At 72.1% G+C, this 55357-nt stretch carries 53 protein-coding genes and 1 pseudogene (2 of these 54 running past the window's edge); 28 read left to right on the top strand and 26 right to left on the bottom strand.

Annotation, left to right across the window (positions count from 1 at the left end; genetic code table 11):
* A protein-coding gene (locus ACIHAD_RS06070; protein ID WP_397353244.1) for a CHAT domain-containing protein crosses the window boundary here: on the top strand, window positions 1–965 show its 3' portion. The gene continues 1588 nt to the left of window position 1, outside the view; only the last 965 of its 2553 coding nucleotides appear in the window; its start codon lies off the left edge, out of view; the stop codon is at window positions 963–965.
* Window positions 966–972: 7 nt separating this feature from the next.
* Here the strand turns inward: ACIHAD_RS06070 and ACIHAD_RS06065 are convergent, their stop codons facing one another.
* From ACIHAD_RS06065 to ACIHAD_RS06050, 4 genes are all read right to left on the bottom strand, one after another.
* Window positions 973–1785: a sulfurtransferase gene (locus ACIHAD_RS06065; RefSeq protein WP_397353243.1), complete on the bottom strand. Its 813-nt coding sequence runs from the start codon at window positions 1783–1785 to the stop codon at window positions 973–975.
* Complete coding sequence (locus ACIHAD_RS06060; RefSeq protein WP_397353242.1) at window positions 1782–2894, bottom strand: alkaline phosphatase family protein; 1113 nt, start codon at window positions 2892–2894, stop codon at window positions 1782–1784. Before ACIHAD_RS06060 ends, ACIHAD_RS06065 begins: the two co-directional genes overlap by 4 nt.
* Before the next feature lie 82 nt (window positions 2895–2976).
* Entirely contained in the window at window positions 2977–3567 is a 591-nt protein-coding gene (locus ACIHAD_RS06055) for a DUF5998 family protein (protein WP_352323634.1), read from the bottom strand.
* Window positions 3568–3663: 96 nt separating this feature from the next.
* Window positions 3664–6333, bottom strand: a complete 2670-nt coding sequence (locus tag ACIHAD_RS06050) for a GNAT family N-acetyltransferase (RefSeq protein WP_397353241.1) — start codon at window positions 6331–6333, stop codon at window positions 3664–3666.
* A gap of 167 nt (window positions 6334–6500) precedes the next feature.
* Here ACIHAD_RS06050 and ACIHAD_RS06045 point away from each other — a divergent pair, with 167 nt between their 5' ends.
* The gene (locus ACIHAD_RS06045; RefSeq protein WP_357698532.1) at window positions 6501–7394 is read left to right on the top strand and encodes a sugar kinase; all 894 of its coding nucleotides are present in this window, start codon (window positions 6501–6503) and stop codon (window positions 7392–7394) included.
* A gap of 84 nt (window positions 7395–7478) precedes the next feature.
* Here ACIHAD_RS06045 and ACIHAD_RS06040 read toward each other — a convergent pair whose 3' ends face one another.
* On the bottom strand, window positions 7479–9566 hold the full coding sequence (locus ACIHAD_RS06040; protein ID WP_397353240.1) for a RecQ family ATP-dependent DNA helicase: 2088 nt from the start codon (window positions 9564–9566) through the stop codon (window positions 7479–7481).
* Window positions 9567–9753: 187 nt separating this feature from the next.
* Between ACIHAD_RS06040 and ACIHAD_RS06035 the strand changes: the two genes are divergently transcribed.
* A complete protein-coding gene (locus ACIHAD_RS06035; protein ID WP_397353239.1) occupies window positions 9754–10461 on the top strand; it encodes a hypothetical protein in 708 nt (235 codons plus the stop codon).
* Here ACIHAD_RS06035 and ACIHAD_RS06030 read toward each other — a convergent pair.
* A complete protein-coding gene (locus ACIHAD_RS06030) occupies window positions 10380–11216 on the bottom strand; it encodes a TauD/TfdA dioxygenase family protein (protein ID WP_397353238.1) in 837 nt (278 codons plus the stop codon). The two genes, ACIHAD_RS06035 and ACIHAD_RS06030, sit on opposite strands and share 82 nt — an antisense overlap.
* A gap of 122 nt (window positions 11217–11338) precedes the next feature.
* On the opposite strand from ACIHAD_RS06030, the gene ACIHAD_RS06025 reads away from it, so the two are divergent.
* Both ACIHAD_RS06025 and ACIHAD_RS06020 read left to right on the top strand, forming a co-directional pair.
* Window positions 11339–13840 carry a DNA topoisomerase (ATP-hydrolyzing) subunit A gene (locus ACIHAD_RS06025; protein ID WP_397353237.1) on the top strand — a complete coding sequence of 834 codons (2502 nt, stop codon included), beginning with the start codon at window positions 11339–11341 and terminating at the stop codon, window positions 13838–13840.
* 110 nt (window positions 13841–13950) lie between these two features.
* Window positions 13951–13995: pseudogene (locus tag ACIHAD_RS06020) on the top strand (hypothetical protein); the annotation flags it as partial.
* 96 nt (window positions 13996–14091) lie between these two features.
* Here the strand turns inward: ACIHAD_RS06020 and ACIHAD_RS06015 are convergent.
* The 3 genes from ACIHAD_RS06015 to ACIHAD_RS06005 form a co-directional block, all read right to left on the bottom strand.
* Entirely contained in the window at window positions 14092–14262 is a 171-nt protein-coding gene (locus tag ACIHAD_RS06015; RefSeq protein WP_397353236.1) for a hypothetical protein, read from the bottom strand.
* A 15-nt stretch (window positions 14263–14277) separates the two neighbouring features.
* Entirely contained in the window at window positions 14278–14484 is a 207-nt protein-coding gene (locus ACIHAD_RS06010) for a hypothetical protein (RefSeq protein ID WP_397353235.1), read from the bottom strand.
* 153 nt (window positions 14485–14637) lie between these two features.
* The gene (locus tag ACIHAD_RS06005) at window positions 14638–15009 is read right to left on the bottom strand and encodes a VOC family protein (protein ID WP_397353862.1); all 372 of its coding nucleotides are present in this window, start codon (window positions 15007–15009) and stop codon (window positions 14638–14640) included.
* Window positions 15010–15063: 54 nt separating this feature from the next.
* Between ACIHAD_RS06005 and ACIHAD_RS06000 the strand changes: the two genes are divergently transcribed.
* The gene (locus tag ACIHAD_RS06000; protein WP_397353234.1) at window positions 15064–15630 is read left to right on the top strand and encodes a thioredoxin family protein; all 567 of its coding nucleotides are present in this window, start codon (window positions 15064–15066) and stop codon (window positions 15628–15630) included.
* A gap of 6 nt (window positions 15631–15636) precedes the next feature.
* On the opposite strand, the gene ACIHAD_RS05995 is transcribed toward ACIHAD_RS06000, so the two are convergent.
* On the bottom strand, window positions 15637–15957 hold the full coding sequence (locus ACIHAD_RS05995; RefSeq protein ID WP_397353233.1) for a hypothetical protein: 321 nt from the start codon (window positions 15955–15957) through the stop codon (window positions 15637–15639).
* Between the two features lie 139 nt (window positions 15958–16096).
* On the opposite strand from ACIHAD_RS05995, the gene ACIHAD_RS05990 reads away from it, so the two are divergent.
* Window positions 16097–16591: a beta-class carbonic anhydrase gene (locus ACIHAD_RS05990; RefSeq protein ID WP_397353232.1), complete on the top strand. Its 495-nt coding sequence runs from the start codon at window positions 16097–16099 to the stop codon at window positions 16589–16591.
* On the opposite strand, the gene ACIHAD_RS05985 is transcribed toward ACIHAD_RS05990, so the two are convergent.
* The 3 genes from ACIHAD_RS05985 to ACIHAD_RS05975 form a co-directional block, all read right to left on the bottom strand.
* Window positions 16572–17588, bottom strand: coding sequence for a cytochrome d ubiquinol oxidase subunit II (locus ACIHAD_RS05985; protein ID WP_397353231.1), 1017 nt, complete (start codon window positions 17586–17588; stop codon window positions 16572–16574). The genes ACIHAD_RS05990 and ACIHAD_RS05985 overlap by 20 nt on opposite strands.
* A gap of 2 nt (window positions 17589–17590) precedes the next feature.
* Window positions 17591–18949, bottom strand: coding sequence for a cytochrome ubiquinol oxidase subunit I (locus ACIHAD_RS05980; protein WP_397353230.1), 1359 nt, complete (start codon window positions 18947–18949; stop codon window positions 17591–17593).
* A 1272-nt stretch (window positions 18950–20221) separates the two neighbouring features.
* Window positions 20222–22288, bottom strand: a complete 2067-nt coding sequence (locus ACIHAD_RS05975; RefSeq protein ID WP_397353229.1) for a type IIA DNA topoisomerase subunit B — start codon at window positions 22286–22288, stop codon at window positions 20222–20224.
* Window positions 22289–22535: 247 nt separating this feature from the next.
* On the opposite strand from ACIHAD_RS05975, the gene ACIHAD_RS05970 reads away from it, so the two are divergent.
* Window positions 22536–22766: a hypothetical protein gene (locus ACIHAD_RS05970; protein ID WP_125639804.1), complete on the top strand. Its 231-nt coding sequence runs from the start codon at window positions 22536–22538 to the stop codon at window positions 22764–22766.
* Window positions 22767–22850: 84 nt separating this feature from the next.
* Here ACIHAD_RS05970 and ACIHAD_RS05965 read toward each other — a convergent pair whose 3' ends face one another.
* Together ACIHAD_RS05965 and ACIHAD_RS05960 are read right to left on the bottom strand one after the other, a co-directional pair.
* The gene (locus ACIHAD_RS05965) at window positions 22851–23039 is read right to left on the bottom strand and encodes a GNAT family N-acetyltransferase (protein ID WP_397353228.1); all 189 of its coding nucleotides are present in this window, start codon (window positions 23037–23039) and stop codon (window positions 22851–22853) included.
* Entirely contained in the window at window positions 22979–23377 is a 399-nt protein-coding gene (locus ACIHAD_RS05960) for a hypothetical protein (RefSeq protein ID WP_397353226.1), read from the bottom strand. The genes ACIHAD_RS05965 and ACIHAD_RS05960 overlap by 61 nt, the downstream gene beginning before the upstream one ends.
* A gap of 60 nt (window positions 23378–23437) precedes the next feature.
* Here ACIHAD_RS05960 and ACIHAD_RS05955 point away from each other — a divergent pair, with 60 nt between their 5' ends.
* Window positions 23438–24184 carry a YaaA family protein gene (locus ACIHAD_RS05955; protein WP_397353225.1) on the top strand — a complete coding sequence of 249 codons (747 nt, stop codon included), beginning with the start codon at window positions 23438–23440 and terminating at the stop codon, window positions 24182–24184.
* A 66-nt stretch (window positions 24185–24250) separates the two neighbouring features.
* On the opposite strand, the gene ACIHAD_RS05950 is transcribed toward ACIHAD_RS05955, so the two are convergent.
* From ACIHAD_RS05950 to ACIHAD_RS05940, 3 genes are all read right to left on the bottom strand, one after another.
* A complete protein-coding gene (locus ACIHAD_RS05950; RefSeq protein WP_397353223.1) occupies window positions 24251–25912 on the bottom strand; it encodes an RNA polymerase sigma factor in 1662 nt (553 codons plus the stop codon).
* 242 nt (window positions 25913–26154) lie between these two features.
* A complete protein-coding gene (locus tag ACIHAD_RS05945; RefSeq protein WP_397353222.1) occupies window positions 26155–28245 on the bottom strand; it encodes a SpoIIE family protein phosphatase in 2091 nt (696 codons plus the stop codon).
* 206 nt (window positions 28246–28451) lie between these two features.
* A complete protein-coding gene (locus tag ACIHAD_RS05940) occupies window positions 28452–29021 on the bottom strand; it encodes an HhH-GPD-type base excision DNA repair protein (RefSeq protein ID WP_397353221.1) in 570 nt (189 codons plus the stop codon).
* 141 nt (window positions 29022–29162) lie between these two features.
* Between ACIHAD_RS05940 and ACIHAD_RS05935 the strand changes: the two genes are divergently transcribed.
* The 6 genes from ACIHAD_RS05935 (at window position 29163) to ACIHAD_RS05910 (ending at window position 34016) form a co-directional block, all read left to right on the top strand.
* On the top strand, window positions 29163–29387 hold the full coding sequence (locus tag ACIHAD_RS05935) for a hypothetical protein (protein WP_125639785.1): 225 nt from the start codon (window positions 29163–29165) through the stop codon (window positions 29385–29387).
* A 141-nt stretch (window positions 29388–29528) separates the two neighbouring features.
* Window positions 29529–31019, top strand: a complete 1491-nt coding sequence (locus tag ACIHAD_RS05930; RefSeq protein WP_397353861.1) for a hypothetical protein — start codon at window positions 29529–29531, stop codon at window positions 31017–31019.
* 11 nt (window positions 31020–31030) lie between these two features.
* Window positions 31031–31801: a thioesterase family protein gene (locus ACIHAD_RS05925; protein ID WP_397353220.1), complete on the top strand. Its 771-nt coding sequence runs from the start codon at window positions 31031–31033 to the stop codon at window positions 31799–31801.
* Window positions 31802–31822: 21 nt separating this feature from the next.
* Window positions 31823–32578: a LamB/YcsF family protein gene (locus ACIHAD_RS05920; RefSeq protein WP_397353219.1), complete on the top strand. Its 756-nt coding sequence runs from the start codon at window positions 31823–31825 to the stop codon at window positions 32576–32578.
* The gene (locus tag ACIHAD_RS05915) at window positions 32575–33186 is read left to right on the top strand and encodes an allophanate hydrolase subunit 1 (protein WP_397353218.1); all 612 of its coding nucleotides are present in this window, start codon (window positions 32575–32577) and stop codon (window positions 33184–33186) included. The genes ACIHAD_RS05920 and ACIHAD_RS05915 overlap by 4 nt, the downstream gene beginning before the upstream one ends.
* Window positions 33183–34016 (top strand): biotin-dependent carboxyltransferase family protein, encoded by an 834-nt coding sequence (locus ACIHAD_RS05910; protein ID WP_397353217.1) that lies wholly within the window; start codon window positions 33183–33185, stop codon window positions 34014–34016. Before ACIHAD_RS05915 ends, ACIHAD_RS05910 begins: the two co-directional genes overlap by 4 nt.
* Here ACIHAD_RS05910 and ACIHAD_RS05905 read toward each other — a convergent pair.
* Entirely contained in the window at window positions 33994–34131 is a 138-nt protein-coding gene (locus tag ACIHAD_RS05905) for a hypothetical protein (RefSeq protein WP_397353216.1), read from the bottom strand. The genes ACIHAD_RS05910 and ACIHAD_RS05905 overlap by 23 nt on opposite strands.
* An 85-nt stretch (window positions 34132–34216) precedes the next feature.
* Here ACIHAD_RS05905 and sthA point away from each other — a divergent pair, with 85 nt between their 5' ends.
* A complete protein-coding gene (gene sthA, locus ACIHAD_RS05900) occupies window positions 34217–35620 on the top strand; it encodes a Si-specific NAD(P)(+) transhydrogenase (RefSeq protein WP_397353215.1) in 1404 nt (467 codons plus the stop codon).
* Between the two features lie 51 nt (window positions 35621–35671).
* Complete coding sequence (locus ACIHAD_RS05895; RefSeq protein WP_397353214.1) at window positions 35672–36610, top strand: DMT family transporter; 939 nt, start codon at window positions 35672–35674, stop codon at window positions 36608–36610.
* Here the strand turns inward: ACIHAD_RS05895 and ACIHAD_RS05890 are convergent.
* Both ACIHAD_RS05890 and ACIHAD_RS05885 read right to left on the bottom strand, forming a co-directional pair.
* Entirely contained in the window at window positions 36596–37318 is a 723-nt protein-coding gene (locus tag ACIHAD_RS05890; protein WP_397353213.1) for a DoxX family protein, read from the bottom strand. The genes ACIHAD_RS05895 and ACIHAD_RS05890 overlap by 15 nt on opposite strands.
* A gap of 35 nt (window positions 37319–37353) precedes the next feature.
* Window positions 37354–38883, bottom strand: coding sequence for an MFS transporter (locus ACIHAD_RS05885; RefSeq protein WP_397353212.1), 1530 nt, complete (start codon window positions 38881–38883; stop codon window positions 37354–37356).
* A 245-nt stretch (window positions 38884–39128) separates the two neighbouring features.
* Here ACIHAD_RS05885 and ACIHAD_RS05880 point away from each other — a divergent pair, with 245 nt between their 5' ends.
* From ACIHAD_RS05880 to ACIHAD_RS05850, 7 genes are all read left to right on the top strand, one after another.
* Window positions 39129–40868, top strand: coding sequence for a tetratricopeptide repeat protein (locus tag ACIHAD_RS05880; protein WP_397353211.1), 1740 nt, complete (start codon window positions 39129–39131; stop codon window positions 40866–40868).
* 15 nt (window positions 40869–40883) lie between these two features.
* Window positions 40884–41780: a haloalkane dehalogenase gene (locus ACIHAD_RS05875; protein WP_397353210.1), complete on the top strand. Its 897-nt coding sequence runs from the start codon at window positions 40884–40886 to the stop codon at window positions 41778–41780.
* 64 nt (window positions 41781–41844) lie between these two features.
* Entirely contained in the window at window positions 41845–44193 is a 2349-nt protein-coding gene (locus ACIHAD_RS05870; protein ID WP_397353209.1) for an AAA family ATPase, read from the top strand.
* 84 nt (window positions 44194–44277) lie between these two features.
* Window positions 44278–45261 (top strand): ABC transporter permease, encoded by a 984-nt coding sequence (locus ACIHAD_RS05865; RefSeq protein WP_397353208.1) that lies wholly within the window; start codon window positions 44278–44280, stop codon window positions 45259–45261.
* A complete protein-coding gene (locus tag ACIHAD_RS05860) occupies window positions 45261–46160 on the top strand; it encodes an ABC transporter permease (protein WP_397353860.1) in 900 nt (299 codons plus the stop codon). Before ACIHAD_RS05865 ends, ACIHAD_RS05860 begins: the two co-directional genes overlap by 1 nt.
* Window positions 46157–48187 carry a dipeptide ABC transporter ATP-binding protein gene (locus tag ACIHAD_RS05855; protein WP_397353207.1) on the top strand — a complete coding sequence of 677 codons (2031 nt, stop codon included), beginning with the start codon at window positions 46157–46159 and terminating at the stop codon, window positions 48185–48187. Before ACIHAD_RS05860 ends, ACIHAD_RS05855 begins: the two co-directional genes overlap by 4 nt.
* 40 nt (window positions 48188–48227) lie before the next feature.
* Window positions 48228–49901, top strand: a complete 1674-nt coding sequence (locus tag ACIHAD_RS05850; RefSeq protein ID WP_397353206.1) for an ABC transporter family substrate-binding protein — start codon at window positions 48228–48230, stop codon at window positions 49899–49901.
* A 7-nt stretch (window positions 49902–49908) separates the two neighbouring features.
* On the opposite strand, the gene ACIHAD_RS05845 is transcribed toward ACIHAD_RS05850, so the two are convergent.
* Window positions 49909–50184: a hypothetical protein gene (locus ACIHAD_RS05845; protein ID WP_397353205.1), complete on the bottom strand. Its 276-nt coding sequence runs from the start codon at window positions 50182–50184 to the stop codon at window positions 49909–49911.
* 96 nt (window positions 50185–50280) lie between these two features.
* Between ACIHAD_RS05845 and ACIHAD_RS05840 the strand changes: the two genes are divergently transcribed.
* Complete coding sequence (locus ACIHAD_RS05840) at window positions 50281–51384, top strand: winged helix DNA-binding domain-containing protein (protein ID WP_397353204.1); 1104 nt, start codon at window positions 50281–50283, stop codon at window positions 51382–51384.
* 12 nt (window positions 51385–51396) lie between these two features.
* On the opposite strand, the gene ACIHAD_RS05835 is transcribed toward ACIHAD_RS05840, so the two are convergent.
* Window positions 51397–51648, bottom strand: a complete 252-nt coding sequence (locus ACIHAD_RS05835; RefSeq protein ID WP_358004094.1) for a hypothetical protein — start codon at window positions 51646–51648, stop codon at window positions 51397–51399.
* A 79-nt stretch (window positions 51649–51727) separates the two neighbouring features.
* A complete protein-coding gene (locus ACIHAD_RS05830) occupies window positions 51728–52834 on the bottom strand; it encodes an MFS transporter (RefSeq protein ID WP_397353203.1) in 1107 nt (368 codons plus the stop codon).
* Window positions 52835–52913: 79 nt separating this feature from the next.
* Here ACIHAD_RS05830 and ACIHAD_RS05825 point away from each other — a divergent pair, with 79 nt between their 5' ends.
* The 3 genes from ACIHAD_RS05825 (at window position 52914) to ACIHAD_RS05815 (ending at window position 54229) form a co-directional block, all read left to right on the top strand.
* A complete protein-coding gene (locus ACIHAD_RS05825; RefSeq protein ID WP_397353202.1) occupies window positions 52914–53372 on the top strand; it encodes a hypothetical protein in 459 nt (152 codons plus the stop codon).
* Window positions 53373–53458: 86 nt separating this feature from the next.
* Window positions 53459–53905 (top strand): carboxymuconolactone decarboxylase family protein, encoded by a 447-nt coding sequence (locus tag ACIHAD_RS05820; protein WP_397353201.1) that lies wholly within the window; start codon window positions 53459–53461, stop codon window positions 53903–53905.
* A 150-nt stretch (window positions 53906–54055) separates the two neighbouring features.
* Window positions 54056–54229 (top strand): hypothetical protein, encoded by a 174-nt coding sequence (locus tag ACIHAD_RS05815; RefSeq protein ID WP_397353200.1) that lies wholly within the window; start codon window positions 54056–54058, stop codon window positions 54227–54229.
* Between the two features lie 79 nt (window positions 54230–54308).
* Here ACIHAD_RS05815 and ACIHAD_RS05810 read toward each other — a convergent pair whose 3' ends face one another.
* Both ACIHAD_RS05810 and ACIHAD_RS05805 read right to left on the bottom strand, forming a co-directional pair.
* On the bottom strand, window positions 54309–54929 hold the full coding sequence (locus tag ACIHAD_RS05810) for a pyridoxamine 5'-phosphate oxidase family protein (RefSeq protein ID WP_397353199.1): 621 nt from the start codon (window positions 54927–54929) through the stop codon (window positions 54309–54311).
* 34 nt (window positions 54930–54963) lie between these two features.
* Window positions 54964–55357: the 3' portion of a winged helix-turn-helix transcriptional regulator gene (locus ACIHAD_RS05805; protein ID WP_397353198.1), read on the bottom strand. 125 nt of this gene lie beyond the right edge of the window; 394 of the gene's 519 nt are visible here — the last part of the coding sequence; its start codon lies off the right edge, out of view; it ends in the stop codon at window positions 54964–54966.

Genomic DNA, 55357 nt, shown 5'->3' with positions numbered 1-55357 from the left:
TGCGGGCGGCGCTCGACGGTGCGGCGCTGGTGGAGTTCGTGGCCGACGAGGAGACGCTGCTGGCGGTGCTGATCACCGGCGACCGGCTGCTCCTGCGGCGGCTGGGCGGCGTACGGCAGGCGCGTGAGGCGATCATGCGGCTGCGCCACGCCCTGCGTCAGTGGGGTGCGGGGCTCGACGTGGCCGCTCCCGCGCAGGCGCTCACGGAGCTGACCGACGCGGGCGCGGAGCTGGAGCGGCTGCTGCTGGGGCCGCTGGTGTCCGAGCTGGGCGACCGGCCGCTGGTGGTGGTGCCCGTGGGGCCGCTGCACACCCTGCCGTGGGGCGCGCTGCCGGGCCTGCGCGAGCGTCCCGTGAGCGTGGCGGCGAGCGCGGCGGCCTGGGCGGGCGCGCGGCGGCGGGCCCGCGTACGGGAGGACGCCCCGGTGGTGCTGGCGGCGGCCGGGCCGGCGCTGGCCCACGCGGAGGAGGAGGTGGCCCGCGTGCTGGCCTGCCATCCGGGCGGGCGGGAGGTGCCCGGCCGCAGGGACGACGTGCTGGCGGCGCTCGGCGAGGCCGACGTCCTCCATCTGGCCGCGCACGGCGCCTTCCACGCCCGCAGCCCGCTGCTTTCGGGCATCACCCTCGGCGACGGGCAGCTCATGGCCTACGACCTGCTGGGCCTGAACCGCGCGCCGGAGCTGGTCGTGCTGTCGGCGTGCAACTCGGGCATGGCCCGCACGCCGGCGGAGGGGGCGCCGCTGGGCCTGCCGGGCACGTTCCTGGCGCGCGGGAGCTCGTGCGTGGTGGCGGGGATGGTGCCCATCGGGGACGAGGCGGCGATGGCCATGATGGGCGCCTTCCACGAGCTGCTCGCCTCCGGGCAGGCGCCGGACGCGGCCCTGGCCTGCGCGTCGGCCAAGACCGGTCTGCTGGGGTTCGTCTGCTTCGGGGCGGGCGACCGGCCCCTGCACCCGGCCGGCTGACCCCGCCTCAGCCGGTGGCCACCGGGCGGGTGGGGTCGGCGACCCAGTTGGACCAGGAGCCGACGTAGAGGGCGGCGGGCAGGCCGGCCAGCTCCAGGGCCAGCACCTCGTGGGCGGCGGTGACGCCCGAACCGCAGTAGGCGCCGACCGGGACGCCCTCACGCACGCCCAGCGCGGTGAAGCGGTCGCGCAGGACAGCCGGGGCGAGGAATTTCCCGCCGGGGCCCACGTTGCCGGTCGTGGGCGCGCTCAACGCTCCGGGCACGTGACCGGCCACCGGATCGATGGGCTCGACCTCGCCCCGGTAGCGTTCGGCGGCGCGGGCGTCGAGCAGCACGCCCTCGGCGGCCACCGCGGCGGCCTCGTCGGCGGTCAGCGTCGGCATGCCGCCGGGCCTGGCGGTGAAGTCGCCCGGCGTGACCTCGGGCTCGTCCTTCGTGACCGGCAGGCCGGCCTCGGCCCAGGCGGCCAGGCCGCCGTCGAGCACGCGTACGGACTCGTGGCCGAAGTAGCGCAGTGCCCACCAGGCGCGGGCGGCGATCGTGGAGCCGGCGTCGTCGTAGACCACGACCGGACGCCCGTCGGACACGCCGAGCGCCCGCATGGCCCGCTGGAACTCCTCGGCGCCGGGCAGCGGGTGGCGGCCGGCGGCGCCGGGGGGCGCGGCGAGGTCGGCGTCGACGTCGCAGAAGACGGCGCCCGCGAGGTGCCCCTCGCGGTAGAGCTCCACCCCGGGCGGGCCGCCCAGCCGCCAGCGCACGTCGAGCACGGACACGTCGGGCAGCGCGGCGAGCTCGGCGGGCGTGATCAGCGCACTCATCGGGTGGATACCTCCAGCAGCGGGACGTTGAGCTCGGCGGCGGTCAGCGAGCCATGGTAGCCGGTGAACAGCGCCTCGATCGGATGACGGATGGGGGCGATGACGGCCAGGCCGGCACGGGGCACGGCCACGACGTCGCCGATGCGGCCCAGCCACGCCTCGCGCACCCGGGGCCCGAACCAGCCGGACTCGACCGCCTCCTGCCTGGACACTACCCAGGCGCGGTCGCCGAGGGTCGCGCGCCACGCCTCCAGGACGTGGCCGGCGGCTCCGGGCCGGGCGTAGACGTGCCTGGCCCGGGCCTCGCCGCCGAGCAGCGCCACCCCCTCGGTCAGCGCGGGCACGCTCTCGGCGTCGATCTTCTCGGTGGCGTTGACCATACCGTGGTCGGCGGTGACGTAGAGGGCCGAGCCGGGCGGCAGGGCCTCGGCCAGCCGCCGGGCCAGGTCGTCGACGATCGCCAGCTCGCTCAGCCACTCCTCGCCACCCCATCCGGCCATGTGGCCGACGGCGTCGAGCTTGCCGTAGTAGGCGGTGACGTGGGCGCGGGGCGCGGCGCGCAGGGCCTCGGCGACGCGGGCGACGGTGGCGTCGACGCCGTCGGCGGCCACGTGGCGCACGCCGCGGTAGACGGCCCTGGTCAGGCCGGAGCCCTCGAACTCGGCCGGGGCGACGTAGACGGCGTCGACACCCTGGGCGGCGGCGCGCTGGTAGACGGTGGGGGCCGGCTGCCACTCGTCGGGGTCCATCGTCAGGCCGCCGGGCAGGGTCCAGCGCAGGCAGTTGAAAAGCTGACCGGTGCCGGGGACGGCCAGCGTCAGGCCGACCATGCCGTGCTCGCCGGGGGTCAGGCCGGTGCCGAGCGAGCACAGGCTGGTGACGGTGGTGGCGGGGAAACCGGCGGTGAGGGTGCGGGCGGGCAGGGCGGACAGGAAGGGGGCGGTCTCGGGGTGGGCGCGGAGCAGCTCGGCCCCCAGGCCGTCGACCAGGAGCAGGCAGACGCGCGCCGCGGGGTCGAGGGCCAGCGGGTTGGGCTCGGTCAGGCCGAGGGCGGCCAGCAGCGAACCGGGGAGGTCCGCCAGCGACCCGGCGCCGTAGTCCGGCAGCATCCCCACATCCTAGTGGCCGGCGGTGATCAGAGGGCGGCCACGACGGTGGCCCGGCGGCGGCCCTTGCGGTGGCCGGGGGTGGTCAGGCGGCGGCCCTGGCGGTGGCCTCGGAGAGGGCCTTGGCGAAGGCCAGCACGTGGGTGACCGCCTCGGGACCGTCGGCCGCCTCGCTGACCCGCAGCGACAGGTCGTCGGCCGTGATGGCGCCGGTGTAGCCGTGGTCGGCGTCGCAGTTCTCGTCGCCGCAGGTGGCCGGCTCCAGGTCGACGTGGGAGATCGCGCCCCAGCCGATCGTCAGGGTGACCTCCGTGGGCGGGACGCCCGGCACGTAGGAGGCCGGGTCGGGCACCACGCGGGTCACGGCCACCGACTGGACGCGGCTCAGCCGGACCGCCTCGGTCGTCGTGGACGCGTGGGAGGCCGAGACGCCCTCCACCGCCGGGTGTTCGTCGGTGTGGCAGACCAGCAGCCTCGTCGTCGACAGCACCAGGACGGTGACGTGCCTGCGCACCTCCATCGCGGGATCGAAGGTGGCCTCGTGGTGGACCACGAACGCGGTCACGGCCTCCTTGCCCAGCGCGGATTCGACCGCATCGGTGACGAGGTCGGGGTAGTAGCCGCTGCGTTCGATCGCTTCACGCAGGCCCGCGGCTGAGACTCGGGTTTCCCTCATGCCTCCATCCTGCCAGGGCCGCGCAGTGCACTCACCCGCTAGACATAACGCTCTATGAACGTCTTTGTCTAGACATGAACGACATGGTGGACGCGGTCAGGAGAGCCGCCTCGGGCCGCCGTCCAGGCGTGGCCCCGCCGGGGTGCGCAGGGTGGCGCGGGCGCCCAGGACCAGCACCTCCGACTCCCCCACCAGCACCTGGTCGAGGTCGAGCCGGGCCACCTCCGGCAGGTCGTTGGCCAGGCGGCCCACGCGTACCAGCAGCTCCTCCAGGGCGGGGACGGCGACGGGCGGGTAGCCGTACTGGCCGAAGAGCAGCGGGGCCGCGCGGACGGAACGCACCAGGGCGGCGGCGTCCTCGCCGGTCAGCGGGGCCAGGCGGAAGCCCTGGTCGAGCAGGAGGCGGGCGGTCACCTCGCCGAGCCCGAACGAGACCACCGGCCCGAACGCGCGGTCCTCGACGACCCCCACGACGGTGGGCACGGCCGGCTGCGGCGCCATGCGCTGCACGGCCAGCTCGACCCGCTCGCCGAGCTGGTCGGCGAACTCGGCGTAGGCGTGACGCACCATCTCGGGACCGGTCAGCCCCAGGCGTACGGTCCCGGCGCGGCGCGAGGCCCCCGGGTCGGCCACCTTGAGCACCACGGGCCAGCCGAGCCGTTCGGCGGCGGCCACGGCCTCTTCCGGCGAGCGGGCGACCTCGGCGGGCCAGACGGTCAGCCCGTAGCACGACAGCAGCTCGGTGGCGTCGATCTCGACCGGAGGACCGGGCTCGGCGAACCCGCCCGGCTCCTCCCCCGCCGGGGCCGGGGCGCCGGACAGCGCGGCCAGGACCAGCTCGCGGGCGCGGGCGGTGTCGAGGCCGTCGAGCTCGGGCGGCGGCACTGCCGGATGCGCCCGCCAGGTGGCGTAACGCACCACGTGGGCCAGGGCCCTGACCGCCTCCTCCGGCGCCGCGTACGACGGGATGGAGCCGCGCGCGGGCGCGCCGCCGGAGTCGCCCGGCACGCGCAACGACGCATGCATGCCGAGATGCCCGCGGAACGTGGCCAGCACCGGCTTGGCGGACCCCTGCGAGACGCGCAGCAGCTCGGCGGCCACCTCGTCCGACTCGCCCGGGATCGGCGGCATGTAGATCACGACGGCGGCGTCGACCTCCTCGGCGGCCAGCTCGCCGGCGAGCGCCGCGCCGAACTCGGCCGGCCCGGCCGCCGCGCCCAGGTTGACCGGCGGGCGCGGTTCGAGGCCGGCCGCCAGGCAGGCGTCGGCGGCCAGCAGGCCGAGGGCGTCGGAGTTGGTCACCAGCGCGACCCTGGGCCCGGCGGGCAGCGGCTGGTAGGCCAGGAGCTGGCCCACGTCGAAGAGCTGGATGAGGTCGTCGACCCTGATCAGGCCCGCCTGGGCGAACAGGGAGCTGATCGCGGAGTCGGGCAGCCCGAGCTCCTCGGCCGAGTGACCGGCCGGGGTGCCGCCGCTCTTGACCACCACGATCGGCTTGCTGCGCGCGATGCGCCTGGCCAGGCGGGTGAACTTGCGCGGATTTCCCAGCGACTCCAGGTAGAGCAGGATGACCTCGGTCGCGTCGTCCTCCTCCCAGTACTGGAGGAGGTCGTTGCCGGAGACGTCGGCGCGGTTGCCCGCCGAGACGAACGAGGAGATGCCCATGCCGCGCTGGGCCACCCGCTGGAGCAGCGCGGTGCCGAGCGCGCCCGACTGGCTGAAGAAGCCCACCCGGCCGCGGCCCGGCACGGTGGCGGCCAGCGTGGCGTTGAGCTTGACGGCCGGGGCGGTGTTGGCGATGCCGAGGCAGTTGGGGCCGACCACGCGCAGGCCGTAGGAGCGGGCGATGCGGGCCAGCTCGTCCTGCCTGGCGCGGCCGGACGCGCCGGTCTCGCCGAATCCGGAGGAGACCACGACCAGCCCGTGGACGCCCTTCTCGGCGCACTCCTTGACCACGTCGAGCACGCCCTCCGCGGGCACGGCCACGACGGCCAGGTCGACCTCGCCGTCGATCGCGGTCACGCTCGGGTAGGCCCGCACGCCCGCGACGGCCCGCACCTGGCGGTGGACGGGGTAGACGGGCCCGGTGAAGTCGGCGGCCAGCAGGTTGCGCAGGACGGTCTGGCCGACGCCCCCCGGCTCGCGCGAGGCGCCGATGACCGCGACCGAGCCGGGGGCCAGCAGGCGCGCGATCGACCGGGACTCGGCCCGGTGCTCGCGCGAGGCCGTCACCTCCGCCGAGGTCTCGGTCGGGGTCAGGTCGAGGGTCATGCGGACGACGCCGTCGGCGAACCGGCTCTGCGCGGTGTAACCGGCCTGCCGCAGGACGCCCATCATCTTCATGTTGGCGGGCAGCACGTCGGCGACGAACCGCTCGATGCCGCGCTCGCGGGCCGTGGCCGCCAGGTGCTCCAGCAGGACGGAGGCCACTCCCCTGCCCTGGTGGGCGTCCTCGACCAGGAAGGCGACCTCGGCCTCGCCCGGCTCGGTGCGGTCGTAGCGGATCACGGCGACCATCTCGGCGCCGATGGTGGCGATGAGGGCCACGCGGTTGTCGTAGTCGACGTTGGTGAAGCGCTCGACGTCGCGGTCGGACAGCCGGGGCCGGGGACCGAAGAACCGGAAATAGATCGACTCGGCCGACAGACGGGAGTAGAAAGCACGGAGACGGTCGGCGTCGGCGGGCCTGATGGGGCGTACGTGCGCGGTGCCCCCGTCGGCCAGAACGACGTCGGCCTCCCAGTGAGCCGGATACTGTGCCTCCACGCCACGAGCGTAAACCCGCATCCCACATGCCAAGACCGGTGGGCCTCTTGGGCAACGCTTGTGCATCGACTGCTGCCCGGTGTCCGTGGTCAGCCCCACGAACAGCCCGGAAGCTGTTAGTTTTGCCGTGGCCAGGGTCGTTCTGAAGGCAGCAAGGTGGTGGCATCATGACGCGGGTCGTCGTGGTGGGCGATCTCATGACCGACGCGGTCGCGCGCGCCCGTTACGCGCTCGCGAGGGCCAGTGACACGCCCGCGATCGTGACGATGCACGGCGGCGGCTCCGGCGCCAACATCGCCTCGTGGCTCGCCGTCGAGGGCGCGGAGGTGGCCTTCATCGGCCGCCGGGGCGCCGACATCACCGGCCGCAACCGCGACATGGAGCTGATGGGCTACGGCGTCGACGCCCGGCTCGTCATGGACCCCGAGCGGCCCACCGGCACATGCGTGGTGCTCGTCACGCACAAGGGCGAGCGCACGATGCTCTCCGACCCGGGCGCCAACGCCGCCCTGTCACCGGAGGACCTGCCGCGCGACCTGTTCACCTCGGGCGCCCACCTGCACCTGTCGGGCTACACGCTGATCAACGAGGGCTCGCGCGACGCCGGTCTCGCGGCGCTCGACATGGCGCGGCGCTCGGGCATGTCGATCTCGGTCGACTGCGCCTCGTCGGCGCCGCTGGAGCGTACGGGCGCCGAGCCCTTCCTGGAGTGGACCAACGGCGCGAAGCTGCTGTTCGCCAACATCGACCAGGCCAAGGTGCTGACCGGCCGCGACGAGGCCGAGGCCGCCGCCAAGGTGCTGACCGCGTGGTTCCCGCAGGTCATCATCAAGATGAACGCCGAGGGCGCGCTGTGGTTCAGCAACGGCCGTCCCGACCCGGTCCGGGTGGCCGCCGAGCCGGTCGACAAGATCGTCGACGGCACGGGCGCGGGTGACGCGTTCTCGGCCGGGTTCCTGCCGCCGTGGCTGGCCGGCAAGCCGCCGGCCGAGTCGCTGGCCGCCGGGTGCCGGCTCGCGGCCAAGGCGATCATGCACCTGGGCGCCCGCCCCCCGTTCTGACAGTCCACGGCACTCCCCAAGCTGGGGTGTTGCGACGACCGTCAGAACGGAAGCCGAGTCATGGGGCTTTCCGGCCGGGGGTGGTCATGACGTGGTGGCCAGGGCGAGGGGCAGTACGGCGGGTGCGCCCGCGTGCCGGATCAGCGCCGCCGCCAGGGTCATCGTCCAGCCCGTGTCAACGCGGTCGTCCACCAGCAGCACCGGGCCGCCGCACTCGGCGATCGCGGCGCCGAGCTCCTTGGGCATCGCCAGGGTGCCCCTGATCGCCTGGACGCGCTTGGCGCTGTTGAACTGCTGACCGGGCGACCCCGCCCGATACCCCAGCTCACCCAGATACGTCAGCCGGCCCACCTGCGCCAGCCGTTCGGCGAAGCCGCGTACGAGCTGCGGGCGCGTCGCCGACGGCACGTTGACCACGGCCACCGGCCGCTCCTGCCAGCTCCACGCCGACAGCACCTGGACCACGGCCTTGAACATGTCGTCGGCCATCGGCCCGTCGGCTCCGGCGAGCAGCTCGCGCAGCCGGTTGCCCCAGCCGATGTCGGTCAGCCGGCCGAGCGCCCGGCCCGGCTCGGCGCCGAGTTCGGGCTTGATCCTGCCGGACAGGTCGGCGAGGCCGGTCGGCCACTGCTTGCGCGCCTCGATCTCGACGCCGGGCCTGCTCAGGCGTTCGCGGGCGGTCTCGACGGCCTGAGCGGCGATCTCCGGTGAGCGGTGGCGGCCGGTGCAGTTGTCGCAGCGGCCGCAGGGCGTGGCGGTGTCGTCGTCGAGGTGCCTGCGCAGGTATTGCTCGCGGCACTCCTCGATGGTCAGGTAGCGCAGCATCGCGTCCTGCTCGGCCTTGCGCTCGGCGGCGATGCGGGCATAGCGCTCGGTGTCGTACGCCCAGGGCTCGCCGGTCGACTCCCAGCCGCCCTTGACCCGGCGTACGGCGCCGTCGACGTCGAGGACCTTGAGCATCATCTCCAGGCGGCTGCGGCTCAGGTCGACCGCGGTCTCCAGGGCCGGGGTGGACATCACGCCGCCCTGTTCGAGCGCCTGGAGCGTGGCGCGCACGACGGGCTCGGGCGGGAAGGCCAGGGAGGTGAAGTACGCCCAGATCTCGCGGTCTTCGGCACCGGGCAGCAGGATGACCTCGGCGCGCTCGACGCCGCGCCCGGCCCGGCCGACCTGCTGGTAGTAGGCGACGGGCGACTGCGGCGCGCCGACGTGCACGACGAACCCCAGGTCGGGCTTGTCGAACCCCATGCCGAGCGCGCTCGTGGCGACCAGCGCCTTGATCTTGTTGTTGAGCAGCGCCTCCTCGGCGGCCAGCCGCTCGGCCGGGTCGGTCTGACCGGAGTAGGCGGCCACCTCGTGGCCCTGCTCGCGCAGGTAGCCGGCGATCTCGTGGGCGGCTGCGACGGTGAGGGTGTAGACGATGCCGGAGCCCGGCAGCTCGCGCAGGGTCTGGGCCAGCCAGGCCAGGCGCTGCTCGGCCGAGGGCAGCCGGACGACGCTCAGGTGCAGGCTCTCGCGCTCCAGCGGGCCGCGCAGGACGAACGTGCCCTCGCCCATCTGCTCGGCGACGTCGCGGGTGACGCGGGAGTTGGCCGTGGCGGTGGTGGCCAGCACGGGGATGCCGGGCGGCAGGTCGTCGAACAGCGTGGCGAGCCGGCGGTAGTCGGGCCGGAAGTCGTGGCCCCAGTCGGAGATGCAGTGGGCCTCGTCGACGACGACCAGGCCGGCGCTCTCGGCCAGCTCGGGCAGCACGTTGTCGCGGAAGTCGGGGTTGTTGAGCCGCTCGGGGCTGACCAGCAGCACGTCGACCATGCCCTCGGCGACCTGGCCATAGATCTCCTCCCACGCCTCGGGGTTGGCGGAGTTGATCGTGACGGCCCTGATCCCGGCGCGTTCGGCGGCGGCGATCTGGTTGCGCATGAGGGCGAGCAGCGGCGAGACGATGACCGTGGGGCCCTCGCCGAGCTCGCGCAGCAGGGCGGTGGCCACGAAGTAGACGGCGGACTTGCCCCAGCCGGTGCGCTGCACGACGAGGACCCTGCGCCGGTCGAGCACGAGCGCCTCGATGGCGGACCACTGGTCGTCTCGCAGCCGGGCGTGGTCGCCGGCCAGGGCCCGCAGCCGCTCCTCGGCCTCTTCGCGCAGCATCGCCGCATCGGGGGCTTCAATCATGCCCCCCTTACTACCAGCTCCCACCGACGGAACACGCCCACCACGGCCCTGCATCTCGGAAGGGGGCGAAAAGGAACGCGGAACACGCCCGCCTCCCGGGCGGGGAGGCGGGCGGGCCCTTTCGGAACCAGGGGGTCGGGAGGAACGTTGAGCAGTCGTCAAGCGGCTTTCGCCCCCAGGAGGGCTGATGACGGGGCTTGCCTGCACCCCGGTGACACCGGCGGCGACGCGCCGCCGGAGAAGCGCCGAGTACAACCTCCCCGAGGCGGACGACGACGCCTTCTCCGTCGTCGTCCGCGACGCGCGCAAGAGCCCGGACAACCCGAACGTCGCGGGATTCGACCACATCTACAAGATCGACAGTGGTTCCGGCGAGTTCACGGCCGTGGTCAACGGGACGGCCGTGATCCAGGTCGTTCGCCGGCAGGTCCTCATCGACGTGACGAACGGCACCGTGCGGACCATCGAGTTCAAGAACGCCGAGGCCACCGTCAAGGAACGCTCCAAGGGCATCGGGGACCGCTGGCAGGAGTACTGGGACACCTCCTTCTACTCCCCCATGGCGCTGTCCAGGTGGTCCTACGACGACTCCACGATGTCGGGCTGGTTCGGTCTGGGCTTCCTGCGGTTCCTGGTGCGCCTGGCGCTGGCGATCGTCCTGGGCGTGGTCGACGTGGTCGCCGTGGTCCTCGTGGTCGGGTGCACGCCGGCCGCCGTGGCGTACGTGCTGTTCGGCCCGACGGGACGCAACATCGTCTACGGCCGTGGAGGCCCTGCTGTCCCTGTTCTTCGTCCTGTCGGGCTGGGCGAACCTCAAGCTGTGAGGCGCCGCTCGTCCGCGTGCTCGGGGAACGCGTTGATCGTGACGCGGTGCATGCGGCGGCGTTCGGTGTAGTCGGCGACCGCGTAGTGCTGGGTGGGGCGGTTGTCCCAGAAGGCGAGCGTGCCGGGGCGCCAGTTCAGCCTGCACTGGTACTCGGGCGAGCGGATGTGGTCGATGAGCATCGGCAGCAGGGCCTCGTTCTCCCGGTCGCTCAGCCCCACCAGGCGGGTGGTGGAGGCGCGGTTGACGAACAGGGCCTTGCGGCCGGTCTCGGCGTGCACGCGGACGACCGGCCGCTCCACCGGCGGCCATTTGGCCTGGATCTCGGCCAGGTCGAACGGGTGCCCCTTGGAGATCGCCTTCTTCATCGACATCGTGATGTCGTGCACGGCCGTCAGTTCGTCGCACAGCCGCTGGATCGACGGTGACAGCGTCTCGTAGGCCAGGTACGTGTTGGCCCAGCAGGTGTCGCCGCCCACGCTCGGCAGTTGCATGCAGCGCAGCAGCGAGCCCATCGGCGGCGTGGGCTCGAAGGTGTTGTCGCTGTGCCATTCGTCGCCGCCCTCCCCCTTCGGGGAGGTCTGGTCCAGGACGTGGATCGGGCTTCCGGAGTCCTTCTTGAACGCCGGATGGTTGATCGTGCCGAAGTTCAGGGCGAACTGGAGGTGCTGCTCGTCGTCGATGTGCTGGTCGCGGAAGAAGAGCACCAGATGCCTCAGCCACCCCTCGCGCAGGGTCGCGACGTCTTCCGGGGAGAGGGGTTTGCGCAGATCGACCCCGGTGACCTCGGCGCCGATGTGCTTGGTCACGGGATGGAACTCGATCATGGCGAAGCCTCCGGAGGCGGGGTGACGGGGTCCTCGTCTCCGACGGTAAGACCCAAGCAATTGCTTGGTCAAGGCCAGGTGGCGCGCCGACGAGTCGCGGGCACCCGAGTCTCTTCGGCACAATGTTCGACATGGCCCGACGTACGACTGCACCCCCGCCCGAGGACTTCGAGGAGCGGATCGTCGACATCGACGTCTCCTCGGAGATGCGCAAGAGCTATCTCGAGTACGCGTACTCGGTGATCTACCAGCGCGCTCTGCCCGACGCTCGCGACGGCCTCAAGCCGGTGCAGCGGCGCATCCTCTACTCCATGAGCGAGATGGGCCTGCGTCCCGACCGCGGCCACGTCAAGTCCTCGCGCGTCGTCGGCGACGTCATGGGCAAGCTCCACCCCCACGGCGACAGCGCCATCTACGACGCCCTGGTGCGCCTGGCGCAGCCGTTCTCCATGCGCCTGCCGCTGGTCGACGGCCACGGCAACTTCGGCTCCCCCGACGACCTGCCGGCCGCCATGCGGTACACCGAGGCCAGGCTGGCCCCGGCGGCGATGCTCATGGTGGAGTCGCTCGACGAGGACACCGTCAACTTCAAGCCCAACTACGACGGCCAGGAGACCGAGCCCACGGTCATGCCGTCGGCGTTCCCCAACCTGCTGGTCAACGGCACCACCGGCATCGCGGTCGGCATGGCGACCAACATGGCGCCGCACAACCTCGCCGAGGTCGTGGCCGCCGCCCGTCACCTGATCAAGAAGCCCGACGCCACGCTCGACGAGCTGATGAAGTTCGTGCCCGGCCCCGACCTGCCGACCGGCGGCTCGATCATCGGGCTGCAGGGCGTCCGCGACGCCTACGAGACCGGCCGCGGCACGTTCCGCATGCGGGCCAGGTGCGCGGTCGAGCAGATCACGCCGCGGCGCAAGGGCATCATCGTCACCGAGCTGCCCTACAACGTCGGCCCCGAGCGTGTGGTCACCAAGATCAAGGAGCTGGTGACCAGCAAGAAACTCCAGGGCATCGCCGACCTGAAGGACCTCACCGACCGGCACAAGGGCCTGCGCCTGGTCATCGAGATCAAGAACGGCTTCATCCCCGAGGCCGTCCTTGAGGAGCTCTACCGGCTCACGCCGATGGAGGAGACCTTCGGCATCAACAACGTCGCCCTGGTCGACGGCGAGCCACGCACGCTCGGCCTGCGCGAGCTGCTGCAGGTCTACGTCGACCACCGGCTGGAGGTCGTGCGGCGCAGGTCCGAGTTCCGCCGGCGCAAGCGCGAGGAGCGCCTGCACCTGGTCGACGGCCTGATCATCGCGCTGCTCAACATCGACGAGGTCATCCAGGTCATCCGTTCCTCCGACGACTCGGCGCAGGCCCGCGGCCGGCTGATGGAGGTCTTCGACCTGACCGAGATCCAGGCCGCCTACATCCTCGACACGCCGCTGCGCCGGCTGACCAGGTTCGACAAGCTGGAGCTCGACAGCGAGAAGGAGACGCTGAGCCAGGAGATCGCGGCGCTCACCGAGATCCTGTCCTCGGAGTCGAAGCTGCGGCAGGTGGTCTCGGGCGAACTGGCCGAGGTGTCCAAGAAGTACGCCACGCCGCGCCGTACCGTGCTGCTGGAGGCGCCGGGCGTGGCCCGCACGCCGGTGGCGTCGCTGCAGGTGGCCGACGACCCGTGCTGGGCGCTGCTGTCCTCGACCGGGCTGCTGGCCCGCACCTCCGACGCCGCTCCGCTGGCGGGTGAGGGCGATCGTTCGGCGCACGACGTGCTGGTGTCGGTGGCGCGCACGTCCGTACGCGGCGAGGTGGGCGTGGTGACCTCGCTCGGGCGGTTGATCCGGGTCCAGGTGGTCGATCTCCCGACGCTGCCGCCCTCGGCCAACCCGCCGACGCTGTCGGGTGGCCATCCGGTCTCCGAATTCGTCTCGCTGCAGCCGGACGAGAAGGTCGTGGGCCTGGGCTCGCTCGATCCCGACAGCCCCGGGCTCGCGATCGGCACGGCCCAGGGCGTGGTCAAGCGGGTGGTGCCCGACTACCCGGCCAACCGCGACGACTTCGAAGTGATCACCCTCAAGGACGGCGACACCGTGGTGGGCGCCGCCGAGCTCGACTCCGAGGAGCACGATCTGGTCTTCATCTCCTCCGACGCCCAGCTCCTGCGCTACCCGGCCTCGCTCGTGCGTCCCCAGGGGCGTCCGGCCGGTGGCATGGCCGGCATCCGGCTCGACGGCGGCGCCCGGGTCATCTGGTTCGGCGTGGTCGACCCCTCGCGTCCGTCGCAGGTGGTCACCGTGGCCGGGTCCTCGACGGCGCTGCCGGGCACGCAGGTCGGCGGCGGCAAGGTCTCCGACTACGCCGAGTTCCCAGTGAAGGGGCGGGCCACGGGCGGCGTGCGGGCCCAGCGCTTCCTGAAGGGCGAGGACGAGCTGCTGCTCGCCTGGGCGGGCCCCGCGCCCGCCAAGGCGGTGTCGGCGGTGGGCAAGCCGGTGCCGCTGCCGGAGGAGATCGGCCGCCGCGACGGCTCGGGCGTGCGGCTGACCCACACCATCGGCGCCGTCGGCGGCGCCCTGGCCGCGGGCCCCGAGGCCGACGCGCCGCGACCGCCGGCGACCGAGGAGGAGTGACCGCCGTCCGGCGGGGGCGGGCCCGGCCCCCTCCGCCGGACGTACGCGAGAGCGGTTTCCAGTCAGGCTGATATGAAAAGGACGGCGGCGCCGGGCCGGGCGCGTCCGAGCTGTTCGAGTCCTCCTTCACCGACGACACCGCGGGCCGGCGGCAGATCAGGACGCCCTTCGCCGGCTTCGTCCGCCGCGCCGACCACCAGCCGGGCGGCGCCCCCCACGGACGGCGAGCTCGACCTGGCCGCCATGTGGGGCTACTCGATGCGCCTGCCGGCCGCCGCGGCGGGCACGGCCTCGGGCGCGTCCAACACGTTCACCGTCCGGACGCTCGCCGACGGCGAGAACGAGGTCGCCGAGACCGTCCCCCTCACCCTCTCGGGCGCCGGCACCAGCCCCCCGGCCGAGCAGCCGGTCATCGTGATCAACGCGCACGGCCCGCCCTACCTGGACGCGCGCCGGCCGGTCCGGCGACGCGTGGCCGACCTGCTGGCCCGGATGACGCTTGCGGAGAAGGTCGGCCAGATGACGCAGGCCGAACGCGGCGCGCCGGCCAGGCAGGGCGACATCGCCACGTACGTGCTCGGCTCGCTGCTGTCGGGCGGCGGCTCGACCCCCGCCGTCAACACCCCGGCAGCCTGGGCCGACATGATCGACGCCTTCCAGGCCCGCGCGCTCCAAAGCGTGGACTTCGGCGACGGCCCGCTGAAGATGCACGCGCACAAGGAGCTGATCACCGACGTGCTCAAGGGCCGGCTGGGCCTCAAGGGTTTCGTGGTCAGCGACTGGCAGGCCAGGCCGGCTCAGTCCGTGCAGAGGCAGAACGGGTGGCCGGCCGGGTCGAGGAAGACCCGGAAGCTGTCGTCCTCGCTCGGCTGGCGCTCGTGCTTGGTCGCGCCGATCTCCAGCACCTGCCGCTCGGCCTTGTCCATGTCGGTGACCGTGACGTCGATGTGGAGCTGCTGCGGCCGCTCGCCGTCCGGCCACGTCGGCGGCCGGTGGCCGGGGACGCGCTGGAAGGCCAGGCGCTTGGGCGAGCCGCCGTCCTCGACGACCACCCAGTCCTGGTCCTCGTCCGTGATGGGCCAGCCGAGCAGGCGCGAGTAGAACTCGGCCAGCGCCCGCGGCTCCGGGCAGTCGAGAACCGTCGTGCGGAACTCCGCGATGCCGTCCATCATTCACCTCCTGGACTTGTTTCGCCGGCGTCCCCGCCGACGAGAATGAGGGTCATGGCTGCCAATTCGTTCATGGTTCCCCTGGGCGCGCCCGCGCCTTCCTTCGACCTCACCGCCATCGACGGCGGCAGCGTCTCGCTCGCGGACCTCAAGGGCTCCCCCGCCACGCTGGTGGTCTTCCTGTCCAACCACTGCCCCTACGTACGGCACATCGAGACGGGCCTCGGCGCGCTGGCCGCCGGCTACGGCTCCAGGCTGTCGGTGGTGGGCATCTGCAGCAACGACAGCGTGAACTACCCCGACGATGATCCCACACACCTGGCCGAGCAGGCCCGGCGAGCGGGGTTCGCGTTCCCGTACCTGCTGGACGACACCCAGGACGTCGCCAAGGCGTACCGCGCGGCCTGCACGCCCGACTTCTTCCTCTACGACGGCGACCTGCGGCTCGTCTACCGGGGGGAGTTCGACGGGTCGCGCCCCGGCAACCCGGTCCCCGTGACCGGCTCGTCGCTGCGGGCGGCGGTCGACGCGCTGCTCGCGGGCGACCCCGTCCCGGCCGACCAGCGGGCCTCGATCGGCTGCGGCATCAAGTGGCGGCCGGGGAACGAGCCCACGGCCTGACCGCTCTCAGGCGGAGGCCGCGGCCTCGATGGCGGCGGGCAGGGCGAGCAGCAGTTCGTGGGGCTCGCCGCCGGTCCACGACCGGATCAGCCGGACCCCGGCCTCCCCCGGGTCGAACTCCTCGCAGCCGAGCGGCCCGTAGCAGCCCGCCTGGTCGAGCATGAGGATGATCGGGTCGTCCTCGGGCAGGCCGGCGGCGTACGCGGCGGTGTCGAGCAGGGCCAGCGCGCATCTGGCGTTGCGCCCGTCGTCGTTGGACTCCACACGGTCGAGGCTGCGCCGGGCCTGAGCGCGGAGATACGCGGCGAGCGATTCGGACCTACTCACGACTGACCTTCTTCGACGGCGTACAGATGGTGACGACATCATCACTCAAGGTGAGTGTATTTGGTGGGACCTTCGGGAACTCGCGCCAGTCGCCACCCCGGAAAGCATCATCTTTGGGACGTAAGGGAAGATCTGAGGCATGACTGCGTTCGACGACCTCTATGCCGCCAACGCGAAGTACGCCAAGGACTTCGGCGACTCCGGGCTCACCGGCCGGGCAGCCCGCGGGCTGGCCGTGGTGACCTGCATGGACTCCCGCATCGACCCACTGGGCCTGCTGGGCCTGCAACCCGGCGACGCCAAGATCCTGCGCAACGCCGGCGCCCGCGTCACCGACGACGTGCTGCGCACGCTGGTGCTCGCCGTGTACCTGCTCGGCGTCGAGCGGGTCCTGGTCATGCCGCACACCGACTGCGGGATGACCAAGGTGACGGACGCCGACGTGCACGAGCTGACCAAGGCCCGCGGGGTGGACACCCGCAGCCTGGAGTTCCACACCGTCCCCGACCAGGGCGAGGCGCTCCGGCACGACCTCACCCGCATCCGCACGACACCGTTCCTGCCCGCGGACATGCCGGTGACGGGCGCGATCTACGACGTGCGCACGGGCCTGCTCACGCCGGTCGGCGGCTGACCTCGCCGCGATCGCGCTGGAAGGTGGCGTACAACCACCACAGCGACGGGACCAGCAGGACCGCGCCGACGGCCAGCGACCCGAGGCTGGCCCCCAGCACCGCGTCGGTGGCCGCCGCGCGGTCGAGGGTTAGGCCGGGGAGCAGCACGGGGTACTGCCCCACGCCCCACCCCCACAACAACCCCGTGACGGCCAGCGCGGCGGTGACGCGTACCGCCAGGTAGGCCCGCCGCCACAGCAGCACCAGCGAGGCCAGCCCGGCCAGCACCGACAGCGCCAGCAGCGGCAGGGCGCGGCCGGAGGTCAGCTCGGCGAACAGGGCGGGCGAGTCGGCGCGCAGCACGAGCAGGCTCACCAACGCCAGCACGCCGACGACCGCCCCGCAGCCCAGCGCCCGCCGCCGGAACTCCTCGGCCAGGTCCTCCTCGCCGCCGCGCCGGGCGTCGCGGGTCAGGTAGACGGCGGCCAGGTACGCGGCCGCGGCGACGCCCAGCGCGCCGACCGCCAGCGACGTGGGGTTGAACCAGCTTCCGACCAGGTCGCCCTTGGCGATGCCGGGCGGCACCCGCCCGGAGGCGATGCCGCCCGCCGCGGCGCCCAGGAAGAACGGGGTCACCACCGAGGAGAAGGCGAAGGTGGCGCCGAACAGCCGCCGCTGCCAGAGCCGCGAGGAGACCTTGCGGAAGGCGAACGCCGCGCCGCGCCCGATCACGCCCAGCGCCACCAGCGTGAGCGGGATGTAGAGGGTCGAGGCGACCGAGGCGAACACCGACGGCACGCCGGTCCACGCCAGCACGATCACGAAGATCAGCCACACGTGGTTGGCCTCCCAGATCGGGCCGATGGAGTGCTCCACCAGGTCCCGCCGCCGCCGGCCGCGCTCCGCGCCGCCGGCCAGCAGGTCCCAGACACCGCCGCCGAAGTCGGCGCCCCCGAACAGGACGTACGCCGTCAGCCCGGTCCACAGGACGGCCAGCATGATCTGCGGCAGCGGCATGGTCACACGACCTTGTAGCCGGTGACGTCGGGTTCCTGCGGCGCCAGCGGCACGGGCACGTCGCGGGCCAGGCGGCGCATCACGTACACGGTGGCCACGGTCAGGACCGCATAGACGGCGGTGACCAGTACGAACCCGTACACCAGGCCCGGCGCCGGGTTGACCGCCTCCGACGTGCGCATCACCCGGAACACGATCCACGGCTGGCGTCCGACCTCGGTGACCACCCAGCCGCTCTCCAGCGCCAGCACGGCGGCCACGCCCGACAGTGCGACCCCGCGCAGGAACCACGGGGACTCCGGCAGGTCACGCCGCCGCTTCCAGGACAGCGCGAGGCAGGCCGCGAGCAGCAGCAGCGCGAAGCCCAGCATCACCATGACCTGGAACCCCCAGTGCACGATGTTGACCGGCGGCCAATCGGCGGGCGGGACCTGCTCCAGGCCGGTGATCTCGGCGTCGGGGTTCCAGTGGGCCAGCAGGGACAGGCCGTAGGGGATCTCCAGGGCGTACTTCAGCTCGCCGTCCACCGCGATCCCGCCCAGGTGCAGCGGCACGCCGCGGCCCGTCCGGAACACGCCCTCCATGGCGGCCAGCTTGACCGGCTGGTACTCGGCCACGAAGTGCGCGGCCCAGTCGCCGACGCCGATCTGCACGGGCGTGACGGCCGCCGCCACCGTGAGCGGCAGCAGCAGGCCGAGGCGGTGGTAACGGTCCCGGCGGCCGCGCAGCATGGCGACCGCGTACACGCCGGCCATCAGGAACCCGGCCACCATGAACGCCGCCAGGATCATGTGCACGGTCTGGGGCGGCGTGGCCCGGTTGAACATCGCCGCCCATGGATCGACCGCGACGATCCTCCCGCCCTCGACCCGGTACCCGGTGGGCTGCTGCATCCAGGCGTTGGCGGTGACCACGAAGAACGCGCTGGCCACCCCCGCCAGCACGATCGGGATCCCGGACAGCAGGTGCGGGACGGGCCGCAGGCGGTCCCAGGCGTACAGGTAGATGCCGAGGAAGATGGCCTCGACGAAGAACGCTATGCCCTCCAGGGAGAACGGCAGGCCGATGACCTCGCCGTACACGCCCATCATCCCCGGCCACAGGATCCCCATCTCGAACGACAGGATCGTCCCCGACACGGCTCCGACCGCGAACAGCACCCCGAGCGCCCTGGCCCACCGCCGCGCCAGCAGCCGGTAGTTGTTGTCCCCGGTGCGATGCCCCCGCCACTCGGCCAGCAACGTGATGGCCGGCATCCCGACGCCGAGACAGGCGATGACGATGTGCCAGCCGAGCGACAACGCCATCTGCATGCGCGCCGCCCCGAGATCCACCGCCGCCGCCCCCGCAGCCAGCCCCATCCCCGGTCACCTCCCTGCCCATCACCCCATGACCGGTCACGCGACGACGCCCCGAGCGCGTGACGGGGATCCGGCGACTCATTCCTGGCGATTGCCCCGTGAACGGTCGCGTCCGGCCCGTACCCGTAATAACACTACGCAACCAATCGCTACCCTATGTAAGCAAACACACTCCGCGAGAGCCGATTCCCAGCCCCGACCACAAGTCCCCGATCCCGTAGACGACCGATCCCGCCCGGCCCCAACCCCATGGGCCTCAAACTCCACACCTCGGGCGCGAGTCAGCGGGCGCGCGGCCGCGATACCACAGCCGCGACACCACAGGCGCGACCCCCAGAAGCCCAGCCCAGCCCCCAGCAGGCAGGCCCAGCCCCCCGGAAGCTCCGCCCCCAGTCTCCAGACCCAGCCCCGGCCCCAGCCCGGCCTTACGCCTCCACGTCACAGGCCTCGCGCACCACGGCTTGCAGCCCGGGCCCGAAGCCACCGGGCCCACCAAGCACCGGGCCGCCAGGTTCCTTACAGTGAGCCACCCCGTCTTGCACCCCAAACGGGCTCCTGCCGCCGGCCCTGACCGCCAACGACGGCCAAAGGCCCCAAGAGCCTCAGCCGCACCAGCCCAGCAACCCCGAGGGCCCCCAGGAGCCCCCAGAACGCCCCCGGAGCGCCCTCATCCTCCGCTCCGGCTCTCCGGGGCAGCCCTGAGGCCCCCGACGTCTCTAGCACCGTCTGTCGGCGCAGGCCAGGCTCTGTGAGTCCGAAGAGGCGATCTGAGGCCTTTGATGCCCCATGGCGCCGCCTGCTCGCACCACCGGGTGCCGCGGCGACCGCCTCACGCAGCCAGGACGGGCACGCCGTAGCGGCGACAGGAAACAGGCGAACAGCCACGGCCCGGCATCATCGACAGCCCGGACAATGCATTCCGGATCCGAAACCCGAACCCGACCCCGATCAACCAGACCCCGCTGCTCGTCCCAGCAAGGGCGCGACGGACCAGGACCGTGACCCACCGCACGTCCATGCAGCCCGCCTTTGGAAACTGGGCTCTCTGGGGCAGAGGGCATCTGGAGCCTGGACACTGCAGCCCGAGACCCTCCCGAACCTGGAGGCCCTTGGGAGCCCAGGTGCTCTCCTCAGCCCCAGGCCCTCTGGAGCCTGGGGGCCATTGGGAGCCTGGAGCCTCCGGAAGACCGAGGCCCCATGGAGGCAGGTGTCCCGTTGGAGCCAGGGTGACACCCTGAGGCCGGATGTCCGACCTCCAAGGGCGCCCCCTGCTCAGGCGTCGATGTGGTCGCGGTCGACCTCGGCCGCGCTGCTGACGATGAACTCCCGCCGCGGCGCCACGTCGCTCCCCATCAGCAGGCTGAAGATGGACTCGGCCCCTTCGGCGTCCTCGATGCGCACCCGGCGCAGCACCCGGTGGCGCGGGTCCATCGTGGTCTCGGCGAGCTGGTCGGCGTCCATCTCCCCCAGGCCCTTGTACCGCTGCACCGGGTCCTTCCAGCGCTTGCCGCGCCGCTCCAGGTCGCGCAGGACCTTCTGCAGCTCGGCGTCGGAGTAGCAGTAGATGTACTTGTCCTTGCCGCGCCCCGGGTTGGTGAGCTCGATGCGGTGCAGCGGCGGCACGGCCGCGAACACCCGCCCGGCCTCCACCATCGGCCGCATGTAGCGGTGGAACAGGGTGAGCAGCAGGCAGCGGATGTGCGCCCCGTCGACGTCGGCGTCGGCCATGAGGATGACCTTGCCGTAGCGGGCGGCCTCGATGTCGAACGAACGCCCCGACCCGGCCCCCACCACCTGGATGATCGCGGCGCACTCGGTGTTCTTGAGCATGTCGCTCACGGACGCCTTCTGCACGTTGAGGATCTTGCCGCGGATCGGCAGCAGCGCCTGGAACTCGGAGTCGCGGGCCAGCTTGGCCGTGCCGAGCGCGGAGTCGCCCTCGACGATGAACAGCTCGCTGCGGTCGACGGCGTCGCTGCGGCAGTCGACCAGCTTGGCCGGCAGCGCGGAGTTCTCCAGGGCGCTCTTGCGCCGCTGGTTGTCGCGGTGCTCGCGGGCCGCGATGCGGGCCTTGGCGGCGGCGACGATCTTCTCCAGCACGGCCCGCAGCGGCTGCTTGAACCCGCGCGGCGGGTTGGCGAACAGCTCCTTGAGCTCGCGCGAGACCACGTGGGAGACGATGCGGGTGGCCGCGGAGGTGCCAAGCACCTCCTTGGTCTGCCCCTCGAACTGCGGCTCGGGCACCCGGACGGTGACCACGCCGGTCAGCCCCTCGGAGATGTCCTCCTTGTTGACCGGGTCGTCGCCGTTCTTCAGCAGCCGGGTCTCGCGCAGCAGCTCGTTGATCGTACGGACCAGGCCGCGCTCGAAACCGCTCAGGTGGGTGCCGCCCTTGGGGGTGGCGATCACGTTGACGAACGAGCGGACGGTCGACTCGTAGCCCTTGCCCCACCGGACCGCCACGTCGACGGTGAGCTCGCGCTGCACCTCGGTGGGCGTCATGTGGCCCTGGTCGTCGAGGACCGGCACGGTCTCGTGGAAGTGGCCCACACCCTGCAGGCGCAGCACGTCGCAGACGGGCTCGTCGCGGGCCAGGAACTCGGTGAACTCGGAGATGCCGCCGTCGAAGCGGAACTCCTCGCCGGTGCGCTCCTCCTGCCTGCTGTCGAAGACGGCCAGCGTCAGGCCGGGCACCAGGAACGCGGTCTGCCGCAGGCGCACGTGGATCTCGTCGAGCGACACCTCGGCGTCGGGCAGGAAGATCTGCTTGTCGGCCCAGAAGCGCACGCGGGTGCCCGTGACGTTCTTGGGCAGCGTGCCGCCGATCCGCAGCCCGGACTTCTTCTTGAACTTGGCCGTGGGCCCGTCGCCGTCGAAGACGCCGGGCACGCCGCGCCTGAAGCTGATCTCGTGGACCCGCCCGTCGAGGTCGACCTCGACGTCGAGCCGGGAGGACAGGGCGTTGACCACGGAGGCGCCGACGCCGTGGAGGCCGCCGGAGGCGCCGTAGGAGCCGCTGCCGAACTTGCCGCCGGCATGAAGCTTGGTGTAGACGAGCTCGACGCCGGCCAGGCCGGTCTTGGGATGGATGTCGACCGGGATGCCGCGGCCGTTGTCTCGCACCTCGATGGAACCGTCGGCGTAGAGCTCGACCTCGATGCGGTCGCAGTGGCCGGCCAGCGCCTCGTCGACGCCGTTGTCCACGATCTCCCAGAGGCAGTGCATGAGCCCGCGGCTGTCGGTGGACCCGATGTACATGCCCGGCCGCTTGCGTACGGCCTCGAGGCCCTCAAGCACCGACAGGTGACGAGCTGTGTAACCCGCCTCCACTACCGTCACTCTTGCTCCCCTGGTCTAAGCATCGAACACGTGTGCGTAGCCTACCGTTCTTCCCTCAGGCACGCGTACAAGCTTGCCATGGCGACACGTTTGCTGTTACCAACCGGCTGATCGCCATTACTTTCGGACACATTCCGCTCTGGGCGTAGCGAGGCGGAGGTTGGGAACGTCCACGTCCGGTTAGATGTTGTCTCAAGTGACTGACGCCAGATCCTCGCTTCGGCGGGGGTGACCCGAAAGGCGATACGTGACTGGAGCTCTCGCCCCCGTTAAGCCGCTGACGGCCCTCGACCGCTGCGACCGCTGCGGCGCCCAGGCCTACATTCGCGCGACCCTGCCTGTTGGTGGGGAGCTGCTGTTCTGCGCCCACCATGGGCGTCAGCACGTCGCAGCGCTGCGCGAAAAGGGCGCCGACATCCTGGACGAGTCGGCTCGCCTCAGCGAAACCCCATCAATGAACCCCAACGACGACCGCTGACGCGTTCGTTGTGATCACATAACCACATATTGCACGACCAGTACGGCGATCCCGGCGCACCACGCCGGGGTCGCCGTTCTGCGTTCACACCTTGCGCACGCGGTAGTGGTACCGGCCGACGGTCTGGAAACCCTCACCGCGGTACAAAGCCTGGGCGGCCCGGTTGGGCTCGGTGGTGACCAGATACGCGCTCCTCGCCCCGGCATGCCTGGTCAGGGCGCGCAGCACCGTACGCGCGAGCCCGCGCCGCCGGGCCCGCGGCAACGTCGCCATGCAGAAGACGCCCGCCGTGTCGCCCTGCGGCACGACCCGGCCGACCGCGACCCGGCCATGACGACCGTCGGGTCGTTCAGCTCGTACCCTCTGCGGGCCAGCTCGGCGTCCAGGCCGGGCCAGGTGCCGCGGCCGACGGAGAAGGCGCAGCTCTGTCCCCGCTCGCCGTAGAACGCCTCGGCGGCGCCGATCGCGGCGTCCAGGTCGGTGGGGGCGTTCAGGGCCAGCACCGAGTTCGCCCGCTTGGTCACGCCGCCGGCGGAACGCAGCACCCAGCCGTCGTGCGAACGCTGCTCGTAAGCCGGCCACGCCTGGTGCACCAGCGGGTCGACATTCATCCGCGCAGCCTAGCCGACCAGCGCGAACACCCTCTGACCGGCCCGTTAGGGTGTGGGGTTGTGCTGATTCTGCTGCCGCCGTCCGAAGGAAAGGCCTCCGAGGGGAGCGGGCCGCCGCTCGGGGAGCTGTCCTTCCCCAAGCTCGACCGTGCCCGCAAGCGGGTCGTCTCCGCGCTCATCCGGGCCTCCAAGCGCCGTGACGCCGCGCAGGTGCTCGGGCTGACGCCCGGCCTGGCGGGCGAGGCGACCAGGAACACGGCGTTGCGGACCGCCCCCACCCTTCCCGCCGCCGACCTCTACACCGGCGTCCTGTACGACAACCTCGGCCTGAACACCCTGGACGACGCCGCCAGGGCCCGGGCGGAGGAGTCCGTGCTGATCTTCTCCGGCCTGTGGGGCGTGCTGCGCGTCTCCGACCGGGTGCCCCCGTACCGCCTGTCGATGGGCGTCGGCCTGCCGCCGCTGGGCGGCCTGGCCGCCTACTGGCGGACGCACCTGGCCAAGGAGCTGGACCGGATTCCGGGGCTGGTGGTGGACCTGCGCTCGTCCACGTACGCGGGGGCCTGGCAGCCCGGCGACCGGTCGGTGTCGGTACGCGTCTTCCGCGACGGCAAGGTCGTCAGCCACATGGCCAAGGCCACCCGGGGTGAGATCGCCCGCGTCCTGCTCCAGCAGGAGGAGGCCCCCGGCACACCCGAGGAACTGGCCAAGACCCTCGGCAGCCTGGGCTGGACGGTCGCCCTCACCGAGCCCGCGCGGCCGAACCGCCCCTGGCTCCTCGACGTGCACGTCACCGACCCGGCCTGAGAACCCCCGGGAACGGCGAACGCCCCGCCCGGAAGGTTCCGGACGGGGCGATCGACGAGGTGACTCCTAGTCCAGGTAGTCGCGCAGGACCTGGGACCGGGACGGGTGACGCAGCTTGGACATGGTCTTCGACTCGATCTGGCGAATGCGCTCACGGGTGACCCCGTAGACCTTGCCGATCTCGTCGAGCGTCTTCGGCTGCCCGTCGGTGAGGCCGAACCGCATGGACACGACGCCCGCCTCCCGCTCCGACAACGTGTCGAGAACGGAGTGCAGCTGCTCCTGCAGCAGCGTGAAGCTGACGGCGTCGGCCGGCACGATGGCCTCGGAGTCCTCGATGAGGTCACCGAACTCGCTGTCGCCCTCCTCACCCAGGGGGGTGTGCAGGGAGATGGGCTCGCGGCCGTACTTCTGGACCTCGACGACCTTCTCGGGCGTCATGTCCAGCTCGCGGGCCAGCTCTTCCGGCGTGGGCTCGCGGCCGAGGTCCTGCAGCATCTGCCGCTGGACCCGGGCCAGCTTGTTGATCACTTCGACCATGTGGACCGGGATGCGGATGGTCCGCGCCTGGTCGGCCATGGCACGCGTGATCGCCTGCCGGATCCACCACGTGGCGTAGGTGGAGAACTTGTAGCCCTTGGTGTAGTCGAACTTCTCCACGGCCCTGATCAGGCCGAGGTTGCCCTCCTGGATCAGGTCGAGGAACAGCATGCCGCGCCCGGTGTAGCGCTTGGCCAGCGAGACCACGAGCCGGAGGTTGGCCTCCAGCAGGTGGTTCTTGGCCCGGCGGCCGTCTTCGGCGATCCATTCGAGCTCGGCCCGGACGTCGACCGGCAGACTCTCGGTCTCGCCGCCGCCCAGCTGCTCCTCGGCGAACAGGCCAGCCTCGATGCGCTTGGCCAGCTCGACCTCCTGCTCGGCGTTGAGCAGGGGGACCTTGCCGATCTGCTTGAGGTAGTCCTTCACCGGGTCGGCGGTGGCGCCGGCGGCGGCCACCTGGGCGACCGGGGCGTCGTCGTCGTCATCGGACAGGATGAGGACCTCGTCCTCGGTCTTGTCCGCGGTGGCGGCGACGACGTCGGCGACCTTGGGCTCGTCGTCGGAGTCGTCGTCGGAGTCGGAGTCACCCTCGGAGTCGGAGTCGTCCTCGGCCACGATGTCGTCGACCTCGATGTCCTCGAGGTCCTCCAGCTCCACGTCGCCGTCGAGCTCGAGATCGTCGTCGTCCGCGTCGGTCGCCTTGGCGCCCTCGGCTGTCTTCGGCTTGGTCTCGGCAGGCCCAGCGCTGACTTCTGGCTTGGCCTTCTTGGCGGCGGCCGGAGCCGCCTTCTTCGGAGCGGGAGCGGCCTTCTTGGCCGGGGCCGGCTTCTTGGCGGCCGGCTCGGCCTCAGCGGCGCCCACGACCGCGGTCACGGTCTCGGGCTGCTGCTCTTTGGCGGCCGCTGCCGTCTTGGTCTTGACGGGGGCAGCGGTGCGGCGCTTTGCTGGACCACGAGACTTCTTCGGCGCAGCCGAATCCGCGGCGGTCACCACCACGGTCACGCCCTCTTTGCTGAGGTTCCGCAAGAACGCGGCGGCGTGCGACATGGGGATGTCCGCCTCCTCGAAGGCCTGACGGACATCCTCAGACTCGAGGAAACCCTGCGAGCGCCCACGCTCGAGCAGTCGCTGAATGACGGGCTCGTTCAGCTCTTGTGGCTTCGAGCGAGTCGAACTTGCAGGCGACACGAACACCTCTCGAACGAACGCGTGGCGACAATGGACCCAGATGCCCGCTGGGGGCTGTTGCCTCTCTCGGAGATCGGTGAGGCCGTGCGAAGCGCGACGGACCTGACACAGCATTGTGGCACGACCCCGCACTCCATACGGCCACCTCCCGGCGGTTGTCCTCCACCCTAGGCCGACCGAGACAGTAGTGCGTACGTAAGCGGGGCACTGATACCCGAAAGCAACCGTTATGACTGTTTCATTCAGTCACTCTTCGTGGCTGGCGGAACGTGAATTGCGAGCGCGGTAACGTCATCATCCTGTTCATATCCAGACAACATCCGGTCAACCAGGAAGTCCAGCAACATGTGCGGACTGCTGACCACCTCAGGCGGCGCTTCGGTCACAACACTGCAAATCTCTGCGAGACCGGCGTCAAGCCCTCGCTTCCTGTTCTCCACGAGACCGTCTGAGTAGAGCACAGCGGTGTGTCCCGGGGGCACCACGAACCGGAACTGCCTGCGACTGGTCGGCCAGCCCAGCGGCGTGCCGGGCTCGGCGTCGCACAGGATCGCCGTGCCCTGGGGCGAGACGAGGACTGGCGGCGGGTGGCCGGCCATGGCCAGCGTGCCCTCGCCGGTGACCGGCTCGACGACCATGTAGGCCAGCGTGGTCACCTGCTCCTCCTCTTCCGTGGCCTCGAAGACCCGGTCGAGGCCGGTGAGCACGGCCGCAGGCGGAGGGTTGGTGAGCGCCAGCGCCCGCATGGCGTTGCGGATGCGGCCCATGCCCGCCGCGGCCTTGACGCCCTTGCCCATGACGTCGCCGACGACCGCCGCGACCCGCCCGTCCTGCAGGACGAACGCGTCGTACCAGTCGCCGCCGACCTGGACGTGGCGGCTGCCCGAACGGAAGCGCTGGGCCAGCACCAGGCCCTTGACCACGGGCAGGCGGTCGGGCAGCAGGCTGCGCTGCAGCGTCTCGGCGGTGCGGTGCTCGCGCTCGAAGAGCGTGGCCCGCTCCACCGCCAAGGCGCACTGCCCGGCCAGCGCCTCCAGGAAGACGCCGTCCTCCTGGGAGATCTTCTGCGGGCGCGTGAACGAGAAGCGCAGCGCGCCGAGCGCCCGGCCGGCGGCCAGCAGCGGCAGGCCGACCCAGGCCCGCTCGTCGCCCTGGCTGATGAAGCCGGCCAGCGCCTCTTCGTCGTCGCCCGCCTCCAGCAACTGGGCCTTCAGCGACTCGGGCGACTCGGCGAAGACCGGACGGCGGCTGTTGACGGCCATCGTCATGACGTTGGAGTGGGACAGCGGGATCTCGTCGCCCGAGCCCTGGACCTCGGGGATGCCCTCGCCGTTGACCAGCTTGAGCGCGGCGCGGTCGGTGTCGAGCAGCGCCACGGCCGAGCGGTCGGCGGCCAGGGCGGTGCGCCCGACGTCGATGATGACCTGGACGACCTGCTCGACCGTCAGGGCCTCGGCCAGCTGGGCCGTGGCGCCCTGGAGCCGGGCGGTGCGCAGGGCGGCGGCGCCGAGCTGGTCGGTCAGCCTGCCGCGCATCTCCTCGGCCTCGCGCTGCGGGGTGACGTCGGTGTTGGCGCCGACCCACTCCACGACCCTGCCGTGCCGGATGATCGGCACCGCGCGCACCTCGAAGTGGCGGTAGCCGCTGGCCCGGGTGCGGACCCGGTAGTTCCACTCGAACATCGTGCGGCCGCGCAGCGCCTCGCGCCAGGCCTCCTCGGTCTGCTGGCGCTCGTCGGGGTGGACGACCTCCAGCCAGCCGTTGGCGAGGTACTCCTCCAGGCCCTGGCCGGTGATGGCGCGCCACTGGGGCGCGTCCTCGACGACGGCGCCCGTGGGCGAGGTGATCCAGACGAGCTGAGACTGCGCCTCGACCAGCGAGCGGTAGCGCTCCTCGCTGCGGCGCAGCGCCTCCTCGGTCTGCCTGCTCTCGGTCACGTCGAGGCCCACCAGCGCGATGGCGCGCAGCTCGCCCGCCTCGTCGTGGACCGGCGAGAACGACAGCGACCAGTGGCGGGTGTCGCCCTCGGCGGAACGCACGCGCACGCGACCCTCGGTGACCGGCGCGTCGCTCTCGATGACGGCCTGGACGGCGTGGGTGATGATCTGGCTCAGGTCGGCCGCCAGCACCTCGACCGGCAAACGGCCCACCATGCGCTCGGCGGGCACGCTGACGACGTCGCTGAACACGTCGTTGACCCGCTGGACGCGGCCATCGCCGTCGAAGAACGCGAAGGCGAACTCGGCCTCCGACAGCATGCCCTTGAACAGGGCGGAGTCTGAGATGTCCACATCCGACTCCCGGGGACGGGGAACGGAGGTCTCGGCGCTCATGGTCGGCACCTCCGTCGCGTGCCAGGGTCTCCCACGCGGCACATCTCCATAACTGTGTATCGGCGTAGCGCAGCTCCGGGCGACCGGATTCTGCAGTACATCATCGGCGATGGGCATGCGCCGACGGAAGCCCCCGCCGCCGCCCGGTCGCCTTTAGGGTCAACGCATCCTGTCAAAGTCGCTCCACATTGCGCAGCAAGATCAGGTTACTCGCCCTTGGCCGCGCGCTTTGCCTCCTGTTTGGCGGCGCGCACCCGGCCCAGGCTGTCGGTGTCGACCACGTCGGCGACCGATCGGTATGACCCCTCCTCGCCATAGAGTCCGGCTGCCTCACGCCAGCCTGACGGCTGGACCCCCAGTTGCTTGCCCAGCAATGCCAAAAAGATCTGGGCCTTCTGCTTTCCGTATCCCGGAAGGGCCTGCAGTCGTTTCAGCAAGTCTTTCCCGTCGGCCGCGTCGCTCCAGATGCGCTCGGGCCGCCCGTCGTAGTGTTCGACGAGGTAGGCCGCGAGCTGCTGGACGCGGGCGGCCATCGACTTGGGGTAGCGGTGCACGGCCGGCTTCTGCGCGAGGAGCGCGGCGAACGCCTCGGGGTCGCAGGCGGCGATCTCCTCGGCGGTCAGGTCGTGCCCGAGCCGCTCCGAGATGGTGTACGGCCCCGTGAACGCCCACTCCATGGGAATCTGCTGGTCGAGCAGCATGCCGACGAGCAGGGCGAGCGGGCTGCGGCCGAGGAGCTCGTCTGCCTCGTCCCGCTGGGCGAGCTGGATGCGCATGGAAACAGCTTTGCACGAGAAGCGAACACAGGCGCCGCAGAGCCTTGACACAAGGCCGAGAAAAGATGAAATGGGAGCGCAAGTCACCCTGCATACGTTCCTGGGGGTTTGCTCCCGGGTCTCCAGAGGAATCTCACATCTATGCTCGCTCTGGCCACACGCTTCCTCAGGGAGCCGGTCAGTCTCCGGCTGGCCGAAGAGTTCCTGACCGTACCCGTGGACACGATCGACCGGTGCGTGGCCGACGTGTGCGCGTGCGCCGAGCATCTCGGCGTCCCGCCCACGCCCGAGGTCGTGGAACGCATCGCCCGCGAGCATCTGCTCGCCATCGTGAACTCCGCCCCGCCGCCCCGAAGTCCCCGCTGATCGCGGCTCCACCGATAACATCGGGGTCACCAGGCCGAGTTCTCTTCACCGTTTGCGCCTGGAATACGAGAGAGTGAGGGCGTGCGCCGACACCGACGAGATCCCCGGGAGAGCAGCCCTCCGGACGACGTGTTCAAGGAGATGGTGCAGGCGGCCCGCGAGCTGCTCGCGGTGCGCAGCCCTCTCGACGCGGAGCTGATGGTCTCAGACATGATCGGGGCCTGGTGGGGCAGGCGGGTCAGGGGCGGTGACGTGGAGCAGGTCCTCGGTGAGGGCCTGGTCGACTACGCGGCCAAGGCCGGCACCCCGGCCTCCCTGACGCTGCTGGTGTGCCTGGCCTACCTGGGCACCGCCCGCCAGGGCGCCAAGGCCGAGGGCGCGGCGCTGGCGATGATGGAGTCGGGCGTGGCCAGGCCCGGGTGGGCCGACAAGGTCGGCGCGGTCAAGCCCACCGGCTGCTACGTCTCCCGCGACGCCTACGGCGACCAGGACACGGTGATCTGCACGTTCGCCTACCGCTGGAACGAGGCATCGCTGCCGAGCGACCGGCACGCGCTGGTCGTGGTCGTCGACCACAACATGAGCGGGATGGCCCGCGACGCCTGGGTGTCCTCGCACGTCGACAAGCTGCTGGAGCAGGCCAGGGCCGAGGCGGCGGGCAACCCGATGCTGCTGTTCGAGGAGATCCAGCCCGAACAGGCCAGGGCGCTGCTGGAGTCGGCCATGAAGGCCACCAGGGAGCCCAAGACGCCGCCGCCGGTGAGCGAGAGCTACAGCGCCTACCACGCCTTCGCCCGCGCCCGGCTCAAGGCGCTGCCGCCGGGCCGCAAGCGTCCGGCGCCGCTGCACATCGAGGCGCCCTACAGCCGCGAGCGGCGGGCCATGCTGGCCGCCGAGTTCCTGGCCTCCGACGCGGCCGAGCACCTGTCGGACCCGTCGGCGGCCTCGCGCTGCGCCGACCACATCATCGACTACGGCTGCGAGCGCGACTTCAACCGGCCGCTGCGGGTCAGCCCGACCAAGTGCGAGACGTTCCTGCTCGACTGGCTGCCGCGCAAGGTGATGCTGAGCGTGGCCGAGCAGGAGGCCATGCCGCACGTGCTGTCGGCGTGGGTGCGCTTCGCCGCGCGCCGCGCCGGCCTGCCCGAGCAGGGGCTCAAGGCCACGCTCGACGCGGTGTGGGAGGCCACGGGCAAGTTCCCCGAGGCCTACCGCGACCCGACGTCGTTCGGGCTCGACCGGCCGCTGCTGGAGCGGCTGCTGCCCGACGGCGACCTGTCGGCGCTGGCCAGGCGGGTGTTCGCGTTCCCCTACCTCCAGGGCGTGCACAACGGGATCGACCTCGACCGGCTCAACCCGGCCGACGAGGCCGACCGGCGCACGTTACTCGAGATCGACCACGACGGCACGATCGACCAGGAGCACCTGGCCTGGCACGAGGAGATCGCCACCCGGCTGTGGGACGGCGACCCGCCGCAGCTGTGGGAGGCCGCCCAGCGCCTGCTCGACCTCGGCCACGACCGCCACGACGTGCTCCACGTGCTGATCGAGATCGCCGAGCGCATCGGCGGCGACCCCGACGAGCTGGCCGCGGCGCTCGACGACATCGCCGACATCCCCGACGAGATCTAGAGTTCGTCCCCATGTCGATGTACCGCAGGCTGGCCCATGGCCGCTACCTGGCCTCCGAGCACACCCAGGGGCCGTGGGACCCCGGCACCCAGCACATGGGCCCGGTGGCCGCGCTGATCGTGCACGAGCTCGACCGCACCGCGCCGCGGCCGGGCCTGGCACTGTCCAGGCTGGCGGTCGACGTGTTCGCCCCGGTCCCCGTGGCCGAGCTGGAGGTGGTCACCGGCGTCGTCCGCGACGGCAAGCGCGTGCAGTGCCTGTCGGCGGCCGTCTTGTCCGGCGGGCGCGAATACGCCAGGGCCACCGCGTGGCGCCTCCGCGAGGCGGACACGCCCGCCACGCCGGCGCCGGGGCCGCCCGCGCCCGTGCCGCCGCCCTCGCCCGAGCACGCCGGCTCCTGGCTGGTCTCGGGCTTCGGCTACGGCAGGGTGTTCGACTGGCGGTTCGTCAGCGGCGGCCCGATGAGGACCGGCCCGGCCACGGTGTGGGGCAGGCTGACCGTGCCGCTGGTGGAGGACGAGGAGGTCACCCCGTTCGAGCGGCTGGCCGCGTTCGCCGACAGCGGCAACGGCGTGAGCCCGGCCGTCGACTTCGCCACCCACCTGTTCGTCAACGTCGACCTGACGATCTCGCTGTTCCGCACCCCGGTGGGCGAGTGGACCTGCATGGACGCCGCCACCGCGATCGGCCCGTCAGGCCGCGGCCTGACCCGTTCCACCCTGTACGACGAGCGCGGCGAAGTCGGTGCGGCGACTCAGACGTTGTTCGTCACGCCGAGGTAGCGCTGCCGCCATGATGGGGGGATGGCGATCGACCTCAACGCCGACCTCGGTGAGGGTTTCGGCATCTGGCGGCTCGGCGACGACCTCGCGCTGCTCGACATCGTCACCAGCGCCAACGTGGCCTGCGGGTTCCACGCGGGCGACCCCGTGACGATCAGACGCACGTGCGCGGCGGCCGTCGACCGCGGCGTGTCGATCGGCGCGCAGGTGTCCTACCGCGACCTGGCCCACTTCGGCCGCAGGGAGATGGAGGTCGAGCCCGAGGAGCTGTGCGCCGAGGTGCTCTACCAGCTCGCCGCCGTCGACGGCATCGCCAGGGCGATGGGCGGCCGGGTCTCCTACGTCAAGCCGCACGGCGCCCTGTACAACCGCATCTGCCGCGACAAGGCGCAGGCGGCGGCGGTGATCGACGCCGTCGCCGACTACGACCCCTCGCTGCCGGTGCTGACGCTGCCGGTGTCGGTGGTGCACGAGGTGGCCGCGGCGGAGGGCGTCCCGACGGTGAGCGAGGCGTTCGCGGACCGGGCGTACACGGCGGCGGGGACGCTGGTGCCGCGGCGGGAGCAGGGGGCGGTCGTCCACGACGCGGGACAGGTGACCGCGCGGGCCCGCCAGATGGCCCTGGAAGGCTCCGTGACGGCCGTCGACGGCAGTACGGTGTCTGTGCACGCCCGTTCGCTGTGCGTCCACGGAGACACCCCTGACGCCGTCGGGCTGGCCCGTGCGGTGCGCGACGACCTGCTGGCCGCCGGAGTGGTCCTCCAGGCGTTCGCGTGATCCGTACAGCGGGAGAGCACGCGCTGCTCGTCGAGACCGGGTCGCTGGCGGCCTCCCACCGGCTGGACGCGGCCCTTCGCGCCGACCGGCCCGAAGGGGTCGTGGAGATCGTGCCGGGGCCGGAGACCGTGCTGGTGGTGGCTCCCGGCGCGGACCGGGAGCGGTTGCGGGCCCGGCTGGCGGCCGTCGCCGGGCAGGCGGGCGGCCCGCAGGGGGGCGCTCCGGCCGGGCCGGTGGTGACGATTCCCGTCGTCTATGACGGGGCCGATCTCGATTCCGTCGCGTCGCTGGCCGGGATCTCGGCCGAGGAGGTGGTCGCCCGGCACACCGGGCGGGAGCTGGTGGTCGGGTGGCTGGGGTTCGCCCCGGGGTTCGCCTATCTGACCGGGCTCGACCCGGCGCTGGAGCTGCCCCGGCTGGACACGCCGCGCACGTCGGTGCCGGCCGGGTCGGTGGCGGTCGCGGGGCCGTACTCGGCGGTCTATCCGACCGCCTCGCCCGGGGGGTGGCGGCTGCTGGGGCGCACGACCACGCGGGTGTGGGACGTGTCGGCCGATCCGCCGTCGCTGTTCCGGCCGGGGATGCGCGTGCGGTTCGAGCGAGCATGATCGAGGTGATCGCGCCCGGTCCGTACGCGACCGTCCAGGATCTGGGGCGGCCGGGCCACGCCCATCTGGGGGTGCCGCGCTCGGGGGCGGCCGACGCGCCGAGCCTGCGGCTGGCCAACCGGCTGGTGGGCAACCGCGAGGACGCGGCGGGCATCGAGGTGACGTTCGGCCTGGCGCGGCTGCGCTTCCGCGAGGGGGCGTGGGCGGCGCTGACCGGCGCTCCGGCGGAGGCGCGGATGGGGGTGCCGTTCTGGGTGCCGCCGGGAGGCGAGCTGCGGCTGGGGACGCCGGAGTGGGGGCTGCGCACGTACGTGGCGGTGCGCGGCGGGATCGCGGTCGAGCCGGTGCTGGGCAGCCGGTCGACCGACTCGTTGTCGGGGCTCGGCCCCGAGCCGTTGCGGGCCGGGACACTGTTGCCGGTGGGCGGGTTCGCCGTCGAGGACATCTCGGTGGACCTGGCGCCGCCGCCGGGGCCCGCGGCCGCAGTGCTGCGGGTGCTCGCCGGGCCGCGGGACGACTGGTTCGTGCCGGGGGCGCTGGAGGCGTTGTGCGGGGGGCCGTACGCGGTGAGCCAGGACAGCAACCGCGTCGGGGTACGGCTGCGCGGACCAGGGCTCGCGCGGGCCAGGAAGGGCGAGCTGCCGAGCGAGGGCATGGTCGCCGGGGCGGTGCAGGTGCCGCCAGACGGGCAGCCGATCGTGTTCCTCTCCGACCACCCGCCCACGGGCGGCTACCCGGTGATCGCGGTGGTGCGGCAGGCCGACCTGCCGGTCGCCGCGCAGCTCCGGACCGGCGACGAGGTGCGCTTCACAACGCGACCAGGCCGCTGACACCTCGTAGGCGTACGGCGAGCCCGGCGAAGCGCTGCGTCTCCTCGCTGTCCAGCCCCTGGCCGTCGAGCACGACCGCGAGCGGGTTGCCGCGATGAGGGACGGATGTGAACACGTCGACCTGACGGAATGCGTGTGCACACGCGCAGTCTCGCCGACGGGTCTTCCGCCGGTGACCCCACACGCTCACACTGGGCGATGTGGCGGACTACGACGTGCTGGTGCTCGGTTCCGGTCCCGGCGGGCAGAAGGCCGCCATCGCGGCGGCGAAACTGGGCAGGCGCGTCGCCGTCGTCGAGAAGCAGAACATGATCGGCGGCGTCTGCATCAACACCGGCACGATCCCGTCCAAGACGCTGCGCGAGGCCGTCCTCTACCTCACGGGCCTCAACCAGCGGGAGCTGTACGGCGCCAGCTACCGCGTCAAGGACGAGATCACGGTCGCCGACCTCGGGATGCGCACCCAGCACGTGATCGGCCGCGAGATCCAGGTGATCCGCAGCCAGCTCGGCCGCAACCACGTCACGGTCCTGCCCGGCACCGGCCGCTTCCTCGACCCGCACACCGTCGGGATCAGCGGCGAGGAGGAGCGCAAGGTCACCGCGGACAAGATCGTGATCGCCACCGGCACCTCCCCCGCCCGCCCGGACACCGTGCAGTTCGACGAGCGCACGGTCATCGACTCCGACGCGATCCTGCACCTGGACCGGGTGCCCGAGACCATGGTCGTCGTCGGCGCCGGGGTCATCGGCATCGAGTACGCCTCCATGTTCGCCGCCCTCGGCACCAAGGTGACCGTGGTCGAACGGCGCGAGCGCATGCTGGAGTTCTGCGACCTGGAGATCGTGGAGGCGCTCAAGTACCACCTGCGCGACCTGGCGGTGACCTTCCGGTTCGGCGAGCACGTCGCCGCCGTCGAACGCCGCCCGCGCGGGGCGCTGACCCTGCTGGAGAGCGGCAAGCGGATCCCCGCCGACTGCGTCATGTACTCGGCCGGACGCCAGGGCAAGACGGCCGAGCTGAACCTGGAGGCCGCCGGGCTGGCCGCCGACGACCGCGGCAGGATCCGGGTGGACGAGCACTACGCCACGGCCGTGCCGCACATCTACGCGGTCGGGGACGTGATCGGCTTCCCCGCGCTGGCCGCCACCTCGATGGAGCAGGGCCGGGTGGCCGCCCAGCACGCCTGCGGCGAGCCCGTCGAGGAGCTGCGGGAGCTGCCGCCCATCGGCATCTACACCATCCCGGAGATCAGCTTCGTGGGGAAGTCGGAGGACGAGCTGACCCGCGACCGGATCCCGTTCGAGGTGGGCATCTCGCGCTACCGGGAGCTGGCCAGAGGGCAGATCATCGGCGACTCGTACGGGATGCTCAAGCTGTTGGTCTCCCCCGAGGACCGACGGCTGCTGGGCGTGCACGTGTTCGGCACGGGCGCGACCGAGCTGGTGCACATCGGCCAGACCGTGATGGGCTGCGGCGGGACCGTCGACTACCTGGTGAACGCGGTGTTCAACTATCCGACGCTGGCGGAGTCGTACAAGGTGGCGGCGCTGGACGCGATGAACAAGATGCGGGTGGTGGCCCGGCTCACCGCCGAGATGTGACGCCATCTCGCCACATTTCAGGAATGTCGGTTGTGGTCGCTACGCTCCTCGATGGTTCATCTACGGGAGGCGTACGTGCGCAGCGAGGCCGCGGGGAGGTGGTTGCCCGCGTTCCTGCTGCTGGCCGCCATCTGGGGGAACAGTTTCTTCTTCATCAAGATCGCCGTGGGGGCGCTGCATCCGCTGCAGGTGTCGTTCGGCCGCATGGCGGTCGGCGCGGCCACCCTGTTGATCGCGCTCGCGGTCACCCGGCGGCCACTCCCCCGCGACCCGCGGCTGTGGGGGCACTTCCAGATCGCCTCCGTCGTGCTCACGACGCTGCCCTTCACCCTGTTCGCCTACGGCGAGCAGTACGTCTCCTCCGTCGTCGCCGCCATCTGGAACGCCACCACGCCCCTGTGCACGCTGGCCTTCACCCTGGTGCTGCGCGCCGAACGGGCGACCGCCGCGCGGGCGGCCGGGCTCGGCCTCGGGTTCGCGGGGGTCATGGTGGTGCTCGGGGTGTGGCAGCCCATGGCGGGCGGGCAGCTCGGCGGCAGCCTGGCCTGCTTCGGGGCGGCGCTCTGCTACGGGATCGGCGGGGCGTACATGGGGCGCTTCATCACCGGGCGGCGTACCGAGCCGCCGGTGGTGCTGGCCGCGGGGCAGCTCCTGACCGGCGCGGTCCAGCTCGCGGTGATCACGCTGGTGGCGGGCGTGCCGCTGGTGGACACCGCGGCGCCCGCCGAGGTCTGGTGGAGCATGCTGGGCCTCGGCGGGCTCGGCACGGGCGTGGCCTACCTGCTGCTGTACCGGGTGCAGGCGATGGCGGGCGTGACGACGACCTCGACGGTGACGTACCTGCTGCCGGTGTTCGCGGTGCTCTCCGGCGTGCTCCTGCTCGACGAGACGATCACCTGGAACCAGCCGGTGGGCGCGCTGGTCATCCTGCTGGCCATCGCGCTCACCCAGGGCGCGCTGCGCGTGCCCGCGCGTTCAGTCCTCCGATGAGGGACGGCGGCCGCGGGGCGCGGGCTTCTTGCGGCCCGCCACCAGCGTGTCGCCCGGGACCGGCGCCGGCGCCGGAGCGGGCTCCTCGGCCGCCGGGGGCCTGACGGGCCGGGTGCGCGGCCGGGGGTGCGGCGCGGTGTCCGCCATGGGCGAGGGGGCGTCCTCGGCCCGCGGCCCGGCGTCCTCGGCGTCCTCGGCCGGGGAGCCGGCGTCCTCGGCCGGCTTCGACTGCCGCGCGGGCGTGTCGGAGTCGCGCAGCGAGGCGAGGACCCGGTCGGCCTCGGCGTCGGCGGCGAACTCGTTGGCCGCCTCGGTCTCCCTCCTGCGGATCACGACCATGTGGTCGACCGACAGCCGCCCCGCGCCCACGACGGCGAGCAGGATGGAGGCCGTTCCGAGGAGGATCAGCTCGTTCATGCTGATGGGGTTGAGCGGCGGGGCCACCAGGAAGACGCCGAGCGCCTCGGCGAACAGGATCAGCCCGGTGACGGCGACCCCCAGCCCGGCGATCAGCAGCGCGCCGCCGATCAGCTCGGTGAGCATGGTGACCGTGGCCCAGGCGCCGGGTGCGGGGGCGCCCTGCTGGAGGAACTTCACGCCGGTGGCCGTGAGCCCGTCCTCCAGCTTGGTCCAGCCGTTGGCGAAGAAGATGCCGCCCACGCCGACGCGGGCGACTAAGGCGGCGACATCACGCAGGGCCTGTTTCACGGTACTTGTCTGCCCTGATCGGGCCATGGCACACCTCAATCACGGCTGAGCAGCATGGCCACCGCGACGGCGGTCAGGCTCAGCAGGACGACGCTCACGACCACGGTCGTGTGCAGGGCGTTGACGAAGGCCCAGCGCGCGGCGTCGAGCAGCGCGTCCCCGGTGCTGCCGCCGATCTCGCGGGCGACGTGGGCCGCTCCGGCCAGCGACTGCCTGGCCTGGTCCATGCCGCCCGCGGACACACCGGGCACGGCGGGCAGGGCGGGCGCGTAGGCGATCGTGGTGATCGTGCCGAGCACGGCGACGCCGAGGCCCGCGCCCAGCTCGTACGCGGTCTCCTCGATGGCCGCGGCCCCACCGGCGCGGGACTCGGGGACCGAGGACATGATCGTGTCGGAGGCGGCCAGCAGCGCCACCTGCACGCCGAACCCGATGCCCACGAAGCAGACCGCCAGCATCACGGGATGGCCCTCGACGCCCCAGCTCAGCGTGGGCGTCAGGGCCAGCGCGACGAGCCCGAGCCCGCCGCTCATGGTGGCGCGCATGCCGATCCTGGGCAGGACGTGGGCCGCCGCGAGCCCGCCGGTGACGGCCGACAGCACCAGGGGCAACATCCTGACCGCCGCGCGCAGCGGGCTGTCGCCCAGCACGAGCTGGAGGTACTGGGCCAGCATGAGCTGGAGGCCGACCAGCGCGAACACGCCCAGCAGCACGCCGGCCACGCCGGTGGTGAACTCGCGCCGCCGGAACAGCGCCAGCTCCAGCAGCGGCGCCGGCAGGCGGGACTGACGGCGTACGAACGCGACCAGCAGGCCCGCCCCCGTGAGGAACACCAGCACCGAGGCCCAGAACGGCAGCAGGCTGCCCGACCCGGCCTCCTTCAGCCCGAAGGCCAGGGCGAGCAGGCCGAGCACCGACAACACGGCGCTCGGGGAGTCCCAGGGGCGTTCCTTGCGCAGCGGCGACTCCGGCAGCAGCCGGACGGCCAGGGGCAGCAGCACCAGCAGGATCGGCACGTTGATCAGGAAGACCGCGCCCCACCAGACGCCGACCAGCACGCCGCCGATCAACGGGCCGACCGCCGCCCCGGCCGCGGCGACCGCGCTCCAGACGCCCAGCGCGACGGCCCGCTCGCGCCGGTCGGTGAACACCTGGCGGATCAGTGAGAGCGTGGCCGGCATGATCATGGCGCCGCCGACGCCGAGCAGCGCCCTGGCCAGGATGAGGGTCAGCGGTGTGGGCGCGAACGCCGCCCCCGCCGAGGCCAGGCCGAACAGCACGAAGCCGCCCAGGACCAGCCGCTTGCGCCCGTGGCGGTCGCCGAGCGTGCCGAACACGATGAGCAGCGGCGCGACGACGAGCGAGTAGATGTCGATGATCCACAGGAGCTGCACGGCGGACGGCTCCAGCGCGGCCGTGAGCGCGGGCACCGCGATGTGCAGGACGGTGGCGTCGACCGTGATCAGGAGCAGGCTCAGGCAGAGCAGCACGAGGACGGCCCAGCGGTTGTCCCGCGGTTCGCGATCGGCACGCCGTACGAGGGGTGCGGCCTGTGTGACGGTCATGGGCCTCCTTGCAGGCCGATCCGGTCACCAGGGCCTGCACGTGCAGAATGGTCGAAAGCGGCGGAACTCGCGGGGGCGATCTCGTGCCCTGTCCTGCCGCGGCTCTCCACTCCGGCTTGCGTGGCAGCTTAGGCCATGCCAGGCGCCTGGCATAGCGGTATGGGCCGATCCACGACACGCCCCACCTCTCTAGAGAGATACAGCCATATGTCCGGATCTATCCATCGCTCACCGGTCACCCGATCATGGGAACCGTGGGGAACGATGGAAGTGCCGGGAAAGACGATATTTCCGATAAGTCCTCACGCGAGTGGTGCACCGAGGCCCTGACCAGGCTGACCGCCGGACGTCCCGAGTCGGCGCTGGAGGCCGCGCGCCGGGCGGCCGACCTCGACCCCGGCGACGAATGGGCCCACCGCCTCATCAGCCTGGCCCACGAGCGCCTGGGCCGCGACGCCGACGCCCTTCCCCCGGCCGAGCGCGCGGCCGACCTCGCGCCCGGCTCCTGGTCCGCGCGCGTGCGCCTGGCCTCGATCTCCCGCCGGATCCCCGGCCGCTGGTCCGAGGCGGTCGCCGACGCCGTCCTGGCCGCGCGGTTCGCCCCCGAGGAGGCCGACCCCGAGGTCCTGCTCGGCGACCTGGCGCTGCTGCGCGGCGACCATCCGGAGGCCGAGCGGGCCTATCGCGCCGCGCTCGCCAGGGCTCCGGCCCATCCGCAGGCCCGCGTGAACCTGGCCCTGTGCCTGCTGCGCTGGGACCGTCCGCGCCCGCACCACGACCCGGCCTGGCCCGTCGACCCGCGCCAGACGGGACGGGCCAGGCGGGCGCTGGAGGTGTGGGCCCGCCAGGCCCGGCTGCTGCTCGCCGTGGCCACGATCGCCGTCGCGGCGGCCGCGCCGGCCCTCGACGCGGCGGCGTGGGCCCGCGCAGGCGGGTTCGCCGCGCTGGCCGCGCTGGTGCCGCTGACCATCCGGCAGGCGCGGCGGGTGGGGGTGTGGGCGTACGTGCCGGCCATGGCCGGGCGTGATCCCTGGCTGGGCGCGGCGGTGGTGTCGGCGGGGCTGTCGGTGTCGGCGTTCGCGGCCTGGCTGCTGCTGGGCGCGGTGCCGGCGGCGCCGTCCTGGCTGGATCCGGTCTGGGCGGGGCTGGCCGGGATCGTGGTGCTGATGTGGCCGGCGCTGACGGTCGTGCGGGTGCTGGCGGAGGCGTGGCGGGGGCGGCCGATGCCCGCGCTGGCCGAGCTGGGGTCCGTCACGGGCGAGCGCACGGCGGCCAGGAACGCCGGCGTGACGTTGTGGATCGTTCTCATCAGGACCTGGTCGGTGCTGGTTCCGCTGGTGGGCGGCGCGCTGGCGGTCGAGCCGCGGGCCGCGGTGGCGGCGGTGGCGGTGCCGTTCCCGATGCTGCGGGCCTGCCTGCGCGCCCGCCGCAGGGGCGACGGGTGGTTCCTGGCCGCGGGCTGCCTGGTGGCGCTCGCCGCCCTCGGCTGCGCCGTGGGCGGCGCGCTGGAGTCGGCGTGGGGATGGCGGGCGGGGCTGGGCGCGCTGGGCGCGGCGCTGGCGGTGTTCGCGGTACGCGCCCTGCGCGCGTGGTGGCGCGGCGCGCCGGGGCCCTGGCGGGCCTCGCTCGTCATGTGCGACCTGCCCATGGGCGGCGCGCCCTCGGTGACGCTGTCCTCGGAGGTACGCCAGGCGTTCGCCTACGCCAGGAGCCTCGTCCTGTCCTACGGCGACCCCATGGGCCCCCGGGTCGTCGGCGCGAGCGGGTCCGTCACCTCCTCCGGCGAGCTGCGGCTGATCGCCGGGCCCGAGGCGTGGGAGGGCGTCGAGGCCGACCCGCGCGTCGCGGTGTTCGCGGCCGACCCGTTGCAGCGGCGGTTCTGGGTCGAGGTACGGGGCATCGCCCTGCCCGGCCCGGACGTCCTGCGCGTCACCCCCAAGCAGGTGCTCGTCGGCGAGTTCCCCGGCCGGCACCAGCGACGGTGACTAGAGTTTTGTTCTATGCGGACTCTGCGCACCCCCGAAGACCGCTTCGCCGGCCTGCCCGACTTCCCCTACGAGCCCCGCCACGCCGACCTGCCGGACGGCCTGCGCATGGCCTACGTCGAGGCGGGCCCTCCGGACGGCGAGCCGGTCGTCCTGCTGCACGGCGAGCCGAGCTGGTCGTTCCTCTACCGCCACGTCATGCGCGAGCTGGCCGCGGCCGGGCTGCGCGCGATCGCCCCCGACCTGATCGGCTTCGGCCGCTCGGACAAACCGGCGGACCCGGCCGAGCACACCTACGCCAGGCACGTGGAGTGGACCCGCGCGCTGCTGTTCGACGCGCTCGGCCTGGACGGCGTCACCGTCGTCGGCCAGGACTGGGGCGGCCTGATCGGGCTGCGGATCGCCGCCGAGCACCCGGAACGCGTGGCCAGGATCGTGGCCGCCAACACGGGGTTGCCCTCGGGTGACATTCCCATGCCCGAGGTCTGGCACCGCTTCAAGGACACCGTCGCCAACACCCCCACGCTGGACATCGCCCGCCTGGTCCAGTCGGGCTGCCGGACGCGGCTCAGCGACGAGGTACGGGCGGCCTACGACGCGCCGTTCCCGGACGAGTCGTACAAAGCGGGCCCGCGTGCCATGCCCGGTCTCGTACCGATCACGCCCGACGACCCCGCCGCGCCCGCCAACCGCGCTGCCTGGCAGATCCTCACGACGCTCGACCGCCCGTTCCTGGTGGCCTTCTCCGACGGAGACCCCATCACCGGCGGCATGGCGCCCATCATGCTCAAGGCCGTCGCGGGCACGGCCGGGCTGTCCCATCCGGTGATCGCCGGCGCCGGCCACTTCCTCCAGGAGGACGCCGGCACCGAACTCGGACGCCGGATCGCCCTTTTCGTGACCTCCACCTAGCGTGTCAGGCCCGCCCAATCGTCGGTCGGGTGCGGTATAACCGGGGGCGGACCGGGGAGGCGTGATGCGTGAGTCCGACAGGGCCCAGGCCGCGGGGCGGGCCACGGCGCGGGATCTGTTCGAGCAGGTGAGGCTGCGATATTTCCAGATTCCACCGGGCGTGCGCCGGGTGCTCTACGCCGTGCTGCTCATCGCCGCCATGGGTGTGGGCGCGGCGCTCGGCTGGGATCTGCTGACGACGTTCCCCCTCGTGCTGCTGGCGCTCGCCTTCGTGGCGCTGACCATGCGCTTCCCACGGGCCGCCGCGACGGCGCTGGTCGTGGCCGGCTGGGTGGTGCTGGCGCTGCCGCTGTTCTCCTGGCGCTTCCCCCCCGGCTCCATGGCGCTGCACGCGATGGTCGCGCTCGCCCTGCCCGTGGCCGCCGCCGCCCACCTCGTCCGCTGGGTCACGCCGTGGGTGACCACACTGGCGGCGCTCGTGCCCGCCGGGGTGCTGGCCTTCGGGCTGTCCTTCCTGTCGGCCGCCGTCGCGCTCTGGGGCGCCTGCGCGGCGGCCGTCGTCATGCTGGTCTACCGGTTCCTCCAGGCCCGGCGGGCCAAGGCGGAGCTGTCCGCCGAGGAGCAGCAGGTGCGCGTACGCGCCCGCGAGAGCCGGCCCGAGCAGCAGGCTGACAAGGCGGGGGCGCCGCCGCAGATCTCCGTCGAGGACGCGCTGGCCGAGCTGGAGGGCATGATCGGGCTGGCGCCGGTCAAGGAGCAGGTCCGCTCGATCGCCGCCTCCATCGAGGCCACCCGGCTGCGGGCCGAGGCCGGCTACACCGCCGAACGCCCGACCAGGCACTTCGTCTTCGTCGGCCCGCCGGGCACCGGCAAGACCAGCGTGGCCCGCGCGCTGGCCAAGATCTTCTACGCGTTCGGCCTGCTGGAGACCCCCTACGTGGTCGAGGCGCAGCGGGCCGACCTGGTCGGCGAGTTCCTGGGCGCGACCGCGATCAAGACCAACGAGCTGGTCGACCGGGCGCTCGGCGGCGTGCTGTTCGTCGACGAGGCCTACAGCCTGGTCAACTCCTCCGACGGCCAGCCCGACAGGTTCGGCGCCGAGGCCGTCCAGACCCTGCTCAAACGGGCCGAGGACGACCGCGAACGCCTGATCATCATCCTGGCCGGCTACGAGCAGGAGATGGCCGCGTTCCTGTCCAGCAACCCGGGCCTGGCCAGCAGGTTCGCCACCCGCGTGCGTTTCCCCAGCTACTCCGCCCCCGAGCTGGCCGAGATCACCGAGGTGCTCCAGCGGCGCAGGGGCGACACGATGGGCCCCGACACCGGGCGCGCCCTGCTCGGCCTCTACGAAGACGTCCAGCGGCGCGGCCTGGTCGACGAGCTGGGCAACGCCCGGTTCGTGCGCAGCCTGGTCGAGGCCGCCGCGCAGGCCAGGGACGTCCGGGTGGTGGGCGCCGGCGGCACCCCGACCACACAGGACCTGGTGACCACCACCACGCCCGACGTGACGAAGGCGTTCGGGGAGCTGACCGCCCGCTTCCGCGGCTACGTGGCCACGCCCACGCTGGAGGAGGCGCTGGCCGACCTCGACACGATGGCCGGCCTGGAGCCGGTCAAGCGGCAGGTGCACGCCATCGCCGCCCAGCTCCAGGTGGCCCGCATGCGCCAGGAGCGCGGGCTGCCCACGCCGCCGCAGATGCGCCACTTCGTGTTCGCCGGGCCGCCCGGCACGGGCAAGACCACCGTCGCGCGGGTGCTCGGCCGCGTCTTCGCCGCCCTCGGTCTGCTGGCCAAACCCGACGTCGTCGAGGCCCACCGGGCCGACCTGGTCGGCCAGCACCTCGGCGCGACCGCGATCAAGACCAACGAGCTGGTCGACCGCGCGCTCGGCGGCGTGCTGTTCATCGACGAGGCCTACAGCCTGGTCAACCCCGGCTACGCGGGCGGCGACGCCTTCGGCTCCGAGGCCGTGCAGACCCTGCTCAAACGGGCCGAGGACGACCGCGACCGGCTGGTCATCGTGCTGGCCGGCTACCCGCGCGAGATGGACTCCTTCCTGGCCACCAACCCCGGCCTGGCCAGCCGGTTCAACCAGCGCGTGGCCTTCCCCAGCTACTCGCCGCGCGAGCTGTCGCAGATCGCGGTGCTGCTGGCGGGCAAGGCCGGCGACAGCTTCGACGAGCAGGCCCTGCGCGACCTCGACGAGGTGTTCGCCTGGGTGTGCGAGGAACGCCTGATCGACGGCCTGGGCAACGGCCGCTTCGCCCGGTCGCTGTTCGAGCGGGCCGCGATGCGCCGCGACGTGCGCCTGGCCGCCCAGGCGTCGGGCGGCGGGTCGGCCAGCGCCGCCGACCTCACGACGATCACCAGCGACGACGTGCGCACCGCCGTGGACGAACTTTCCGGACGTTAACCCCTCTTTGGCATTTCCCCGCGCCACGATGCTGCCGCCTGTAGCAGTATGACTACCTATCGTGCGCATCCGGGGAGGGGGACGATGGCGGGGTTCCTGGCCCGCAGGCTGCTCAACTACGTGGTGCTGGTCGGCGTGGCCGCGAGCCTGGCGTACCTGCTGGCCGCCGGGGCGCTCGACCCGCGTTCCAACTACGCCGACCGCACCCCCAAGCCGCCGCCCGCCGTCGTCGACGCCCAGCTCACCGCGCTCAACCTCAACGACAAGACACCGCTGCTGCAGCGCTACGCCACCTGGGCCTCGGGGGTGCTGCACGGCGACTTCGGCAAGACCGTCACCGGCTCGCCGGTCAACGAGGACCTCAGGCGGCGCATGGGGGTCACGTTCCGGCTGGTCATCCTCGGGCTGCTCTTCGGGAGCCTGATGGGCGTGCTGGTGGGCGCGTACGCGGCGGTCAGGCAGTACGGCTGGTTCGACCGGCTCTCGACGGGCCTGTCGTTCGTCGTGCTCGCGGTGCCGGTCGTGGTGCTGGCCAACATGCTGATCCTGGCCGCCGCCTGGGCCAACGACAACGTCTTCGGCCGCCAGGTGCTGCTGGTCAGCGGCGAGTACAGCGCCGGGCTGGAGACCGGGTTCTGGGGGTACGCGCTCGACCGGCTGCAACACCTCATCCTGCCGACGATCTCGCTGTCCGTGGGCCTGGTCGCGATCTTCAGCCGCTACCAGCGCAACATGATGCTCGACGTGCTCGGCGCCGACTTCGTCCGTACGGCCAGGGCCAAGGGGCTGAGCAGGCGCAAGGCGCTGACCCGGCACGCGCTGCGCACCGCGCTGATCCCGGTGGCCACCTACTTCGCCTTCACGTTCGGCAGCCTGCTGACCGGGGCCACCTTCACCGAGAAGATCTTCGGCTGGCACGGGCTGGGCGAGCAGCTGATCAACTCGATCTTCACCAACGACGTCAACACCGTGGCGGCGATCTCCTTCCTGGCCGCCGTCGCCGTGCTGTGCGCCGCGCTCGCCTCCGACCTGCTGCACGCCGCGCTCGATCCGAGGGTGCGGGCGTGATGACGCTCTCGGAGGAGGAGCTGGCGGAGGAGCTGACCGGCGACCTGGGCCGGGCGCCGTCGCGGCTGCGGGTGGTGGCCGGGCGCTTCTTCCGCTCGCCGCAGGGGCTCGTCGGGTTCGCGGTGCTGGCGCTGATGTTCCTGCTGGCGTTCGCCGGGCCGCTGTTCAGCCGGTGGTCCTACATCGACAAGGACTTCACGGCGTTCCTGCAACCGCCCTCGGCCCAGCACTGGTTCGGAACGCTCCAGACGGGCGCCGACGTCTACGCGGTGACCCTGCGCGGCATGCAGAAGTCGCTGATCGTGGGCCTGCTGGCGGCGCTGGTCTCCACGGCGGTCGCGGCCGTGGTGGGCGCCTTCTCCGGCTACTTCCCGGGCTGGACCGACCGGGCGCTGAGCTGGGTGACCGACCTGCTGCTGGTGCTGCCCGCGTTCCTCATCCTGGCGATCATGTCGCCGCTGTTCGGGGCCGGGCAGTGGGTGCTGTTCGTGATCATGCTGGCGCTGTTCCTGTGGATGGTGACCTCGAAGATCGTCCGGGGGATGACGATCTCGCTGAAGGAGCGCGAGTACATCCAGGCCGCCCGCTTCATGGGCGTGCCGCCGGTGCGGATCATCTTCCGGCACGTGATCCCCAACCTGTCCTCGCTGCTCATCGTCGATGCCACGCTCAACGTCAGCGCGGCCATCCTGACCGAGACCTCGCTGTCGTACTTCGGGTTCGGCATCCAGCCGCCCGACGTCTCCTTCGGCACGCTGATCGCCGACGGCTCGCGCACGGCGGTCTACGCGCCGTGGACGTTCTGGTTCGTGGCCGGGCTGCTGGTGGTGACCGTGCTGGCGGTCAACCTCATCGGCGACGCGCTGCGCGACGCCTTCGACCCGGCGGCGCGGCGATGAGGCCGGCGGCGAACCCGGTCCTGGAGGTCAGCGACCTCCACGTGTCCTTCGGCGACGTACGAGCGGTGCGCGGGGTCAGCTACTCGGTGAGCCCGGGTGAGGTGCTGGGCATCGTGGGAGAGTCCGGCTCGGGCAAGTCGGTCACCTCGGCCGCGGTCATGGGCCTGCTGCCGCCGAGCGCCCGGGTGACCGGGTCGGTGCGCCTGCACGGCAAGGAGCTGATCGGCGCCTCCGAGCGGGAGCTGACCCGCTTCCGCGGCAAGACCGTGTCGATGGTGTTCCAGGACCCGCTGTCGGCGCTCACGCCGGTCTACCGGGTGGGCGACCAGATCGCCGAGGCCGTCCGCGTCCACCAGCGGGTGAACAAGGAGAACGCCGCGATCAAGGCCGTCGAGCTGCTGGAGCTGGTCGGCATCCCGTCGCCGAGCGAGCGCGCGCTGGCCTTCCCGCACGAGTTCTCCGGCGGCATGCGGCAGCGCGTGATGATCGCGATGGCCATCGCCAACGACCCCGACGTGATCATCTGCGACGAGCCCACCACCGCGCTCGACGTGACCATCCAGGCGCAGGTGCTGGAGGTGCTGAAGAAGGCCCAGCGGGAGACCGGCGCGGCGATCATCATGATCACGCACGACCTCGGCGTGGTGGCCGGGTTCGCCGACCGGGTCCTGGTCATGTACGCCGGGCGCCCGGTCGAGGTGGGCGACGTCGACGACATCTACTACCGGATGCGCATGCCGTACACGGCGGGGTTGCTGGCCTCGATCCCGCGGGTCGACCGCGGCGGGCGGCAGCCGCTGATGCCGATCGCGGGCAACCCGCCCTCCCCCGCGGCGCTGCCGCCGGGCTGCCCGTTCGCGCCGCGCTGCCCGTTGAGGATCGACGAGTGCGACGAGGCCGAGCCCCCGCTGTTCGACGTGGGGGTGGGCCACCGGGCGGCGTGCATCCGCTGGGAGGTCGTACGCCCCCAGGGCCCCGGCCGTCACGCGGCCGGCGAGCCCGTCGTCCCCGCGCCCCGCGGCGAGCGGACGGTGCTGGAGGTCGACGGCCTGGTCAAGGACTTCCCGCTGCTCAAGGGGGCGCTGTTCAAGCGCAGGGTCGGCACGGTGCACGCGGTGGCCGGCGTCAGCTTCGACATCCGCCGGGGCGAGACCCTGGGGCTGGTGGGCGAGTCGGGCAGCGGCAAGACCACCACGCTCACCCAGATCCTGGAGCTCGTCCCGCCCCAGGAGGGGCGCGTGGTCGTGCTCGGCCGCGACACCGCCCGGCTCGACGGCGCCGGGCGCACCGCGATCCGGCGGGACATGCAGGTGGTCTTCCAGGACCCGATGGCCTCGCTCGACCCGCGCATGACGGTCTACGACATCCTGGCCGAGCCGCTGCGCACCCACGGGGAGCGCCGGCCGGGGCGGCGGGTGGGCGAGCTGCTCAGTCTGGTCGGCCTCGACCCGGCGCACGCCGCCCGCTACCCCCAGGACTTCTCCGGCGGGCAGCGGCAGCGCATCGGCATCGCCAGGGCGCTGGCGCTGGAGCCCAGGCTGCTGGTGCTGGACGAGCCGGTCTCGGCGCTCGACGTGTCGATCCAGGCGGGGATCATCAACCTGCTCGGCTCGCTGCGTTCCAGGCTCGGGCTGTCGTACCTGTTCGTCGCGCACGACCTGGCCGTGGTGCGGTACATCGCCGACCGGGTGGCGGTCATGTACCTGGGCAGGATCGCCGAGATCGGGCAGGTCGACGCGGTCTACGGGGCTCCGGCTCATCCGTACACGCAGGCCCTGCTGTCGGCGATCCCGCTGCCCGACCCGGCCCGCGAGCGCGCGCGCGAGCGCATCCTGCTCGAAGGCGACCTGCCCAGCCCCGCCCACCCTCCGACCGGCTGCCGCTTCCGCACCCGGTGCCCGAAGTTCCGCTCGGTGCTCACCGACGACGAGCGCGCGCTCTGCGTGGGCGTCGAGCCCGAGGTGCTGCCCGTGGGCGACGACCAGGGCGCGGCCTGCCATTACGCCGAGAGGCTCGACGTCGTCTAGATCAGGAGGAATGCGCTCGATGAAAGCTTCACGTCTTGTCGTGGCCGTCGCCGTTACCGGCTCGCTGTCCCTGGTGAGCTGTGGCGGCGGCGGCTCGGGGGGCGGCTCGACGAGCGGCACGCAAGGTGCGCACAAGACCATCAGGGCCTTCGACATCAACCCGCAGCCGCGTGAGAAGGTCAAGGACGGCGGCACGCTGCGCTGGGGCATCAACGAGTTCCCCAGCCAGTGGAACAGGAACCACGTCGACGGCAACCTGGCGGTGGCGGCCGTGATCAGCAACGCGCTGCTGCCCTCGCCGTTCGTCTCCGACGAGAAGGCGGAGATCACCGTCGACCGCGACTACGTGCTCGACGCCAAGGTCACCGACCAGAGCCCGAAGCAGGTCGTCACCTACACCCTCAATCCCAAGGCCAAATGGTCGGACGGGCAGCCGATCACGTGGGCCGACTACCAGGCCCAGTGGCAGGCGCTCAACGGCCGCAACCCCGAATACCACATCGTCTCCGCCACCGGCTACCAGGACATCGAGAAGGTCGAGCGGGGCAAGGACGACCACGAGGTGAAGGTCACCTTCACCAAGCCGTTCGGCGACTGGCAGTCGCTGTTCGGGCCGCTGCTGCCGGCCGCCACGAACAGGACCCCGCAGTCCTTCAACAACTCCTGGCTGAACAAGATCCCGGTGACCGCAGGGCCGTTCAAGTTCAAGGGCTTCGACCAGACGGCCAAGACCATCACGATCGTCCGGGACGACGCCTGGTGGGGCAACCGGGCCAAGCTCGACCAGATCATCTACCGGGCCTCGGAGCAGGACTCGCTGATCGGCGCGTTCAGCAACGGGGAGCTCGACCTCATCGACGTCGGGCCCTCGGCGCCCGACTACGCGCGGGCCAGGGCCACGCAGGGCGCCCAGGTACGCCAGGCCGCCGGGCCCGACTTCCGGCACTTCACCTTCAACGGGTCGAGCGAGCTGCTCAAAGACGTGAACGTGCGCCAGGCCATCCAGCTCGGCATCAACCGGCAGGCCATCGCTCAGTCCGACCTCCAGGGGCTCGACTGGCCGATCGCGCTGCTGAACAACCACTTCTTCATGAACACCCAGGAGGGCTACCTGGACAACGCCGGAAGTCTCGGCGTCTACAACCCCGAACGCGCCAAGCAGATGCTCGACGCGGCCGGCTGGAAGCTGAACGGGGCCGTCAGGCAGAAGAACGGGCAGCCGCTCGACCTGCGGTTCGTGGTGCCGTCGGGGGTGCAGCTCAGCAAGTCGGAGGGTGAGCTGGCCCAGAACATGCTTGCCCAGATCGGGGTGAAGCTCACGATCAAGGCGGTGCCGAGCGACGACTTCTTCACCAAGTACGTCATCCCCGGCAACTTCGACATGACGCCCTTCGCCTACATCGGGACGCCGTACCCGATCTCCAGCAGCTACGGGATCTACGCGAACTCGGCGAACGGCAAGACCTGGAACGCCAACTTCGGCCGGACGGGCTCGCCGGAGATCGACCAGGCCATGGACAAGGCGGCCCAGAACCTCGACCCCGCGGGGGCCCGCACCCAGACGAACGAGGCCGACGGGCTGATCTGGAAGCTGGTCAACGTCCTGCCGCTCTACCAGCGTCCGCAGAACGTGGCGGCCAAGCAGACCCTGGCCAACGTCGGCGCGCGCGGTTTCTACGACCTGCGCTACGAGGACATCGGCTTCACCGGCTGACCCGCGTTCAGCGCTCCACGGCCAGTTTCACGCCGAGCCCGATGAGGATGCCGCCCGTCGCCACGTCCACCCGGCGGCGGGCGGCGGCCCTGCGGCGCAGCCATCCGCCGATGCGCCCGGCCAGCCCCACGGCGGCCACCGCCACGTGGATCGCCTCGCTCGTCGCCACCCCGGCCGTGGCCGGCAACCCGGCGCGAGGGCCGCCTCGCATCCCGCACCCCAGGACGAAGAGCATGTCCGGGCCGAGGGTGATCATCGCCACGATGGTGGTGACCGTGAACAAGGCCAGAAGATGACCGTTCAGAGGAATGCCCGATTCTCCCATGTCCCCTTTTCGCACGATGTGCGATCTGTCGGTGGGAGGCGGTAGAAGTGACCCATGACGATGGACCTCACCTGGCCGCAGATCCTCGCCTGGCGGCTGCGCAGGCAGTTCGTGACGGCGGCCGACGGGCCCGACGCGGTGTCGGTGGCCCGCCGGCTGTGCGGGGTGCAGGCGCAGGTCGCCTCCTCGGCCCGGCTCGCGGTGGCGGTCAGGAGCGCCCGGCCCGACCCGGGGGAGATCGACCGGGCCCTGTGGACCGACCGTGCGCTGGTCAAGACCTGGCTCATGCGCGGCACCCTCCATCTGGTGCCCGCCGACGAGCTGGCGGGTCTGTGCGCGGCGCTGAGCACGCTGCGGTTCTGGGAGAAGGGCTCCTGGCAACGCGGCCACGGCGTGACCGCCGCGGAGATCGAGGCCGTCATCGAGACCGTCCCCGAGGCGTTGAAGGGCGCGCCCCTGACCCGCGAGGAGCTGGTGGACGCGGTCGTTGCGCTGACCGGTCAGGCCCATCTGCGCGAGGCGCTGACGTCGGGGTGGGGGGCGCTGCTCAAGCCGCTGAGCCGCCTGGGCGAGCTGTGCTACGGGCCGCCCCGCGAGGGCAGGGTGACCTTCACCGCGCCGCGATCGTGGGTCCCGGGCTGGCCGGGGGCGCTCCCCGACCAGGAGGAGGCGGGCGTGCGGGTGCTGCGGGCGTTCCTGGGCGCCCATGGGCCGGCCACGCCGGAGATGCTCGACACCTGGCTGTTCGGCGGGGTGGCGAGGAAGGCGGTGCTCCGGGGGTGGGTCAAGGCGCTGGCCCCGGAGCTGGTGGAGGTCAGGGCCGACGACGGCACGGTGCTCCACGCGCTGGCCGAGCACGCCGACGACCTGGCCGCCACCCGGCCCTCGGCGGAGGTCCACCTGCTGCCGGGCTTCGACCAGTTCATCCTGGGCGCGCCGCGTACCCTCGCCCCGCTCGTCCCGCCGCCGCTCAAGCCCAAGGTCAGCCGCCAGGCGGGCTGGATCTCGCCCGTGGTGGTGCACGAAGGGCGGGTGGCCGGCGTCTGGGAGGCCAGAGACGGAGCCATCACCCTCGACCTCGCCGCCCCGGTGCCTCAGGACGCGCTCGACCGCTCCCTGAGCCGCATGCGATCGCTGCTGGGGCTCAAGGAGGCGTAGCGCCCGCGCGGGTCAGGCGGACGTGCCGGCCATCACCCGGTCGACGATGCCCTTGTTGCCCTCCTCGCGGGCGCAGTGGGCGCAGCAGTACCAGTGCTCGCCCGACTGCACGCCGTGGCCGATGACCTTGGTGCCGCAGTGCTCGCAGATCGGCGCCATGGCCTCGATCGCGCACTGGAAGCAGTCGAAGGTGTGCACGGCGCCCTGCGCGTGCACCTCGAAGGCCATGTCGTAGTCGTTGCCGCAGTTGTCGCAGACGGCCATGGTGATCCCCTCTTCACGGTCCCAATCACCTCGGGCAATACCCCGATCCACGGCCCTCTTGCCCAACGAAACACCATATTCAGGCTGATTCACCATCGATGACGACGAAGCGTACGATCAGCGGCAGCCCCAGGAGGCCGAGCACGGCGAGCGCGGCGGGCAGCCCGAACGGTCCGGCCAGGCCCGCCACCAGCAGCGGGCTGACGACGAACCCGGTGTAGGAGACCGTCGAGAGGCCCCACACCAGCGTCCCGGTGGGGTCGTCGGCGGCCGAGCGGCTGAGCAGGGCGGGCACCAGCGGTCCGAGCGCCAGCCCGGTGATCGCGAAGCCCGCCATCGACAGCGGCACGCCGCCGCCGAGCCCGGCCAGGCCGATCCCGCCCGCGCCGCCCACCCCGGCGACCAGGTACAACGCGCGCAGCGGCACCGGGGGCAGCGTCTGCGCGGCGATCCGGCCCGCCGTGAGCGCGGCCATGTAGACCGAGGGCGCGAGGCTGGCCGTCAGGGGCGTGGCGTCCCTGTGCTCCTCCAGCAGGAGCACCGACCACTGCTCGACCGCGTTCTCGATCACCAGCACGCAGCCGGCCAGCGTCCCGAGCAGCAGCGCGAGCCCCCACAGCCGGCGCCCCGCGCGGGGGTCGCCGGAGGGCGCGGGCCGGCCGCGTCCGACGGGCAGGGCCGGCAGCGACAGGGACGTCGCCGCCACCAGCAGCGCGATCACCACGAGCACGATCCCGGCGTCCACGCCGAGCGACCGGGCCAGGCCGGCGAGCGGGGCGGCCACGATGACCGCGATCGGGAAGGCCGCGTGCACCGCCTGGAAGAGCCGCCGGCCGCTCTCGCGTTCGACGCGTCCCGTGGTCAGGTTGAGCGTCACGTCGAGCGCGCCGCTGGCCGCGCCGAGCAGCAGCAGCCCGGCCGCGAGTTGCCAGAGCTCGGTGACCGCGGCGAGCCCCGCCACGGTGAGCCCGAACAGCGCGGTCGCCGCCATGATGGCCTGGCGCTCGCGTCCGCGGGCCAGCCGGCCGGTCAGCGCCATCGCGGGCAGGGCTCCGATCGGCACGGCGCTCAGCGCCGCGCCGAGCTGCGCCGCCGAGACGCCCAGCTCCAGCTTGACCGCCGGCAGCAGGGCCGACCAGGCTCCCCAGAACACGGCCCAGACGGCGGACACCGCGATGAGCGGCATTCATCAACCCCCTTGAATTGCGGTTAAGTCTCAGTAAAGATCGACGACGTCCTTAATATCCCCCGCCGAAGGGAACATCGTGCTGACGCGCACGGTCATCGCGGCCGGTCTGGTCGCCGCCGGTATCGCCGCCACCCCCTCCTCCGCCTACGCCGCCTCAGCCGCCTCGGCCGCCGAGACGCCCGAGCGCGTCTGCGGCGCGGGCTACCACCGCGTTCAGGACGGCCACCGCGCGATGAAGACGCGCGACGGAGCGGTGCTCGGGCACGTCTACCTGATGTACAACAAGAGCGCCGGCAAGAACTGCGTGGCGGCGATCAAGACCGCCTACCGCGGCACCCGCACGGTCACCGGCGCCTCCATCGAGGTCCGCGGCGGCGGCCGGAGCGAGGACGTGCAGCGTTACCGCTTCTACGCCGAGACCGGCCACATCGACGGTAGCTGGAAGTGCGTGAAGTACGCCGGCTGGACGCGCGACCCGGACAACCGCATCGAGGCGTGGGGCGGCCGTAACTCCTGGGGCAACTGCGCGGGCTGAGACGGAAATTCGCTCCGCGGAGCTGTCACATCGCGCCGGGCCGCCTCGTCCTGTGTCATGGAAGCGACGACACACGGAGGATCACCATGACCCAGCGCATCGACATCGCCAAGCTCGCCCCGGAGGCCTACCGGGGGTTCCTGGCGGTGGAGGCGTACATGCACGGCAGCGACCTGCCCGCTGCCACGATCGAGCTGGTCAAGCTGCGGGCCAGCCAGATCAACGGCTGCGGCTACTGCGTGCACATGCACAGCAGGGACATGAAGAAGGCCGGGGAGAGCGACGAGCGGCTGTGGTCGGTCGCGGCCTGGCGGGAGGCCACGGTCTTCACCCCGGCCGAGCGGGCGGCGCTGGCGCTGACCGAGGAGGCCACCCGCCTGGCCGACCGCGGCGAGGCCGTGCCGGACGAGGTGTGGGAGCAGGCGGCCGAGCACTATGACGAGAAGCAGCTCGCCGCGCTCGTCGTCTCCATCGCGATGATCAACGCCTGGAACCGGGTCGGGGTGACCGCCCGCCTGGTTCCGGGGGCCTGACGCGGCCGGGCCGACGTCCGCGCCCGTCGGCCCGAACCGGATCCGCGCACCCCGTTGGGGCGAAGGTTGCCCTATTAGCTACCCTTTACAGCGAACTTACGGCTGTATCGGTAGATAACAGAGGTAACAGAACCATCACGGGGGGCTCACATGAAGAGGCTTGCGGTGGTGCCGCCGCACATCGCCAGGCACAAGATCCGCGACATCCGGGCGGCGGTCCGCCGCGGAAGGGCCGTGACCGCCGACCCCAAGGTGGTCGACCTGCGGGCCTACAGCGGCCGGAACGTGATCCGCTTCCCCGGCGGGCCGACGCCCGCCGCCTGACCCGCGCGATCCCGCACGATCCCGCGATCCCGCACCGCCGAGGCCCGACGCGACCGGCTCCCCCCGCCGGCCGCGCGGCTCAGCCGTAGAGCCTCTTGGCGTAGGACTCGCTGTAGTACTCCTCCAGCTGATCCAGCGTCTCCTCGACGACCTGGACCTCCTTGATCAGCTTGGCCTGCGAGGGCAGGGCGGAGGGGTTCCAGGAGTCGGGCGTCCAGAGCTGCGAGCGCATGAACGCCTTGGCGCAGTGGAAGAAGATCTGCTCGATCTCCACCACCAGGGCGAGCCGCGGCCGGTGGCCCTTGACGATCATCTCGTCGAAGAACGGCGCCTCGCGCACGAGCCGGGCGCGGCCGTTCACGCGCAGGGTCTCGTTCCGGCCCGGGACCACGAAGATCAGGCCCACGTACGGATTCCGCAGGACGTTGTGGAACCCGTCGGCCCGGCGGTTCCCCGGACGGTCCGGAATGGCGATCGTGGTGTCGTCGATGACGTGGACGAACCCCGCCGGGTCACCCTTGGGCGAGACGTCGCAGTTGCCCTTGTCGTCGGACGTGGCGATCAGGCAGAGCGGCGAGGCCGCCAGCCAGTCGCGGTCACGCGGGTGCAGCCGGACCCGCTCCTTGGTGGCGGCCCTCGGCATCACCTCGCCCAGCAGTTCCCGCAACTCCTCCTCGGACCCGATCTCCGCCCAGCTCATCTGATCTCCTTTCGGGGGTTACCGCCCGATTTTGTCAGGCGATCGGAGTGAGCATCCTGTGGGGTGCCCGAAGCAGCACGCTGACCGGATCGTCCCTGCCGTCCTCCAGGCCGGGGCCGGGGCGCACCTCGATCTCCTCAAGCCCGACGACCGTGCCGCACGACGGGCAGCGGGACACGGGGTCGAGCCGGGCGCCGCAGGTGGCGTGGTGGAACAGGCGGCGCGGCCCGGCCCCGCCGAGGTTGCGCTCGCCCCACTGGGACAGGGCCAGCATGGGCACCCACAACTCCCGGCCCATGGGGGTCAGGACGTACTCGTCGCGGGGCGGGTTGTCCTGGTAGCGGCTCCTGGCCAGGACGCCGGCCTCGACCAGCGCGCCGAGCCGCTGGGACAGGACCGCCCTGGGGATGTCGAGGTGGGCGAGGAAG

Source organism: Nonomuraea sp. NPDC052265 (assembly GCF_044547985.1).
In the GTDB taxonomy this organism is placed as follows: Bacteria; Actinomycetota; Actinomycetes; order Streptosporangiales; family Streptosporangiaceae; genus Nonomuraea.
The sequence above is the reverse complement of the archived record's forward strand: the minus strand, read 5'-3'. Positions and strand labels throughout refer to the sequence as shown.

Excerpts from the sequence above, each read along its gene's own strand:
- ACIHAD_RS05835 (WP_358004094.1), bottom strand. The coding sequence starts at position 51,648 with ATGGCCGTCTGCGACAACTGCGGCAACGACTACGACATGGCCTTCGAG.
- ACIHAD_RS06000 (WP_397353234.1), top strand. The coding sequence starts at position 15,064 with ATGGCTGCCAATTCGTTCATGGTTCCCCTGGGCGCGCCCGCGCCTTCC.
- ACIHAD_RS05830 (WP_397353203.1), bottom strand. The coding sequence starts at position 52,834 with ATGCCGCTCATCGCGGTGTCCGCCGTCTGGGCCGTGTTCTGGGGAGCC.
- ACIHAD_RS05875 (WP_397353210.1), top strand. The coding sequence starts at position 40,884 with ATGCGGACTCTGCGCACCCCCGAAGACCGCTTCGCCGGCCTGCCCGAC.
- ACIHAD_RS06045 (WP_357698532.1), top strand. The coding sequence starts at position 6,501 with ATGACGCGGGTCGTCGTGGTGGGCGATCTCATGACCGACGCGGTCGCG.
- ACIHAD_RS05815 (WP_397353200.1), top strand. The coding sequence starts at position 54,056 with ATGAAGAGGCTTGCGGTGGTGCCGCCGCACATCGCCAGGCACAAGATC.
- ACIHAD_RS06065 (WP_397353243.1), bottom strand. The coding sequence starts at position 1,785 with ATGAGTGCGCTGATCACGCCCGCCGAGCTCGCCGCGCTGCCCGACGTG.
- ACIHAD_RS05920 (WP_397353219.1), top strand. The coding sequence starts at position 31,823 with ATGGCGATCGACCTCAACGCCGACCTCGGTGAGGGTTTCGGCATCTGG.
- ACIHAD_RS05945 (WP_397353222.1), bottom strand. The coding sequence starts at position 28,245 with ATGAGCGCCGAGACCTCCGTTCCCCGTCCCCGGGAGTCGGATGTGGAC.
- ACIHAD_RS05855 (WP_397353207.1), top strand. The coding sequence starts at position 46,157 with ATGAGGCCGGCGGCGAACCCGGTCCTGGAGGTCAGCGACCTCCACGTG.
- ACIHAD_RS06005 (WP_397353862.1), bottom strand. The coding sequence starts at position 15,009 with ATGGACGGCATCGCGGAGTTCCGCACGACGGTTCTCGACTGCCCGGAG.
- ACIHAD_RS05980 (WP_397353230.1), bottom strand. The coding sequence starts at position 18,949 with ATGGGGCTGGCTGCGGGGGCGGCGGCGGTGGATCTCGGGGCGGCGCGC.
- ACIHAD_RS05885 (WP_397353212.1), bottom strand. The coding sequence starts at position 38,883 with ATGACCGTCACACAGGCCGCACCCCTCGTACGGCGTGCCGATCGCGAA.
- ACIHAD_RS05940 (WP_397353221.1), bottom strand. The coding sequence starts at position 29,021 with ATGCGCATCCAGCTCGCCCAGCGGGACGAGGCAGACGAGCTCCTCGGC.
- ACIHAD_RS06025 (WP_397353237.1), top strand. The coding sequence starts at position 11,339 with ATGTTCGACATGGCCCGACGTACGACTGCACCCCCGCCCGAGGACTTC.
- ACIHAD_RS05840 (WP_397353204.1), top strand. The coding sequence starts at position 50,281 with ATGACGATGGACCTCACCTGGCCGCAGATCCTCGCCTGGCGGCTGCGC.
- ACIHAD_RS05990 (WP_397353232.1), top strand. The coding sequence starts at position 16,097 with ATGACTGCGTTCGACGACCTCTATGCCGCCAACGCGAAGTACGCCAAG.
- ACIHAD_RS05910 (WP_397353217.1), top strand. The coding sequence starts at position 33,183 with ATGATCGAGGTGATCGCGCCCGGTCCGTACGCGACCGTCCAGGATCTG.
- ACIHAD_RS05865 (WP_397353208.1), top strand. The coding sequence starts at position 44,278 with ATGGCGGGGTTCCTGGCCCGCAGGCTGCTCAACTACGTGGTGCTGGTC.
- ACIHAD_RS05925 (WP_397353220.1), top strand. The coding sequence starts at position 31,031 with ATGTCGATGTACCGCAGGCTGGCCCATGGCCGCTACCTGGCCTCCGAG.
- ACIHAD_RS06010 (WP_397353235.1), bottom strand. The coding sequence starts at position 14,484 with ATGTCGGCCCAGGCTGCCGGGGTGTTGACGGCGGGGGTCGAGCCGCCG.
- ACIHAD_RS05960 (WP_397353226.1), bottom strand. The coding sequence starts at position 23,377 with ATGAATGTCGACCCGCTGGTGCACCAGGCGTGGCCGGCTTACGAGCAG.
- ACIHAD_RS05860 (WP_397353860.1), top strand. The coding sequence starts at position 45,261 with ATGACGCTCTCGGAGGAGGAGCTGGCGGAGGAGCTGACCGGCGACCTG.
- ACIHAD_RS05935 (WP_125639785.1), top strand. The coding sequence starts at position 29,163 with ATGCTCGCTCTGGCCACACGCTTCCTCAGGGAGCCGGTCAGTCTCCGG.
- ACIHAD_RS05965 (WP_397353228.1), bottom strand. The coding sequence starts at position 23,039 with ATGGCGACGTTGCCGCGGGCCCGGCGGCGCGGGCTCGCGCGTACGGTG.
- ACIHAD_RS05820 (WP_397353201.1), top strand. The coding sequence starts at position 53,459 with ATGACCCAGCGCATCGACATCGCCAAGCTCGCCCCGGAGGCCTACCGG.
- ACIHAD_RS06055 (WP_352323634.1), bottom strand. The coding sequence starts at position 3,567 with ATGAGGGAAACCCGAGTCTCAGCCGCGGGCCTGCGTGAAGCGATCGAA.
- ACIHAD_RS06035 (WP_397353239.1), top strand. The coding sequence starts at position 9,754 with ATGACGGGGCTTGCCTGCACCCCGGTGACACCGGCGGCGACGCGCCGC.
- ACIHAD_RS06040 (WP_397353240.1), bottom strand. The coding sequence starts at position 9,566 with ATGATTGAAGCCCCCGATGCGGCGATGCTGCGCGAAGAGGCCGAGGAG.
- ACIHAD_RS05870 (WP_397353209.1), top strand. The coding sequence starts at position 41,845 with ATGCGTGAGTCCGACAGGGCCCAGGCCGCGGGGCGGGCCACGGCGCGG.
- ACIHAD_RS05985 (WP_397353231.1), bottom strand. The coding sequence starts at position 17,588 with ATGCCGCTGCCGCAGATCATGCTGGCCGTCCTGTGGACCGGGCTGACG.
- ACIHAD_RS05880 (WP_397353211.1), top strand. The coding sequence starts at position 39,129 with ATGGGAACCGTGGGGAACGATGGAAGTGCCGGGAAAGACGATATTTCC.
- ACIHAD_RS06060 (WP_397353242.1), bottom strand. The coding sequence starts at position 2,894 with ATGCTGCCGGACTACGGCGCCGGGTCGCTGGCGGACCTCCCCGGTTCG.
- ACIHAD_RS05810 (WP_397353199.1), bottom strand. The coding sequence starts at position 54,929 with ATGAGCTGGGCGGAGATCGGGTCCGAGGAGGAGTTGCGGGAACTGCTG.
- ACIHAD_RS05930 (WP_397353861.1), top strand. The coding sequence starts at position 29,529 with ATGGTGCAGGCGGCCCGCGAGCTGCTCGCGGTGCGCAGCCCTCTCGAC.
- ACIHAD_RS05895 (WP_397353214.1), top strand. The coding sequence starts at position 35,672 with ATGGTTCATCTACGGGAGGCGTACGTGCGCAGCGAGGCCGCGGGGAGG.
- ACIHAD_RS06030 (WP_397353238.1), bottom strand. The coding sequence starts at position 11,216 with ATGATCGAGTTCCATCCCGTGACCAAGCACATCGGCGCCGAGGTCACC.